At 63.6% G+C, this 57,671-nt stretch carries 40 protein-coding genes and 2 pseudogenes (1 of these 42 running past the window's edge); 31 read left to right on the plus strand and 11 right to left on the minus strand.

Annotated elements, in window-relative coordinates:
* Nucleotides 1–301 precede the first annotated feature (301 nt).
* The 3 genes from ASD12_RS05625 to ASD12_RS05635 form a co-directional block, all read right to left on the minus strand.
* A complete protein-coding gene (locus ASD12_RS05625; RefSeq protein ID WP_056583073.1) occupies nt 302–985 on the minus strand; it encodes a M15 family metallopeptidase in 684 nt (227 codons plus the stop codon).
* A gap of 57 nt (nt 986–1,042) precedes the next feature.
* Nucleotides 1,043–3,133, minus strand: a complete 2,091-nt coding sequence (pbpC, locus tag ASD12_RS05630; RefSeq protein ID WP_156398541.1) for a penicillin-binding protein 1C — start codon at nt 3,131–3,133, stop codon at nt 1,043–1,045.
* Nucleotides 3,134–3,314: 181 nt separating this feature from the next.
* The gene (locus tag ASD12_RS05635; RefSeq protein ID WP_056582756.1) at nt 3,315–8,813 is read right to left on the minus strand and encodes an alpha-2-macroglobulin family protein; all 5,499 of its coding nucleotides are present in this window, start codon (nt 8,811–8,813) and stop codon (nt 3,315–3,317) included.
* Between the two features lie 271 nt (nt 8,814–9,084).
* Here ASD12_RS05635 and ASD12_RS05640 point away from each other — a divergent pair, with 271 nt between their 5' ends.
* The 6 genes and pseudogenes from ASD12_RS05640 to ASD12_RS05665 form a co-directional block, all read left to right on the plus strand.
* Nucleotides 9,085–11,013 carry an autotransporter assembly complex family protein gene (locus ASD12_RS05640; protein ID WP_056582758.1) on the plus strand — a complete coding sequence of 643 codons (1,929 nt, stop codon included), beginning with the start codon at nt 9,085–9,087 and terminating at the stop codon, nt 11,011–11,013.
* Nucleotides 11,014–11,015: 2 nt separating this feature from the next.
* Nucleotides 11,016–17,069 carry a translocation/assembly module TamB domain-containing protein gene (locus ASD12_RS05645; protein ID WP_056582760.1) on the plus strand — a complete coding sequence of 2,018 codons (6,054 nt, stop codon included), beginning with the start codon at nt 11,016–11,018 and terminating at the stop codon, nt 17,067–17,069.
* Nucleotides 17,070–17,335: 266 nt separating this feature from the next.
* A complete protein-coding gene (locus ASD12_RS05650; RefSeq protein WP_056582762.1) occupies nt 17,336–18,988 on the plus strand; it encodes an ABC transporter substrate-binding protein in 1,653 nt (550 codons plus the stop codon).
* Nucleotides 18,989–19,215: 227 nt separating this feature from the next.
* A complete protein-coding gene (locus ASD12_RS05655; protein ID WP_082525270.1) occupies nt 19,216–20,250 on the plus strand; it encodes an ABC transporter permease in 1,035 nt (344 codons plus the stop codon).
* Nucleotides 20,251–20,262: 12 nt separating this feature from the next.
* The gene (locus ASD12_RS05660; protein WP_056582764.1) at nt 20,263–21,420 is read left to right on the plus strand and encodes an ABC transporter permease; all 1,158 of its coding nucleotides are present in this window, start codon (nt 20,263–20,265) and stop codon (nt 21,418–21,420) included.
* 67 nt (nt 21,421–21,487) lie between these two features.
* Nucleotides 21,488–23,677 (plus strand): annotated as a pseudogene (locus ASD12_RS05665) (ABC transporter ATP-binding protein); the annotation flags it as partial.
* A gap of 583 nt (nt 23,678–24,260) precedes the next feature.
* On the opposite strand, the gene ASD12_RS05670 reads toward ASD12_RS05665, so the two are convergent.
* Entirely contained in the window at nt 24,261–24,851 is a 591-nt protein-coding gene (locus tag ASD12_RS05670; RefSeq protein WP_056582768.1) for a transglycosylase SLT domain-containing protein, read from the minus strand.
* Nucleotides 24,852–25,068: 217 nt separating this feature from the next.
* On the opposite strand from ASD12_RS05670, the gene ASD12_RS05675 reads away from it, so the two are divergent.
* Together ASD12_RS05675 and ASD12_RS05680 are read left to right on the plus strand one after the other, a co-directional pair.
* Entirely contained in the window at nt 25,069–26,607 is a 1,539-nt protein-coding gene (locus ASD12_RS05675; RefSeq protein WP_056582770.1) for a trimethylamine methyltransferase family protein, read from the plus strand.
* A gap of 86 nt (nt 26,608–26,693) precedes the next feature.
* Nucleotides 26,694–29,135, plus strand: coding sequence for an FAD-dependent oxidoreductase (locus tag ASD12_RS05680; RefSeq protein ID WP_056582772.1), 2,442 nt, complete (start codon nt 26,694–26,696; stop codon nt 29,133–29,135).
* Between the two features lie 85 nt (nt 29,136–29,220).
* On the opposite strand, the gene ASD12_RS05685 is transcribed toward ASD12_RS05680, so the two are convergent.
* A complete protein-coding gene (locus ASD12_RS05685) occupies nt 29,221–29,613 on the minus strand; it encodes a DoxX family protein (protein WP_056582774.1) in 393 nt (130 codons plus the stop codon).
* 203 nt (nt 29,614–29,816) lie between these two features.
* On the opposite strand from ASD12_RS05685, the gene ASD12_RS05690 reads away from it, so the two are divergent.
* A complete protein-coding gene (locus tag ASD12_RS05690; protein WP_056582776.1) occupies nt 29,817–30,305 on the plus strand; it encodes a hypothetical protein in 489 nt (162 codons plus the stop codon).
* A gap of 44 nt (nt 30,306–30,349) precedes the next feature.
* On the opposite strand, the gene ASD12_RS05695 is transcribed toward ASD12_RS05690, so the two are convergent.
* Nucleotides 30,350–31,126 carry a VOC family protein gene (locus ASD12_RS05695; protein WP_056582779.1) on the minus strand — a complete coding sequence of 259 codons (777 nt, stop codon included), beginning with the start codon at nt 31,124–31,126 and terminating at the stop codon, nt 30,350–30,352.
* 173 nt (nt 31,127–31,299) lie between these two features.
* On the opposite strand from ASD12_RS05695, the gene ASD12_RS05700 reads away from it, so the two are divergent.
* From ASD12_RS05700 to otsB, 11 genes are all read left to right on the plus strand, one after another.
* Nucleotides 31,300–32,028, plus strand: coding sequence for a gamma-glutamylcyclotransferase (locus tag ASD12_RS05700; RefSeq protein WP_056583079.1), 729 nt, complete (start codon nt 31,300–31,302; stop codon nt 32,026–32,028).
* A 129-nt stretch (nt 32,029–32,157) separates the two neighbouring features.
* Nucleotides 32,158–33,513, plus strand: a complete 1,356-nt coding sequence (locus ASD12_RS05705; RefSeq protein WP_056582781.1) for an NAD(P)-dependent oxidoreductase — start codon at nt 32,158–32,160, stop codon at nt 33,511–33,513.
* A 5-nt stretch (nt 33,514–33,518) separates the two neighbouring features.
* Nucleotides 33,519–34,361: a methyltransferase domain-containing protein gene (locus ASD12_RS05710; RefSeq protein ID WP_056582783.1), complete on the plus strand. Its 843-nt coding sequence runs from the start codon at nt 33,519–33,521 to the stop codon at nt 34,359–34,361.
* 12 nt (nt 34,362–34,373) lie between these two features.
* A complete protein-coding gene (gene preA / locus ASD12_RS05715; protein WP_056582784.1) occupies nt 34,374–35,687 on the plus strand; it encodes an NAD-dependent dihydropyrimidine dehydrogenase subunit PreA in 1,314 nt (437 codons plus the stop codon).
* A gap of 107 nt (nt 35,688–35,794) precedes the next feature.
* Complete coding sequence (locus ASD12_RS05720; RefSeq protein WP_056583080.1) at nt 35,795–36,313, plus strand: Rrf2 family transcriptional regulator; 519 nt, start codon at nt 35,795–35,797, stop codon at nt 36,311–36,313.
* Nucleotides 36,314–36,324: 11 nt separating this feature from the next.
* A complete protein-coding gene (locus tag ASD12_RS05725) occupies nt 36,325–36,783 on the plus strand; it encodes a carboxymuconolactone decarboxylase family protein (protein ID WP_056582787.1) in 459 nt (152 codons plus the stop codon).
* Between the two features lie 68 nt (nt 36,784–36,851).
* Nucleotides 36,852–37,229 (plus strand): DoxX family protein, encoded by a 378-nt coding sequence (locus ASD12_RS05730; RefSeq protein ID WP_056582789.1) that lies wholly within the window; start codon nt 36,852–36,854, stop codon nt 37,227–37,229.
* A gap of 116 nt (nt 37,230–37,345) precedes the next feature.
* Nucleotides 37,346–38,407: a glycosyltransferase family 4 protein gene (locus ASD12_RS05735; RefSeq protein WP_056582791.1), complete on the plus strand. Its 1,062-nt coding sequence runs from the start codon at nt 37,346–37,348 to the stop codon at nt 38,405–38,407.
* A gap of 50 nt (nt 38,408–38,457) precedes the next feature.
* Nucleotides 38,458–40,620 carry an amylo-alpha-1,6-glucosidase gene (locus ASD12_RS05740; RefSeq protein ID WP_056582793.1) on the plus strand — a complete coding sequence of 721 codons (2,163 nt, stop codon included), beginning with the start codon at nt 38,458–38,460 and terminating at the stop codon, nt 40,618–40,620.
* 146 nt (nt 40,621–40,766) lie between these two features.
* Entirely contained in the window at nt 40,767–42,545 is a 1,779-nt protein-coding gene (locus tag ASD12_RS05745) for a trehalose-6-phosphate synthase (RefSeq protein WP_056582795.1), read from the plus strand.
* Nucleotides 42,542–43,303, plus strand: coding sequence for a trehalose-phosphatase (gene otsB, locus ASD12_RS05750; RefSeq protein ID WP_056582797.1), 762 nt, complete (start codon nt 42,542–42,544; stop codon nt 43,301–43,303). The genes ASD12_RS05745 and otsB overlap by 4 nt, the downstream gene beginning before the upstream one ends.
* Before the next feature lie 242 nt (nt 43,304–43,545).
* On the opposite strand, the gene ASD12_RS05755 is transcribed toward otsB, so the two are convergent.
* Both ASD12_RS05755 and ASD12_RS05760 read right to left on the minus strand, forming a co-directional pair.
* Nucleotides 43,546–44,268 carry an SDR family oxidoreductase gene (locus tag ASD12_RS05755; RefSeq protein WP_056582799.1) on the minus strand — a complete coding sequence of 241 codons (723 nt, stop codon included), beginning with the start codon at nt 44,266–44,268 and terminating at the stop codon, nt 43,546–43,548.
* Nucleotides 44,265–45,110 carry an SDR family NAD(P)-dependent oxidoreductase gene (locus ASD12_RS05760; protein ID WP_056582802.1) on the minus strand — a complete coding sequence of 282 codons (846 nt, stop codon included), beginning with the start codon at nt 45,108–45,110 and terminating at the stop codon, nt 44,265–44,267. Before ASD12_RS05760 ends, ASD12_RS05755 begins: the two co-directional genes overlap by 4 nt.
* A 103-nt stretch (nt 45,111–45,213) precedes the next feature.
* Here ASD12_RS05760 and ASD12_RS05765 point away from each other — a divergent pair.
* Nucleotides 45,214–46,102: pseudogene (locus ASD12_RS05765) on the plus strand (helix-turn-helix transcriptional regulator).
* A 4-nt stretch (nt 46,103–46,106) separates the two neighbouring features.
* On the opposite strand, the gene ASD12_RS05770 reads toward ASD12_RS05765, so the two are convergent.
* Nucleotides 46,107–46,739, minus strand: a complete 633-nt coding sequence (locus ASD12_RS05770) for a TetR family transcriptional regulator C-terminal domain-containing protein (RefSeq protein WP_056582804.1) — start codon at nt 46,737–46,739, stop codon at nt 46,107–46,109.
* A gap of 227 nt (nt 46,740–46,966) precedes the next feature.
* Here ASD12_RS05770 and ASD12_RS05775 point away from each other — a divergent pair, with 227 nt between their 5' ends.
* The 5 genes from ASD12_RS05775 to ASD12_RS05795 all read left to right on the plus strand — a co-directional run bounded on the left by ASD12_RS05775 (nt 46,967) and on the right by ASD12_RS05795 (nt 51,906).
* Entirely contained in the window at nt 46,967–48,295 is a 1,329-nt protein-coding gene (locus ASD12_RS05775) for an aspartate aminotransferase family protein (RefSeq protein ID WP_056582806.1), read from the plus strand.
* Between the two features lie 70 nt (nt 48,296–48,365).
* Nucleotides 48,366–49,616, plus strand: coding sequence for a Zn-dependent hydrolase (locus ASD12_RS05780; protein WP_056582809.1), 1,251 nt, complete (start codon nt 48,366–48,368; stop codon nt 49,614–49,616).
* A gap of 64 nt (nt 49,617–49,680) precedes the next feature.
* The gene (gene hydA, locus ASD12_RS05785) at nt 49,681–51,132 is read left to right on the plus strand and encodes a dihydropyrimidinase (RefSeq protein WP_056582811.1); all 1,452 of its coding nucleotides are present in this window, start codon (nt 49,681–49,683) and stop codon (nt 51,130–51,132) included.
* 2 nt (nt 51,133–51,134) lie between these two features.
* Complete coding sequence (locus tag ASD12_RS05790; RefSeq protein ID WP_056582813.1) at nt 51,135–51,506, plus strand: hypothetical protein; 372 nt, start codon at nt 51,135–51,137, stop codon at nt 51,504–51,506.
* A 16-nt stretch (nt 51,507–51,522) separates the two neighbouring features.
* Nucleotides 51,523–51,906, plus strand: coding sequence for a hypothetical protein (locus ASD12_RS05795; protein WP_056582815.1), 384 nt, complete (start codon nt 51,523–51,525; stop codon nt 51,904–51,906).
* A gap of 17 nt (nt 51,907–51,923) precedes the next feature.
* Here the strand turns inward: ASD12_RS05795 and ASD12_RS05800 are convergent, their stop codons facing one another.
* Nucleotides 51,924–52,328 carry a cupin domain-containing protein gene (locus tag ASD12_RS05800; protein ID WP_056582817.1) on the minus strand — a complete coding sequence of 135 codons (405 nt, stop codon included), beginning with the start codon at nt 52,326–52,328 and terminating at the stop codon, nt 51,924–51,926.
* Nucleotides 52,329–52,458: 130 nt separating this feature from the next.
* Between ASD12_RS05800 and ASD12_RS05805 the strand changes: the two genes are divergently transcribed.
* Genes ASD12_RS05805 through ASD12_RS05820 form a run of 4 tightly spaced genes read left to right on the plus strand, consistent with a single transcriptional unit; the run spans nt 52,459 to nt 56,306 of the window.
* Nucleotides 52,459–53,250, plus strand: coding sequence for an ABC transporter ATP-binding protein (locus tag ASD12_RS05805; RefSeq protein ID WP_056582819.1), 792 nt, complete (start codon nt 52,459–52,461; stop codon nt 53,248–53,250).
* A gap of 13 nt (nt 53,251–53,263) precedes the next feature.
* Nucleotides 53,264–54,142 carry an ABC transporter permease gene (locus tag ASD12_RS05810; protein WP_056582821.1) on the plus strand — a complete coding sequence of 293 codons (879 nt, stop codon included), beginning with the start codon at nt 53,264–53,266 and terminating at the stop codon, nt 54,140–54,142.
* Nucleotides 54,139–55,293: an ABC transporter permease gene (locus ASD12_RS05815; RefSeq protein ID WP_056582822.1), complete on the plus strand. Its 1,155-nt coding sequence runs from the start codon at nt 54,139–54,141 to the stop codon at nt 55,291–55,293. Before ASD12_RS05810 ends, ASD12_RS05815 begins: the two co-directional genes overlap by 4 nt.
* Before the next feature lie 41 nt (nt 55,294–55,334).
* Entirely contained in the window at nt 55,335–56,306 is a 972-nt protein-coding gene (locus ASD12_RS05820) for an ABC transporter substrate-binding protein (RefSeq protein WP_056582824.1), read from the plus strand.
* Between the two features lie 51 nt (nt 56,307–56,357).
* On the opposite strand, the gene ASD12_RS05825 is transcribed toward ASD12_RS05820, so the two are convergent.
* Nucleotides 56,358–56,816 (minus strand): Lrp/AsnC family transcriptional regulator, encoded by a 459-nt coding sequence (locus ASD12_RS05825; protein WP_056582826.1) that lies wholly within the window; start codon nt 56,814–56,816, stop codon nt 56,358–56,360.
* A 122-nt stretch (nt 56,817–56,938) separates the two neighbouring features.
* Here ASD12_RS05825 and ASD12_RS05830 point away from each other — a divergent pair, with 122 nt between their 5' ends.
* Nucleotides 56,939–57,671: the 5' portion of a cystathionine gamma-synthase family protein gene (locus ASD12_RS05830; protein WP_056582828.1), read on the plus strand. Its footprint extends 551 nt past the window's final position; only the first 733 of its 1,284 coding nucleotides appear in the window; the start codon lies at nt 56,939–56,941; its stop codon lies beyond the right edge, outside the window.

Consider the following 57,671-nt stretch of genomic DNA (forward strand, 5'->3'; position numbering starts at 1 on the left):
AAACGCGAAACCGAGCGTGCCGAACTGGACAGATGTGGCGACCAGTGCGCCGAGCAGTTTCCTGAAATGAGGTTTGGTCATTTCTGCCTCCGTTGAACCCGCGCTAAATCTACCGAATTGATAGAAATTAGATGCATTCAATGTTGCGTTTTTTACCCCTCTGGAGAAAATGTTCGACGATCTTTCGCTGTACGGAGAAATGTTTTCCTCCTCAGCCTCCGAAACGAATCCATGCCGGCCACCAGCCTATTTAGAAATGAGCAGCGCCGAGGCAAGGCCGTGAGGAATTTGGTCCGGCGCCTCAATCGGTGGTGATGGGAAAGTCGAAACGCTCCTTGGCGAACGGTTCACTTGCCACCGTGAAGTGCCACCATTCGCGTGCATAGTTCTTGAAGCCGCCGGCGCGCATGGCATCGACAAGCATCTTGCGGTTTGCCGCCGCTTCACTGGCGAGGCCGCGTTGGGCGGTTTCGCTCATCGGGTCAAAGCAGTCGAAGCCGGTGCCGAAATCGAGCGTGTCGGCATCAACGGCGCCGCAGGCTGGGTTCGGGCTGGACCTGCCGTCCGTTCGAGCGATGGCGACGTCGACGGTCGAGCCACGTGAATGGGCCGATAGTTCTCCGACATAGCCCTTGGCGATCAGATCGCTGCGCTTGACCCGGGGATACCATTGCGGATCGGCTGGCCCGTCCTGTTTCGTCCAGCCGCCTATGTCGACGACGGCGCGGGCAGGGCGGTAGCAATCGAACACCACCAGGGTCAGGCCTCTGGCGGCGATCGTCTTCTGGACGGCGGACAGTGCCTTTGCGGCCTGCTGGGTGAGGATGCAGGCCGGCGCGTCATAGCCTTTCACCTTGCGGTGCAGAAAATTGTCCGATCCGGCGTAGCGGATATCCTGGCGGATCGAGGGGTCGACATCGGCGAGCCGGACAAAGCCGGCGGGCAGGGCGTCGGCATGTGCCGGCGGAACGAAGACTGGGAGCATCAGCGTGCAAAAGCCAATGCGCTGAATCGCCTGGCGCATTCTATTCAACGGACACTTTCACTCGACGAACACCTTGACGCTGGCCGCGCGTCCCGCGGCGTCGATGACGGTCAGTGTCGAATAGCCGGCGCCGTCGGGTTGCCAGGTCGCGGTGCGGCGACGGTCGATGCCGGTCAGCGGCTTGCCGTTGGCTAGCCAGCGGAACGGCGCTCGACCGCCTTGCAGCTTCAGCACCAGCGGCGAGGCGTCGGCCGAATTGGTGCCGAGATCGACGCGGGCACCGTCGGGCGGGAAGATGATGGTCGGCGCGGGTTCGGTCACTGTCGCCTGCACCAGGCCGTCCGATCCGGCGCCGAAGCGGGCGAGCGTCACCGGCAGGTCCTCGCGCCTGGGGCTGAACACGCCGGGCGGCTTGCCCGGCAATGGGACGGTGGCCAGGCCCGAGCGGACAAAACCCTCGAAGAGGATGGGAGCGGCCGAGACATAGCCAGACAGGCCGGGAACCGCGCCGGCATCGGGGCGGCCGACCCAGACACCCAGCACAAAGCGGCCGTCGAAGCCGACCGACCACGCGTCGCGGTAGCCGTAGGAGGTGCCGGTCTTGTAGGCGATGCCGCGCTGCAAGGCACCCTCGGGCGGCTTGACGCCCGACAATATGTCGATGATCTGCCAGTTGGCCTGACCTTCGAGAATGGTGGCGGTGGTGCGCTCTGAATTGGCAGGCTCCGTGCCGTCATGCAGCGTGTGCGTCTTGCCGCCATTGGCGAGCCCTGTGTACAGCTGGACGAGGTCGCGCAGTGTCACCCCGACGCCGCCAAGGCCGATGGCCAGGCCCGGCGCTTCGTTGACCGGCAGTATGGGATTTACCCCGGCTTGGCGGAAGCGCGCCATCAGCCGCGTTGGCCCGACCGCGTCGAGCACGCGGATCGCCGGCACGTTGAGCGACAGTTGCAGCGCTTGCCGGATGCTGACATCACCCTGATAGCCCATGTCGAAATTCTTCGGCCGATAGCCGGAGAAATCGACGGGGCTGTCGTCGATCAGCGTCTCCTGCGCCACCAGGCCCTGTTCGAAGGCAAGACCGTAGATGAACGGCTTGAGCGTCGAGCCGGGCGAGCGGACGATCTTGGTCATGTCGATCCAGCCGGAGCGGCTGGCGTCGAAGAAATTGGCCGAGCCGACTTCACCGAGGATGTCGCCGGTGCGGGAGTCGGCCAGCACCATGGCGACCGACAGGCGGGGCCCAAGCTTGGTAGCCGCGTCCCTCGCCACCTGTTCCAGCCCTTCCTGGACGCTCTTGCGGATCGTCAGCTGCACGGGCTGGCCGGGGACGGCCTTGGGCAGCATCGCATAGGCGGCGTGCGCGGCGAGCGCCGGCAGCGTGCGGCGCAGGCCCGCCACATCATCGAGGGCGGCACGTGCGGCCTCGCGCTCGCCGAGCACGCCGGAGGACACCATGCGGGTCAACACCCGGTCGCGGGCGGCGTGGGCGATCTTCAGATTGCGGTCGGGCCGGCGCCTTTCCGGCAGTTGCGGCAGGGCGACGAGCAGGGCGGATTCGGAAACGGTAAGCCGCTTCGGCTCCTTGCCGAAATAGGCGAGCGAGGCGGCGCGCACGCCTTCCAGGTTGCCGCCATAGGGCGCCAGCGTCAGATAGCGTTCGAGGATCTCGCGCTTGGACAGCCGCCGCTCGATCTGGATGGCGCGCAGCATCTGCTTGATCTTGGAGCCGAGGCTACGGCTTTCGCGCGGCTCGATCAGCCGGGCGAGCTGCATCGACAGGGTCGAGCCACCGGAGACGATGTGGCCGCTGGCGGCGAACTGACCGGCGGCGCGCGCCAGCGCCAGCACGTCGACACCTTCATGGTCCCAGAAACGCTTGTCCTCATAGGTGACCAGCATGTCGACGAATTGCCTGTCGACCTCGTCGAGTCGGGTCTCGAGCCGCCAGTAGCCGTCCGGCGTGGCGAAGGCGCGCAACAGCTGGCCGTCGCGGTCCTGGACTTCGGTCGAGACCGTGAGTTCGGTCGGCAGCGGAGGCGGGAAGGCGCGGTCGAGTTCCCAGATGCTGGCTGCGGAGAGGACCGCAAGGCCGGCGACGGTCGCTGTGGCGATGGCTGTGCGTAGGAAGAATTTCCTGGAGAGCATAGCGCCGCCCCTCATTCGCCTGCCGGCACGACGGCCCTTCGGGTTTTCGTCGTTCGAAAAGGCAAGCAATTGGCTTTTCGTAAGCTGCGCGGACCACGCCTCACCTCCCCGTATAGTGACGGGGAGGTGGGAGCTTTCACAAGCCCTATCGCCATTTTCATGATCGTCACCATCAGCGCCTTTACGGCGCCTTGATCTCCATCATGCCGGTGGCTGTGCGGGCCGAATATTGCGGCCGGTACATGTCCTCCACCGTTGCCGCCGGGTGCGCATAGGTGCCCGGCGTCACCGCGCGCACGACATAGGCGAGGGTCAAATTGTGGTCGTGGTCGCCGTCGGCCGGGTTGAACGCCGCGACGAAACGGTCGTCGCGGAATTCGAGATGAGCCGCATCGGTCTGCGCCAGCCACGAGAAGTTCGTCAACTGGGCGCTGGAGACCAGGCCGGGATTGTCGATCTCGAAGCCAGCCGGCAACAGGTCGGTGACCAGCAGGCGCGACGGCCATGTGTTCTGCTCGTTGACCTTGAGCACGACGACATAGCGTTCGTTCTGCGTCGCCTCGGTGACGTTGGCCTCGGTGCCATCGAGCTTGTAGTAGGTGCGGCTGATGGTGAAGCCGTCGCCGCCGGCCGGCAGGGGCTGGACCGGCGACGCCACCGTGGTGACGACGGCCTGCAGCGGGGTCTTGCCGGTGTTGGCGATGGTCAGCGGGCTGTCAACCAGGTCACTGCCGTCGACCTGGTTGGAATAGCCGCCGGAATGCGCCGCGCCATTGACAGTCAGCGTGATCGTATCATTGCCTTCCTTCAGCGCGCGGGCCGCCAGCAGCATCCAGGATTCGTCCTGGGTGCTGGTCCAGCGGGCTTCGGCGCGTTCCCTGGTCACCAGCTTGACCAGCTCCGGCACGATCGCCGGCGCCGGCTTCGATTCCGCCGCCAGCGCCAGCATCGCCGCGCCGTCGCGCAGCCGCGAGCCGTAGTCGGAGCGGTAGTAGTCGTAGTCGGTGGTCGACTTGGCGAGCTGCAGGGCGGTCTTGAAGGTCAATTCCGCACGTGGCGTATCGCCGTAGAGCGCCAGGCTCGCCGCCAACTGGGCAACGGCCATCGGGCTCGAGAAAGCTTCGAGCTGGGTATCGGCGTAGTAGCGCAGATCGCCGATTGAGGCCTTCTTGTTGCGGGCCAGCACGTAGAGTGCGTAGGCGATCTCGCTGCCACGGTCCTGTACGCTCTGGTCGTAGCCGAGCGAGTTCTGCAGGTTGCTCAACGCCTGGTTCATCGCCAGGCTCGGCACGTCGTATTTCTGCTCGCGCGCCCTGGTCAGGAAGTCGGTGACATAGGCATCGAGCCACAGATCGCCGGAGCCCGGACCCCACAGGCCGAAGCTGCCGGCCGAGGCCTGGTAGCTCAAAACCTTGTAGATGGCGTCCTGGATGCGGCCATTGATGTCGGGATCGCTGGCCATGCCGATGCCGGATGCCAATTCATTGACGTAGAGAAGCGGCATGGCGCGGCTGGTGGTCTGCTCGGCGCAACCATAGGGGTAGCGGTCGAGCGTCATCAACAGCGACGGCACGTCGAAGGCGGCGGCCTGTGAAACGCCGACGCTGACGGAAGCGCCATCGAGCAGGCTGGCCGCCAGCAGTTCCCTGTCGACACGCAGCGCGCCGCCATCGCCCTTGAGGTCGACCACCAGGCGGGTGGTGACCGGCAATTGCGCCGGACGCACCGGGACATAGAGCGTCTGCTCGACCTTGGTGCCGTCGGCATGGGCGAGCTTGATGGTAAGCGAGGCATTGCCGGCCGTCTGTGCGATCAGCGGCACGGTCAGCGTCTGCCGCTTGCCCTGGGCGAGCGTCAGCGTCTGGGGCAGAGGCTTGTCGCCCGTCGACAGGTCGCCCGTCGTTTCGATCGACAGCGCATAGTCGCCGGCAGGGCCATCGGTATCGGCGACATCAAGGCGCATGACGGCGGCGTCACCAGGCGCCAGGAAGCGCGGCAGGCCGGCGGCGATCACGACGGGGTCGCGCACGATCACGTCGGTCTGGGCGTGGCCGACCGCTTCCTTGGTCCAGGCGACGGCCATGACGCGCACGGTGCCGTTGAACTGCGGGATGTCGAAGTCGATCCGCGCCTTGCCGTCGGCATCGAGCTCGACGGGACCGGAGAAGAAGGCGACCAGCTTTTCGGTCGGCGGGCTGCCTTGCGCCTGCATGTTGGCGCCGTCGCCGCCGGTCCTGAGCTTGCCGGTGTTGCCAAGCGAGCCGTCGATCAGGCGACCGTAGATGTCGCGGATTTCCATGCCCATCATGCGCTGCCCGAAGAACCAGTTCTCCGGATCCGGTGCCTTGTAGTTGGTCAGGTTGAGGATGCCGACATCGACGGCGGCAACCATGACATAGGCATTGCTGCCCGGCTGCACGCCGGCGACGGAAACCGGGATCGACAGCTGCTGGCGCGGCATGGTCTTGTCCGGCGGCGTCAAGGTGACGGCGAGCTTCTTCGAGCCCGGATCGACCTTCAGCCATTTCACGCCGATGGCGCGTGCCGGCATACGTGTTTCCTGCGCATCGCCCGGTCGGAACAGGGTTGCGGTGACATAAGCGCCGGCGCCCCAGTCGTCGCCGACCGGAATGTCGACGGTGCTGCCGCCGGCCGGCACTGACGCCGTGACGGTCTTCAACAGCTTGTCGGAGCCGATGTTGATGAGAAGTTCGCCGGCAAAGTGCGGCGAGACTTTCAGCTTGGCCACTTCGCCGGCGGCATAGGTGTCCTTGTCGAGGGCGATTTCGAGGCCGTCAGGCGTTTCGGTGGTGGTCGAGGAGACATACCAACCGGCATCGAACTCGTAGCTGGTCGCCGGTCCCTCGGGATCCGATGTCTCGACCTCGAGCCGATACTGGCCCCAGTCGACCGGCACGGAGACCGTCGCGTCGCCGTCGGCGCTGAGGTCGACCTGGCCGTTGGCGATCGACTTGGTGAAGGTGACCGGTTCGTAGTTCCAGGAATTGTTGGAACGGTACCACTGGTAATTGCGTTCGACCTTGACCAGCGTCCACTGCGCGCCTTTCAGCGCCTCGCGCTTGCCGTCCGGGTCGACGGCGATCAGGCTGAACCTGGCCGTGCCGCCCTGCGGCACTTCATTGTCGGCGAAATCTGGACGGATGCCGATCATATGGCCTTGCGGGCGGATGCCGATGTTGAGCGAACGCTCGATGGCGCGGCCACCGGTTTCGCGCATCCTGACCGTCACCTTGGCGTCGACCAACTTGGTGGTCGAGGGCAGTTGCTCGACGGAGACCGGGAAGGTCACCTTGCCGTCATCGCCGACCACCGGCAGATCGGCGAGGGGGGTGACGGTGGGTTCGGCCGACTGCTCGTCAGCGAGGCCAAAGGAAAAGCCCTGGAAACGGTCCCAGTCGCGCGATGTCGACAGCGTCAACTCGCCTTCCAGCGCCAGGCCTGCTGCCGGCGCCCCATAGAGGAAGCGGCCGTCAATGGTGATGTTGGCGGTTTCCCCCTGGGCTATTTCCTGGTTGTCGGCCTTCATGTCGAATTCGATGCGATCCGGCACAAAATCCTCGACCAGGAACATCTGGCTGGCCACCGCCGGCTGCTTGGGATCGGTGTAGATCGACACCGACCAGGTGCCGCGCATGGCGTTGGGTTCGAGCGGCAGGTCGACGGCATGGCCGCCGGCCGATGCGCCGGCGCTGACGATGCGGCGATCCTCGACGCCGTCGGGGCGCGAGAAGATGAAGGTCAGCGGCAGGTTTTCGACCGCCTTGGCGGCGCCGTCGCGGGCAAGCGCCGCGACATGGACATCCTCGCCGGCGCGGTAGATACCGCGTTCGGTCCAGGCATAGACGTCCAGCGCACCGGGCGCTGCGCGGCCGGTGACGCCGCGGTCGGACAGGTCGAAGCCGGCCCGGCCCATGTCGAGGAAGACGAAGTCATTGTCGCCCTGCTTGGCCATCAGCACAGCCGGCACCATGCCGCCGTCGCCGCGCGTCAGGCCGGGGTTGAAGACGGCGTGGCCGTCGGCATCCGATGTCGCCGTGCCGAGAACCTCATTGTTCCGGGCAACCAGGGTCAGTTCGGCGCCTGCTATCGGCTTGGCGCTGCCCAGCGAACGGGCAAAGACATTGAGCCCGTCCTGGCCGGTATAGGTCGACAGGCCGATGTCGGAGACGACGAACCACTGCGTGGCCATCGAATTGTAGTCGTCGCTCTTGTCATTGACGGCCTGGGCGGTCAGCACATAGACGCCTGGCTTGCGCTGCGGCAGCGCCTCGTCGACCGGGAAGGAAGTGGTGACCTCCTTGTTGAGATCATTGGCAATGTCGAGCTGGCCTTGCCAGACCGGCTCGCCCATCTGCTCGGAAATGTTGGAGATGTCATAGCCGTCGAGCTGATGCAGGAACTGGTAGCCTGAAAGAAGCTGGGCCAGCGAGCGGTCGCCGATGCGATAGAGCTTCACTTCGGCGGCGTTCATGTTGACGGTGACGACCGGAATGCCGCGGCGCGCGCCGGCCGGCAGCACGAAGCTGTCGCCGGTGAAGCGGGCGGACGGTGCGCGGTCCTGGACATAGATCGACAGCACCACGGGAGCCGCGGTCACCTCGCCGATGGCCGCCGGCAAGCCGGCACGGAAAGTGACATCATAATGCTGGCCGTGCTCCAGACCTTCGACACAGATCTGCTTGTCCTTGGCCTCGACGCCCTTGGGCGGCGCGTTGTTGACGGTGACGAATTGCGCGTAGTCGACGCCGGTCTTGACCAGATCCTCGGAGAATTGCGCGCAGATGCGCGGCGCGCTGGTGTCCGCATCGACGGTGTGGTCGATGACGCGGAAACCCTTGCGCGCCTTGAGATCGGCATAATCGGCCTGGACCGTGGGCGAAGGGACCAGGGCAAGGCTGGCCTCATAGGCCTGCAAGGCCGGCCGGTAGAGATCGCGCTTGTCGAGGCCGTTGCCGAGCAGCGCCAGCACGTCGGCGCGCGTCTTGGTGGTGCGCAGCAGCTTGTAGGCGTTGAAAGCAGCCGAGGTGCCGTTTGCCGGCAAAGTGGATGCATCGGAGGTGTTGGCGCCCGGTTGCACGGCCAGAGTTTCACGCGCCAGGTTGAGCCAGAGCTGGCCATCGTCGGGCAGCACCGAGACCGCGGCTTCGTATTTCAACATGGCGGAGCGGTGGTCGCCGGTCAGCACAGCCTGCTCGGCGGCGTTCATCAAGGCCGCCATGCCCTCTGTCGGCTTGTCATAGGCCGGGCCGAGCAGCTTTTTGCGGTATTGCTGGGCCTGATCGGCCATCCAGTTGGGGAAGAAGGCGAGTTCCGGCGGCGCGCCGATATCAGGATCGCCATCGATGTTGACGACCTTGCCGGCGACCGCACCATTGAAGGTTTTCAGCTGGTTGTAGTCGGATTTGAGGAAGCACCATTTGGCTTTTTTATTGTAAGTGAAGGCGCGGCAGGCCGGGTCTCCCAGGCATGTCGTCTTGCACTGGTCGAGGGTCACATTCTGGTCGGACCTGAGATCAAAGCCGAAATAATCGGAATTGTCCGTCGTCGCGATTCGCCGAGCCTCGGCGGCCTGCGCGACACCGCTCCAAGCCAAGACATTGGCCCAGGCAAAAAACAGAAGAATCAGGATCGACAGACCACGAGCCGCGCGCATTGCCATAACACCCTCCAGACAGTGCTAACGTCCAGGCATGATCAAGCTTCAGTCAAGCTTGTCAACACAGGGACGCGGCAGGGTTCCGCCTGCCAACGGTTTCCTTTCCGGCCAGCGGCCGGTAGTACCTCCATAGGACAGGGGATCACGCTTTCTTGCGGCGACGCAAAAGGTGTGAATTCCAAGCCCACCCTATTTCAGACAATTGGATTGTGGCCCCTTTACGAGCGCTTCAGAACTTCATTCCAATTTTAGTTTTATAACCTAGGTTGTCTTAATGCCGGCGCATGAAGAGCAGATGTCAGGAGGACGCGCGCCAGGGCGTGCACTTCCGCGCGCCCTGCTTTTGGCCATGATGTGCTCGACCGCGCTGGTCGCCGAATCGCGGCCGGCGGCGGCTTTCGAGCTTTTCGGCATCAAGCTGTGGGGATCGTCCAACGACGAGGATGCCGACATTGTCGATCCTATGCGCTATGCCGTCACCATCAATGCCCCCGACGCCGATAAGGATCTGGTCAAGAAGCTGGAAAACGCCTCGACCCTGAAAAATGACGAGGGGCGTCCCGTTTCCGGCTCGCTCGGACTGATGGCCAAGGCACGCAGCGATCGCGAGCAGTTGGTCGCCGCGCTCTATGCCGATGCCCGCTACGAAGGCGTCGTCACCGTCACCATAGACGGCAAGCCGCTCGACGATTTGCCGCCCGATGCCGAATTCAAGGGTCCGCAGCCAGTACCGGTGGTCATCGATATCGCCAGCGGACCGAAATTCACGTTGGGCAATATCAGGCTGCAAGGCGACGCGGCGGGGCTGATGAGCGCCGATTATGGCCTGATATCAGGCGGTGACGCCGGATCCGGCGCCGTGCTCAAGGCCGAGGCACTGATCGTGCGGACGCTGAAGGAGCAAGGCAGGCCGCTGGCCAAGGTGACGGACCGCCAGATCGTCGCCGACCATGCCACCTCGACGCTCGACGTGACGCTGACGGTTGCCGCCGGGCCGGTCGCCGGCTACGGCCCGACCACGGTGGAAGGCACCGAGAAGGTCGATCGCGACTTCACCGAATACATGACCGGCCTCAAGCGCGGCCGGCAGTACTCGCCGCAAGAGATCAGCGACGCGCGCGACCGGCTGCTGGCGCTCGAGGTCTTCAACAGCGTGACGTTCAAGGAAGCCGACTCGCTCGATGCCGATGGCAACATTCCGATCGGCGTCCAGGTCAGCGAGCGCAAGCCGCACTATTTTGGCGTCGGCGGCACCTTTTCCAACACCGAGGGGCTGGGCCTGGAAGGCTATTGGGGCCACCGTAACCTGTTTGGACGAGCCGAGAAGCTGCGCATCGAAGGCGCCATCAGCGGCATCGGCAGCAATGACCTCAGCGAGCTCAACTACAATGCCGGCATCATGTTCGAAAAACCTGGTGTGATCGGGCCGGCATCGAAATTCTTCGCCAGGGTCAAGACCGTGCTCGAACATCCTGATGCCTATGACCATTTCTCGGTCAAGGGCAGCACCGGCCTGTCCTACGAACTGACCAAGAAGCAGACGGTTTCCGGCGAGGTGGCGCTCGACTATTCCCGCATCCACGACGCTTTCGGCAAGCACAAATACCTGATCGCCAGCGTTCCGCTGCAATATGTCTATGACAACAGGGACAACCGGCTGAACCCGACCAGCGGCTTCCGGATGCTGGCCTATGCCGAGCCCAGCTATGACATTCTGAGCGGTGCCGCCTTCCTCAAGCTGAAGGGCGAGGGTTCGGCCTATCAGTCGTTGGATTCAGCCTCGAAGTTCGTGCTGGCCGAACGTGTCGCTGTCGGTTCGATCGTCGGCACCAGCCTCGAACACGTGCCGGCTGACCGGCGCTTCTATTCCGGCGGCGGCGGTTCGGTGCGCGGCTATGCCTATCAGGGCATCGGCCCCAAGGACTTCACCGGCCAGCCGATCGGCGGTCTGTCCTTCTTCGAAACCTCGGTCGAGATGCGCATCGCCATCACCGACACGATCGGCATCGTGCCGTTCGTCGATGCCGGCACGGTGTCGACCAAGTCGGTTCCAGATTTCTCCGACGTCAAGGTCGGCGCCGGTGTCGGTCTGCGCTATGTTACGCCGTTCGGGCCGTTTCGCATCGACGCGGCCGTGCCGCTCAACCGCGATCCGGGCGACCCGCATTTCGGCATCTATGCCGGCATCGGGCAGGCATTTTGACGATGAAGACGGTCTGGCGCATTCTCCGCATCGTCCTTTACACTCTGCTGATCGTGGTCGCGGGAGCGATCGGCGCGCTGGTGGTGCTGACCAAGACCGAGCGCGGACGCGACAATCTCGCCGGCATTATTTCGCGCCTGGCTTCGAGCGACGACCGCAAGATTACGGTCAGCGGCATAGATGGCATCTGGTCCGGGGCGCTCAGCGTCGACCATGTTGTGCTGGAGGATCGCGAGGGTGCCTGGCTGGTGGCACGCAAGGTGGCCGTCGACTGGTCGCCGCTGGCGCTGCTGTCGAAAAACTTCAGCGCCGACCGCATCGCAGCCGAGCGCATCGAATTGGCGCGGTTGCCGGTGGCCAGCACGCAGCCAGCGCAGAGCAGCGGCACGACGACGCTGCCGGTTTCGCTCGATATCAAGCAAATCGACCTGCCCGAGATTGCGCTGGGGCAAGACCTTGCCGGCAGCGGCATCGCCGAACTCGCCGCCAAGGGCATGCTCAAGGCCGACGCCGCGCCCCTGGCGGTCGAGACGACGCTCAACGTCACCCGCCATGACGGCAAGCAAGGCAAAGTCGACGCCAAGATCCACTTTGCGCCGGCGGACAACAGGCTCGACCTCGACCTCAAGGCCTCGGAGCCGGCAGGCGGGATCATCGCCAATCTGCTCAAGCTGCCCGATGCGCCGCCGGTCGACATAATCGTCTCGGGGACGGGGCCGCTCGCCAATTGGAACGGCATCGGCACGTTCGCGGTCGACGGCAAGATCGTCACCCAGCTGACGGGCCGCCACCAGCTGACCGACAAAGGCAATCACGTCGAAGCCAAGGGCGACGGCGACTTCGCCCGCTTCCTGCCGGAGAATTTGAAACCGCTTTTTGCCGGCAAGACCAGTTTCGATGTCGCGGGCACCGCGACATCGGCCGGTGGCGTCAGTGTCGACCGCGCCAATATCGAGAGCGATGCGGTGCACGGCACCGCGACCGGCATCGTCGATCCTGCCGGCGCCAGCGATCTCTCGGTCGAACTCGCCGCCAAGGGCCCGCCTGTGGTGATCAGCGTCGGCAGCAAGGCGCAGCCGATCACGCTGGCGATCAGCAATGCCACCGCCCGCGCCTTCGGCGACGGCAAGGCGCCAATCATCGACATCGGCGCCTCCTTCGTTTCGATCGTCGCCGGCGGCACGCGGCTGGACGATCTGGCAGCGCAGATCCATTCCGACGGTTTCGACATCCAGAACCGCGCCGGCCCGGTCAGCGTCAAGCTGGCAGCGGGTGGTCTCAAGACCGACGTGGCGACACTGGCGCCGCTGATCACCGGCAAGGTCGATGTCGATCTGGCCGGGTCGATCAGCAAGGACGCCATTGCCATCGACCAGGGCACATTGCGTTCCGACGCGCTCAACGCTTCGCTGACAGCCACGGTAGGACTTGCCGACCTGTCGATGCAGCTCAAGATGAACGCGGATGCCGTGGCGACGGCCTTTCCGCCGCAGATCGCCTCGGTGCTCGGCGCCCGGGTGAAATTCTCAGCCAGCGCGACGCGCGATCCGCAGGGGTCCTTCGCCGCGAATTCGATCGAGTTCACGTCCGGCACGCTCAGCGCCGCCGGCACGGCCAGCATGCAAGGCACCGACATCCAGGCCGACATCAAGGGCAAACTGGGTGATGTTTCGGTGCTGTCGCCGATGGTCGGCGTGCCGGTTACTGGCGGTATCGATTTCGCGCTGTCGGCCAGCGGCGCCATGACGGCGCCGGATTTCACGGTCTCCGCCGACAGCGACAGCCTGACCGCCTCGGGCCGTACGGTGAAGAGCATCAAGCTGACGGCGAGCGGCAAGGCCGACATTGCCAGCCCCGCAGCCAATGTCTCCCTGACCGGTTCCGTCAACGACCAGCCGCTCGACATCAAGGCGGCGCTGGTGACGAGCGAAGGCAAGCGTTCGATCAACGGATTCCTGGTCTCGCTGGGCGACAACAAGGTCTCGGGCGATCTCGCGCTGGACGACAAGTACATGCCGCTGGGCACGCTGACGCTCGACGCGCCCGCTATCGACCAGCTGGCCGCACTGGCCGGCCAGGCGGTGACGGGCGACATCGACGGCACCATCCGCTTTGCCAAGGAGGGCGACGCGCCTTCCGTCGCCATCGACGCGAAGAGCACGTCGATCGCGCGCGGTGACGTGACGGCCAAGGCCATCACCGTCAATGCGCTGATCGCGAACTATCTCAAGGCGCCGGCGATCGCGGGTTCAATCAAGGCCGACAGCATCACCTCCGGTACCACCGAAATCGACGACATCGGCGTCGACCTGAAGCGCGACGGCGACTGGACCAATTTCACCGGCGGCGCCACCATAGCTGGCATTCCGGCAACGGCTGCCGGCCGGGTGAAGATCGCCGACGGCACGACCAGCGTCGAGATCGACTCGGGCGAAGCGACTGTTCGCGGCATCAAGGCGGCAATCGCTGAAGCCTCGACGCTAAGCATCGCCAACGGCATTGCCAGCATCGAGCGACTGGCGCTCGATATCGGCGGCGGTTCGGTGACCTTGTCCGGTACCGCCGGCCAGACACTCGACCTCGCGGCGCAATTTTCGGCACTGCCGGCGGCGCTCGCCAATGATTTCTCGCCCGGTCTCGATGCGGTGGGCACGCTTGGCGGCACGGCGCAGGTGACCGGATCGCCAGCGGCTCCAGACGTCCGCTTCAATGCGCAGCTGGCTGGCGTCGAAACCAGCCAGACCCGCCAGGCGGGGCTCGGGGCGCTCGCTGTCGACGCGGCAGGCAGCTACACCATGGCCGGCGGTGTTGTGCTCGATCAAGTGACGCTGACCGGAGACAAGATTTCCGGCAAGGCGACCGGCACCCTCAACCCGAACGGTGCCAGCGATTTCGCTCTCGACATCAATTCGACCGGTCCAAGCCTACCGCTGACTCTGGGCAGCGTGGAAAGCCCGATCAAGCTCGAGTTGCAGGCCCTTTCGATGAAGGCGGCGGGGCAGGGCACGCAGCCCCGGCTCGACATTTCCGCGTCGCTGCCTTCGGTCGCTACCAAGCTGGCCAGGGTCGAAGGTGTCGCGGTCGCCCTGCATTCCGATGCATTTGACCTGAAGGCCCGCACAGGACCGATCTCCGGCACGGTGTCGGCGGAAAAGATCGGCCTCGACAATCCGACCATCGCGCCGCTGATCGCCGGCAAGGTCACGGCCAAGGTCGCCGGCAACCTGGCCACGGAGGCCATCACCATCGACAGCGGCTCGGTGACGAGCGACGTGCTGAACAGTGGCTTCACTGGTCGGGTATCGCTGGCCGACGGCGCCATCGACCTCAATTTGAAAGCCGATGCAGCCTCGGCGGCGCTGCCGGCTGCGGTGCGCGGGGTGTTTGCAGAACGCGCGCAACTGAGCGCTGCGCTGAAGCGCGATGCGTCGGGCAATGTCAATGTCGATGGATTGAAGCTGGCCTCCGGCGCACTGACCGCCGAAGGGCAGGCGAGCCTTGCCGACAACAAGATCACCGCCGACATCAAGGGTGCGCTGAGCGACATCTCGCTGCTGTCGAAGGATGCCAAGGGCGCCATTGCCTTTGCGTTGAACGCACAGGGGCCGGCCACGGCGCCGGATCTGTCGCTGACGGTGGACAGCGACCGGCTGCTGGTGGCATCGCGCGAGATCACCGGGCTGAAGCTGACCGCCACCGGCAAGGCCGATGCCGCCAACCCGGCGGCGAATGTGCGACTGACCGGCAATGTCGCCGGCCAGGCGCTGCAAGGCAGTGCGGTGCTGGCGACGGCGGACGGCAAGAGCGCCATCAACGGCCTGCTGCTGTCGCTGGGCAAGAACAGGATTTCCGGTGATCTGGCGCTGGACGAGAAGTTCGTGCCGGTCGGCACCATCGCGCTCGACCTGCCCGATATCGGCCCGCTGGCGGCGCTTGCACTGGAAAAGGCCGAAGGCGACGTGCGCGGCACGATCGCCTTCTCGAAGAACGGCACCGCGCCGCAGGTCGCGATCAAGGCGACGACAGCGTCGATTACGCGGGGCGACCTGCAGGCGAAAGCTGTCTCAATCGATGCGCTGGTCGCCAACTATCTGGCAGTACCCGTGATCTCCGGAAAGATCCGCGCCAACACCGTCACGTCGGGTGGCACCGTGATCAGCGGCATCGATGTCGATCTGAAGCGTGACGGTGACTGGACCGGCTTCTCCGGCGGCGCAACCGTCAAGGGCATTCCGGTAAAGGCCACTGGCCGCGTGAAAGTGGCCAATGGCACGACGACCATCGAGCTTGCGTCCGGCCAGGCGACCGTACAGGGCATCAAGGCGGCGATCGCCCAGGCGTCGACCGTCAGCATCGCCAACGGCACGACGACGCTGGACCGGCTGGTGATCAACCTTGGCGGCGGCACGGCGACGGTGACCGGCAAGGTCGGCACGGCGCTCGACATCAACGCGACGCTGGCGCGGGTGCCGATGTCGCTCGCCAACAGTTTCTCGCCGGGCCTCGACGCCGCCGGCTCGATTTCGGGCACGGTCAAGGTGACGGGTGCGCCAGCGAGCCCTGCGGTTGCCTTCAACATCGACGCGACCGGCGTGCAGACGTCACAGACACGAGGTGCTGGTGTCGGTGCGGTCAGTGTTTCCTCGTCGGGCACCTTCGCCGCCAGCAAGCTGACCTTCAATGCCAATCTCAGCGATGGAGCCGGCCTCGGGCTCAAGGGCGGCGGCACCGTGACGACGTCAGGCACGCCGGCGCTGGTGCTCGATTTCAATGGTGCCGTGCCCTTCGGCCTGCTCAGCCAGAAGCTCGCAGCGCAAGGCCTGTCGCTGTCTGGAACCGCCAATGTCAACGTGCAGGTGCGCGGTCCAGCGACATCGCCTGTCATCGGCGGCAGCGTCAACACTTCCGGTGCGCGCCTGGTCGATGCGCGCTCGGGCCTCGCGGTCAACGATCTCGCCGCCGATGTCTCGATCGCCGGCGGCGTCGCCAGGATCAACCGGCTGACGGGAACGCTGTCGACGCGCGGCAGCCTGTCGGCCAGCGGCACGGTTGGCATCAACCCGGCGCAGGGTTTCCCGGCCGACCTATCGATCAAGCTGGTCGACGGCCGCTATACGGACGGCCGTGTGGTGACCGCCAATCTCGGCGGCGACCTGACGATCAAGGGACCGCTGACATCCGCACCTGTCATTGCCGGAACCGTCAACCTCGCCAAGACAGTGATCACGGTTCCGGACAAGCTGCCGGGCTCGCTGGCGGCGCTCGATGTCAAGCACAAGAACGCGCCGGGTGCGGTCAGGGCGCAGGACAAGGCGCTGCGGCCGCCGACGACCAGCGGCAAGGGCGGCGGAACGGGCCTCGCGCTCGATGTCACGGTCAACGCGCCGAACCAGATCTTCATCCAGGGCAGGGGTGTCGATGCCGAATTCGGCGGCTCGCTCAAGCTGACCGGCCCGGCCTCATCGCCGCAAGCGGTCGGCACCTTCACCCTGCAGCGCGGACGGCTGTCGATCCTCGGCAAGCGGCTGACCTTCACCGAAGGCACGGTCGGCTTCTCCGGCTCGCTGGTGCCCTATCTCAACCTGACGGCGACGACGACGACGACCAGCGCCACCGTCACCATCGTGGTGTCGGGCGAGGCGACCAATCCGAAATTCACCTTCTCCTCGGTGCCGGCGCTGCCCGAGGACGAGGTGCTGGCGCAATTGATCTTCGGCCGCTCGATGTCGAATCTGTCGCCGCTGCAGATCGCCCAGCTTGCCGAAGCGGCCGGACAACTGGCCGGTGTCGGCGGCTCGACGTCGCTGCTTGAAAACCTGCGCAGCGCCATCGGCGTCGACGATCTGGATGTCACCACGGACGACAAGGGCGGCACGGCGGTTTCGGCCGGCAAGTACCTCAACGACCGCACCTATGTGACGATCCAGAAGGGTGACAAGCCGGGTTCTGGCAAGGCGACGATCGACCTCAATGTCGGGCGCGGCGTCAAGCTGCGCGGCGAGGCCAACGACGCGGGCGAAGCCAAGGGTGGCATCTTTTACGAGAAGGAATACTGATACTTAAGCGGGACTTTTGGCCCCATGCTGGCTCGATGCTGGCGCTGTCGGGGCCGCAGTAAATGTCTCAGTTTAATCGACTATCCAGATTCCAAAGGAATCCGACGAGCAGTAGCAATTTTGCGCCAAGACTGTCGTTATCACGCGAACCGCTCCGTTTTCAAAGTTGCACATTCGCTAACATGTTCTCAATCCACGCCGTCTTTGACATCATGGCCTGGATGCGGAATGTTACAAGGCGGAAAGCCAACAATGGGAGTTAAGTCATGACAATTTACAAGAGCAATGGCGATTGCGTTCCGGATCACATCCTGGCCATGGCCGAAGAAGCCAAGGCAGGCAAGGTCGATCGCCGCGAATTCCTGGCCATGGCCAGCGTCTTCGGTGCGTCGACGGCAATGGCTTACGGCTTGCTCGGCCTCGCCGACCCGACGCCGGCGAAGGCCGAAGAGGTAAAAGGCAAGAAGGGCGGCACGCTGAAGATCGCCCAGTGGATCAAGGATCCCAAGGACCCGCGCAAGGCCGACTGGTCGGAAATCGCCAATGCCGAGCGCCAGGCGCTCGAGCCGCTGGTCAAGTACACATCCGAATACACGTTCCGGCCCTATCTGCTGGAGAGCTGGGACGTCAACGACGACGCCACGCAGTACACGTTGCATGTGCGCAAGGGCGTCACCTGGTCGAATGGCGATGCCTTCACCGCCGATGACGTCATCTTCAACCTGAAGCGCTGGGCCGACAAGAAAGCCGAAGGCAATTCCATGCCCGGCCGTCTCGGCTCACTGGTCAAGGACGACAAGCTCGACGAAAGCGCTGTCACCAAGCCGGACGATCACACGGTGGTGCTGAAGCTCACCAAGCCCGACATCGCGTTGATCCCGAACATGTGTGACTATCCCGGCCTGATCGTCCACAAGAGCTTCGATGAGAAGGGCGGCGATTTCAAATCCTGCCCGATCGGCACCGGCCCGTTCGAGCTCGTCTCCTACGATGTCGGCCAGAAAGTGGTCTACAAGCGCCGCACCGACGACAAGTGGTGGGATGGCGAAGTGTTCCTCGATGGGCTGGAATTCATCGACTACGGCACCGATCCGGCGGCCATGGTCAGTGCTTTCGAAGCCGGCGAAGTCCACACCAATTTCGAGACCTCGGCCGACTACGTGTCGATCCTCGACGGCATGGACCTGGTAAAGTCGGAGATCGTCACCGCATCGACCATCGTCTGCCGCACCAACGTCAACAACAAGCCCTATGGCGACCAGAAGGTGCGCAACGCGCTGCAGCTTGGCGTTGACAACAATGTCGTCCTCCAGCTTGGCTACGGCAATGCCGGCTCGGTCGCCGAGAACCACCATGTCTGCTCGATCCATCCGGAATATTACGAGTTGCCCAAGATTGCCCGTGATCCGGCCAAGGCGAAGGCGCTGATGGCGGAAGCCGGCCAGGCCGACTTCGAACACGAGCTGATTACCGTCGACGAAGACTGGCACAAGAACACCGGCGATGCCATCGCCGCTCAGTTGCGCGACGCCGGTATCAAGGTGAAGCGCACCGTTCTGCCGGGTTCGACGTTCTGGAACGACTGGACGAAGTATCCGCTGTCGATGACCAACTGGAACATGCGCCCGCTCGGCGTTCAGGTCTTGGCCATCGCCTACCGCACCGGCGAGGCCTGGAATGAGGCCGGTTGGTCGAACCCGGACTGGGATGCCAAGCTCAATGCGGCGCTCGCCGTTGCCGACGCCGCCAAGCGCAAGGAAATGATGAAGGACATCGAGCAGATCCTGCAGGATTCCGGCATCCTGATCCAGCCATACTGGCGCAAGCTCTACAGCCACTCGGTCAAGGCGGTGCAGAACTACAAGATGCACCCGACCTTCGAGCGCGACTACGGCAAGGTCTGGCTCGACCAGGCTTGATCGCACCGACAAGGGGAAGGGGCGTCGCCCCTTTCCGTCGCTCTTTGCATCATCCGTCCCTGTTGGTCCGCGCTTTCTCAAAAAAGTTGCGGACTCACGGGCAAGGTGATGCGACAAAAACAGGGTTGATCGCATCCGAAGGCCTGTTTGACAGCCAGCCCTGCCGGTCACGGCAGGGTTGGCTTTCATAGCCGGCTCGAACCCCAACCCATCGGCAGGGGGCCGCCATGCTTTCCTTCGTTATCAGGCGTCTTGGCACCATGGCATTGACGATGCTGTGCCTGACCATGGTCGTCTTCTTCCTGATCAACCTCGAACCCAATCTGAAGAAGCTGGCGATCAGCCAGACCGAAATGCACACATCGGCCGAGCAGCTCGAGAGCTGGCTAGTCAACCATGGCTACCGGCAGAACTTCTTCGTCCGCTATGGGCAGTGGCTGGGCCTCGTGCCCAAGCAGCCGGTGACCGACCCGGCGACCGGCAAGCCGGCCCAGCGTTTCTCCTTCTGCAACGACCCGCTCGTCTCGACGTTCTCCGGCGTTCTCGAAGGCGATTTCGGCTGCTCGACCAAGTTCAAGGCAACGGTCGCCTCGAAACTGTTTCCCGCGCTCGGCGCCACCGGCATCCTGATGTTCTGGGTGCTGGTGGTAATGGTGCCGATCTCGTTGCTGATCGGCATCCTTGCCGGCATGCGCGAGGGGTCGCGAACCGACCGTGTTCTGTCGGTGGCCTCGATCGCCTCGACGGCGACGCCTGAATATGTGTCGGGCGTCATCTTCACCGTCATCTTCGCCTCATGGCTCGGCTGGCTGAACGGCTCGGCGGCCTCGGCCAGCCAGGGCATCACCTTCTATAATTTCACGCTGCCAGTGATGACGTTGGCGATCTACGGCATCGGCTACATCGCCCGCATGACGCGCGCTTCGATGGTCGAGGTTATGACACAGCAATATATCCGCACCGCCCGATTGAAGGGGCTCTCGTTCGGCAGCGTGGTGGTCAAACACGCGTTGCGCAACGCGCTGATCGCGCCCTTCACCGTCATCATGCTGCAATTTCCCTGGCTGCTCACCGGCGTCGTCATCGTCGAGGTGATGTTCCGCTACCAGGGGTTCGGCTATACGCTGGTCGAGGCGGCCGGCAACAACGACATCGACCTTTTGCTCGGCTGCTCGCTGGTCTCGGTGTTCATCGTCTTGATCACGCAGCTCATTTCCGATGTCGGCTACGCGTTTCTCAATCCGCGTATCAGAGTTCAGTAGGGGGCGAAGCGGATGCCGGTTCAATACATCAGTGGCTTCACCGTCGTTCTCGAAGTGCTGTCGCGCTTCTGGCCCGTCTGGATCGCCCTCCTCATCGTCATGGGGGCGAGCTTCGCCTACAAGAAAAAGCTGGCGCTTTACGGCCAGCTCTTCGACAGCGGCGTCGGCATCGTCGGCGTCGGCATCTGCCTGTTCTGGCTGTTCACGGCAATCTTCGCCGCAACCATCTCGCCCTTCGATCCGCTGGCCCAGATCCCCATCATGAAGGACGTGCTGCCGGGCGCTGTCGAACCGCAATCGGGCCTGACCTATCTGTTCGGCGGCGACAAGCTGGCGCGCGACGTGTTTTCGCGCATGGTTTATGGCAGCCAGATCGTGCTGATCATCGCACCAGCCGCAACCGGCTTCGCGCTGATGGTCGGCATCACGCTCGGCCTGCCGGCAGGCTACTATGGCGGCAAGATCGACACCGTGTTGTCGTTCCTGGCCAATTTGGTGCTCGCCTTCCCGGTTATCCTGCTGTTCTACCTGCTGGTGACGCCTGGCATCATGGACACGCCGATCCCCTATGGCATGGCCGGCGTCTTCTTCCTGTTTCCGATCATCTTCTTCAGCGTGCTGTTCTGGACGCGCTACAAGAATCGGCCCGACCGGCTTTACATCCTGCTCGGCATCACCCTGATCCTCGGCGGCTGGATCTACCTCGGCCTTGTGTTCGACAGGGACCCGCTGCACATCGTCCATATCGATCCCAACCAGCTCAACATCTTCGTGGCGGTGGTGTTCGCCTCCAGCCCCGGCGTGTTCCGCATCGTGCGCGGCCTGGTGATGGACATCAAGACGCGCGACTATGTGGCGGCGGCGCAGACGCGCGGTGAATCGCCCTGGTACATCATGCTGTGGGAGATCCTGCCCAATGCGCGCGGGCCGCTGATCGTCGATGCCTGCCTGCGTATCGGCTACACCACGATCCTGCTCGGCACGCTCGGTTATTTCGGCCTAGGCCTGGCGCCGGAAAGTCCGGACTGGGGCACCGCGATCAAGGACGCCAGCCGCCTGCTGCGCTCCTTCATTCACCCGGCGCTGCCGCCGACGATCGCGCTGATGTCGTTCGTGCTGGGCTTGAACCTGCTCGCCGATTCGCTGCGCGAACAATCGATGAAAGACTGATCTCACGGGTTTCGACCCGACGTGCCTGAGAGAATCAGGCCTGAAAGAACCAGGATTGGAGCGACCCATGAATGAGGCAGTTCGAAATCCCTCAGAACCGATCATCGAGATCGAGAACCTGTCGATCTCCTTCTTCACCCGCAAGGGCGAGATCCCGGCCGTCATGGATTTTTCCTGCACCGTCATGCCGGGCGAGGCGATGGGCATCGTCGGCGAATCCGGCTGCGGCAAGTCGACCGTGTCGCTCGGCATCATGCGCGACCTCTCCAACATCGGGAAGATCGTCGGCGGCAAGATCAAGTTCCAGGGCAAGGACATGGGCGAGCTCTCCGACGAAGAGTTGCGTTCCATTCGCGGCAACAAGATCGCGATGATCTACCAGGAGCCGATGGCCAGCCTCAACCCGGCGATGAAGGTCGGCCAGCAGTTGATGGAAGTGCCGCTGATCCATGACAAGGTGTCGAAGGAAGAGGCCTACAAACGCGCACTCGACATGGTCCGCTCGGTCAAGCTGCCCGACCCCGAGCGCATGATGCGCTCCTATCCGCACCAGCTTTCGGGTGGCCAGCAGCAGCGCATCGTCATTGCCATGGCGCTGCTGTCGAAGCCGGCGCTGCTTCTGCTCGACGAACCGACGACGGCGCTGGACGTGACGGTGGAAGCGGGCATTGTCGACCTGGTCAAGGGGCTCGGCGAGAAGTTCGGCACGTCGATGATCTTTGTCTCGCACAATCTCGGCCTGATCCTGGAAACCTGCGATCGCATCACCGTGATGTATTCGGGGGAAGCGGTCGAGACCGGCAAGATCAAGGACGTGTTCGACCGGATGCGCCATCCCTACACGCAAGGGCTGTTCCGCTCGATCCCGCTGCCGGGCGCCGACAAGAACTCAAGGCCGCTGATTTCGATCCCAGGCCAATTACCGCTGCCGCACGAGCGGCCCAAGGGCTGCAATTTCGGCCCGCGCTGCCACCATTTCGTCGAGGGTGTCTGCAACGCCGCCGAAATCCCGATGATCGAGGTCGCGGGTCACGAAGGCCATTTCTCGCGCTGCGTGCGTTTCAACGAGATCGACTGGGACGCGTTGCCGCCCGGCGCCAAGAAGGTCAATGAGCGCGTCGTGCCCGGTGCGCCGGTGCTCAAGATCGAGGATCTGAGAAAATACTACAAGGTCGGCGGCAGCGAGGTGTTCGGCTCGAGCGAAGGCCGCGTCGTCAAGGCCAACGAGACGATCTCGTTCACGGCGCGCGAATCCGAGACCGTTGCCATCGTCGGCGAATCCGGCTGCGGAAAATCGACTCTGGCCAAGGTGCTGCTCGGGCTGGAGACGGCAAGTGCCGGCAAGGTGACGCTGGGCAACAAGGAAATCCAGTCGACCGGCATCGAGAAGCGCAGTGTCGAAACCGTATCGTCGATCCAGATGGTGTTCCAGAATCCGTTCGACACGCTCAATCCCAGCCATTCGGTCGGTTCGCAGATCATCCGCACGCTGGAGAAGTTCAATGTAGGCAAGACGGTTGCCGATCGCCGCAAGCGCATGCTGGAACTGCTCGACCTGGTGAAGCTGCCGCGGGCGTTCGAGACCCGCAAGCCGCGGCAGCTTTCGGGCGGCCAGAAGCAGCGCATTGGCGTGGCGCGTGCCTTTGCCGGCGACGCCAAGGTGGTGGTAGCCGACGAGCCGGTCTCGGCGCTCGACGTGTCCGTGCAGGCGGCGGTGACCGAACTGCTGATGGACATCCAGCGCAAGAACAAGACGACGATGCTGTTCATCAGCCACGATCTGTCCGTCGTGCGCTACATCGCCGACCGCGTCGTCGTGATGTATCTGGGCTACATCGTCGAGCAGGGCACGACCGACCAGATCTTCGCACCGCCCTATCACCCCTATACCGAGGCGCTGCTGTCGGCGATCCCGATCGCCGACACCAGCGTGGTCAAGCGGCACATCGTGCTGGAAGGCGACATTCCGTCGGCAATGAACCCGCCGTCGGGCTGTCCGTTCCAGACCCGCTGCGGCTACAAGAAGCTGGTGCCGGACAATCTGTGCGAGACCAAGGTGCCGCCGGTCAAGCATCTCGGCGACGGCCATATGAGCCTGTGCTGGCTCTCCGACGATGTGCTGGCCAAGATGGAGCCGGTGATCAAGTTCGACAAGGAACACGCGGCTAATGAGGGTGTGCCGGAAGACGCGCCGCATGGCGATGGCCCTGGGTTTGTCGGCACGCCACCCAACCGGCCGCATGGCAAGACAGGCAGCGCGGAAGCCGATGCGGTGGGGCTGGCTGCCGAGGAGACCGAAGCCGTTTCGAAAGCCCGCCGCCACGAGGTCCGCGACGAGGTTTCGGAAACCGGCGCACCCGCGACGGATGCCAACGCGACCTCGGCGCCGTTCACGCCAAGAACGCTTGGTGACGGCCGTCAGGCGGAGAGTGCACGCGTCGCACCGGCTGTTGGGCGAGCCACGAGGCAGGCCAAACCAGGCCAGGGTGCGACAAAGACGAGCGGAACTGCCGAGCCGGCCCGGCTGACCGGCGCAAGTGCTGTCGACAAGAACCGCCCGTCGGGCATCGCCAGGCCGGCCAAGCCGGACGATCTGAAGCTGATCGCCGGCGTTGGCCCAAAGATCGAGGGCATCCTGAACGGCCTCGGCATCTTCACCTATGCGCAGGTCGCGGCGTGGAAGAAGGCCGAGCGCGAATGGGTTGACGACCATCTGAAATTCCATGGCCGCATCGAGCGCGACGACTGGGTCAAGCAGGCCAAGGCGCTCGCCAAGGGCGGCGAGGCGGAATACATCAAGGTGTTCGGCAAGAAGCCGCGCTGACCGGAACGGACGCTATTTAGCTGCCGCACTCGTTCAATTGCTGCGCGTAGTCCCGTGCCATCTTTTCGGTGGCCCGGGCATAGCCCTGCACGCCGGCATCTCCCCGGTTGCCGCGGCCATAGGCGGTCCAGCCGAGATAGTAGGCGAGATAGAGATTGTAGGTGTCGTTGCGGGCGACGCCGTAAGTGTCTGATGTCTTGGAATGATACCAGCCGACGAAATCGACCGCATCGGCGAATTTCGTCCGCCGCGCCGCCCAGTTGCCGGTCTCTCGCTGATATTGCGACCAGGTGCCGTCCAGCGCCTGCGAGAAGCCGGTGGCCGACGAGACGTGCTTCCACGGAATGAAGCCGAGAAGCTTGGTGCGTGGCGGCCGGGCGTTGCTCTTGAAGCCGGATTCCTTGCGCACCGTCGCCATCAGCACGGGAACGGGGATGCCGTATTTCTGCTGGGTGCGCTCGGCGGCCGACTGCCAGTTGTCGAACCAGCCGTCATTCTGGTCGAAGACGGCGCAGACATTGTTGATGTGATTGGGCGGCGTGGCGCAGGCCGAAAGCGCCAGCAGCACGCAAACCGCACCAATTTTACTAAAACTCGAACTACGCATTGGCAGAGCAATAGGCCGAAATCATAAAGGGAATCTTGCAGCGTCCGTTAACGCTTCGCCGGCGCAGTCTCTCAAGGAAATCCAGCATCAGTAATCCGACATGTCTTGTCGTTTTATCTAAACAGATATTGCAGAAATGCCGCCGTGGCTAAAATCACGCCCGCAAACGGCGTATTTTTGACAGCTTGGCTGGTTTGCCGGGGCTTTGATGCCGAGCATGAACGAACCAAGACGCAAACGCGGCGCCGAGCGCACCAGCAACAGAGGTCCGTCGGCCATCCCGCAACTGCCGCTCAGGCGGGTGACCAATCCCTATCCCCCGATGGCCATGCTGTCGCCCGACCAGATCGAGCAGATCCACCAGGCGTCGATGCACATCCTGGAGAATTTCGGCATCGAGGTGATGAGCCCGCGCGCGCTGGCGCTGTTCGAGAAGGCCGGCGCCAGGATCGATCATGCCTCGGCGAATGTCTGCATCGATCGCGGCCTGGTCGACGAGGCGCTGAAGACCACGCAGTCCAGCTACGTGCTGACGCCGCGCAATCCGGCCAATGCCATCCATCTCGGCGGCAACACGATCAATTTCACACTCGTTGCCGGGCCGCCCAATGTGCACGACATGGAGCGCGGCCGCCGCGCCGGCAATTTGCGCGACTATTCGGATCTCACCCGGCTGGCGCAGCATTTCAACTGCATCCACATGCTCGGCAACCAGGTCTGCGCGCCGGTGGAACTGCCGGCAAACTCGCGCCATCTCGACACCTATTTCACCAATCTGACGCTGACCGACAAGAGTTTCCATGTCTCGGCGATCGGCCGGGGCAGGGCACTGGACGGCATCGAGATGATGGCCATCGCGCGTGGGTTGACGCTTGACCAGATGCGCGACGATCCCGGCATCGCCACCATCATCTCGGTCAACTCGCCGCGCCGCTTCGACGAGATGATGGCCGAAGGACTGATGACCATGGCCGAGTTCGGCCAGTCGGTGGCGGTGACGCCGTTCACGCTGATGGGGGCGATGAGCCCGGTGACGCTGGCAGGCGCGCTGGCGCAGCAGAACGCCGAGGCGCTGTTCGGGGTCGTGCTGACGCAGCTTGTCCGTCCGGGCGCGCCGGTCATGTATGGCGCCTTCACCTCCAATGTCGACATGAAGTCGGGCGCGCCAGCCTTCGGCACGCCTGAGAACACCAAGGCCAATATTGCGTCAGGGCAGTTGGCGCGGCGCTATCGGCTTCCGTACCGCACTACGCCGGGCTCGGCCTCCAACGCCGCCGATGCACAAGGCGCCTATGAGACGCTGATGGCGCTGTGGGGCGCGGTGCTCGGCCACGGCAATCTCGCCTACCACGCCGCCGGCTGGCAGGAGGGAGGGCTGACGGCGTCGTTCGAAAAACTCATCATCGATGTCGAGATGATCCAGCACATGATGGAGTTTCTGCGCCCGATCGAGGTCAACGAGGCGGAACTTGCCGTCGAGGCGCTTGGCGCGGTGCCGACCGGCGGGCATTTCTTCGGCGAGCCGCATACGCTCGAGCGCTACGCCACCGCCTTCTATCAGCCGATGCTGTCCAACTGGCAGAATTACGAAGCCTGGCAGGAGGCCGGCGGGCTCGACGCCACGGCGCGGGCGACGCGGCTGTGGAAGAAGGCGCTGGAAGACTATGTCGAGCCGGTGATGGATATCGCCGTGCGCGAGGCGCTGGAGGCTTACATGGCCAGGCGCAAGGAAGCGATCGGGCAGGGCGAGCCGTGATGGTCACAGGTTTGCACGCGTGCGGCCTGGCTCCTCCCGATCCGATTCATCTCACCCATCCAACTCACTGATATCAGGAAAAATCCATGAAATCGCATGCAAAGGTCGTGGTCATTGGCGGTGGCGTCGTCGGGTGCTCCGTGCTGTTCCATCTCGCCCGCCACGGCTGGACCGATGTTGTGCTGCTGGAGCGCGACGAACTGACATCCGGCTCGACCTGGCACGCGGCCGGCGGCATGCATACGATCAATGGCGACCCCAACGTAGCCAAGCTGCAGAAATACACGATCAGTCTCTACAAGGAGATCGAGGAGCTTTCCGGCCAGGCGACCGGCGTGCATCTGACCGGCGGCGTGCTTCTGGCGGCGACCGAGGCACGGCTGGACTGGCTGCGCGGTGTCGTTGCCAAGGGCCGCTATCTCGGCATCGAGCTCGAGGAAATCTCGCCCAACGAAGCGGCCGAGCTGATGCCGCTGCTCGATCCCAAGCAGTTCGTCGGTGCCGTCAGAAACAAGGAGGACGGCCATCTCGATCCCTCGGGCGTCACCCACGCCTATGCCAAGGCGGCGCGCAAGCTGGGCGCCGAGGTCGAGCGATTCACCAAGGTCGAGGACATCGTGCGGCGCTCCGACGGGCTGTGGCGGGTTATCACCAACAGGGGCGAAGTGGTGGCCGAGCATGTCGTCAATGCCGGCGGCCTGTGGGCGCGCGAGGTCGGCCGCATGGTCGGCCTCGAACTGCCGGTGCTGGCCATGGAGCACATGTACCTGATCACCGAGGATATGCCGGAGGTCGCCGCCTGGAACGCCAAGACCGGCACCGAGATCATCCACGCGGTCGATTTCGATGGCGAGCTCTACCTGCGCCAGGAGCGCGGCGGCATGCTGATGGGCACCTATGAAAAGGCCAACAAGCCATGGTCCGAATACCAGACGCCGTGGAATTTCGGCCATGAATTGCTGGCGCCCGACATCGACCGCATCGCGCCGTCGCTGGAGGTCGGGTTCCGGCACTTCCCGGCCTTCCAGAACACCGGCATCAAGCAGATCATCAACGGGCCCTTCACCTTCGCGCCGGACGGCAACCCGCTGGTCGGACCGGTGCGCGGGCTGCCTGGCTTCTGGGTCGCCTGCGGTGTCATGGCCGGTTTTTCGCAGGGCGGCGGCGTTGGCCTCGCCTTGTCGAACTGGATGATCGAGGGCGATCCCGGCGCCGATATCTGGGCGATGGATGTCGCACGCTATGGCGATTGGGCGACGATGGCTTACACCAACGCCAAGGTGCGCGAGAACTATTCCAGGCGATTCTCGATCCGCTTCCCCAATGAGGAGCTGCCAGCAGGACGGCCGCTGAAGACGACGCCGGTCTATGACCTGCTGTCGGCCAAGGGTGCGCAATGGGGCGTTGCCTATGGGCTGGAGGTGCCGCTCTGGTACGCGCCCGAGGGCGTCAAGGACGAATTCTCCTGGCGCCGCTCGAGCGACTTCACCCAAGTTGCCAACGAGGTCGCAACGGTTCGCGACGGTGTCGGCCTGTCCGAGATTTCGAGCTTCGCCAAATACAAGGTGACGGGCGTGGGGGCGGCCGCCTGGCTCGACCGGATGCTTGCCTGCAAGCTGCCCAAGCCCGGTCGCATGACGCTGGCGCCGATGCTGAAGGAAGACGGCAGACTGATCGGCGACTTCACGCTGTCCAATCTCGGCCCTCTTGATCGAGATGGGGAAGGCTGGTTCCTCGCCGGCTCCGGGATCGCCGAGCAATACCATATGCGCTGGTTCGAGAAGCACCTGCCTGATGATGGTTCGGTGCACATTGAGGCGCTGGGCGCGAAGCTCACCGGTCTGTCGATCGCCGGGCCGAAGGCGCGCGATGTGCTGGAAAAGGCCACACGCTCGGATGTCTCCAATACGGCATTTCCGTTCATGGCCATTGGCAGGATGGATATCGGCATGGCGCCGTGCCTGGTCGGCCGCGTCAGCTACACCGGCGATCTCGGCTATGAGATCTGGGTGACGCCGGAGTATCAGCGCGCCGCATTCCAGGCCCTGACGGCAGCCGGCGAGGAATTCGGCATCGGCCTGTTCGGCTCGCGCGCGCTCAACGCGCTGCGGCTGGAAAAGAACTATGGCTCATGGGCACGCGAATACCGGCCTATCTACGGACCGCTGGAAGCCGGGCTCGACCGCTTCGTCGCCTACGGCAAGGATGCCGATTTCATCGGCAAGGCCGCGGCACTCGCCGAGCGCAAGCAGGGCGGCAAATTGCGCCTGCGCGCCTTCATCGTCGATGCCGACGATGCCGATGTCATCGGCGACGAGCCGATCTGGTTCGATGGTGCGGTGCGCGGCTGGGTGACCTCGGGCGGCTACGCGCATCATTCGAAGAAATCCGTCGCCGTCGGCTACGTGCCGAAGGAGATCGCCGACGAGAGCGATGGCTTCGAGATCGAGTTGCTGGGCAAACGCCATGCGGCGCGCATGCAGGCGGCGCCGCTGTTCGACGCCAATTTCGAAAGGATGCGCGCCTGAAGCGCTTCGGCTTTGCCGATGCGCTTCAGATACCTGTTTTGTGCATGTCGTTGTCCCAAAAGCGCTGCGCATCCTCTTTCTGGAGTCAGGCGTTGCGGCGGTTGTCCACCGCAAATGCGCCGGCGCCGGCAAATACCAGATAGAGGAAGATGAAGCAGAACGAGATCGCCGCATCGCCGCCGTTGTTGACCGGGAAGAAGTCGCGCGGGAAGTGCGCCATGAAATAGGCGATCGCCATTTCGCCGGCCAGAAGGAACGCGACCGGTCGGGTGAACAGCCCCAACGCCAGCAGAATGCCGCCAGCGAATTCGAGGATGCCGGAGGTGAGTGCCAGCCCGCTCAAAGCACCGGCGTGGTCGCTGACCGGGAAATTGAACAGTTTCTGGCTGCCGTGTTCGATGAACTGCAGCGCGGTCATGATGCGCAGCACGCCCAGAGCCTGCGGCTTATACTTGGCGAGGCTTTCGAAAAGCTTCATGCAAACTCCATTTTAGCTTCGGATCGGCCATAGATTATCGCCCGGAAATGGACCATTCACTTCCCACGGCCTGCCATCAACAATCGGTGATTGGAAATCTTTCCCCAATCCGACTTTCCATATTTCTCACGTCAGGGTTGCACTCATATCTCTATGGTTGTATTAATGTGCGGATATTTCAAATCAGGTGGGTTCCCTTTGCCATGAAGAAAGTCGTCATCAGCCTGTTCGCAATCCTTGCAGGCACCAGCTTCGCCATGGCCGAGGACGCCGGCTGCGAGGCCTTCAAATGGCCGGTAACGCGGGAGCAGGCGCTGTTTGCCGCCGCCCCGGCAACACCGTCCGGAGCGGCGCTGGCGGTGGGCGCTGCCGCGGATCTGGCACTGGTGCCGGTGGAGAAGGCCGGCTTCGCGCTGGCGCCCGAACGTGCCCCCGCGTCAGGCACATTTGGTGCTGTCGCCAGCGTGGAGGTACCGGATGACGGAGCAATCCAGATCAGCCTGTCGGGCGAGGCCTGGGTTGATGTCATCCAGGATGGCCACGCCATCAAGTCGACGGGTTATAGCGGGGTGAAAACCTGCCCAGGCATCCGCAAGAGCGTGCGCTTCAAGCTTGCGTCCGGTCCGGCCACCGTCCAGTTGAGCGGTGCGAAAAAGGCGAACCTGAAGGTGGCGGTGCTGGCGCCGGAGTGAACAGGCGCCGGCACGGTTAAACATCGGCAGGTCGCACGAACACCTTATCGCACCGGCGCCATCAAGGCGAAATGAGCGCCTTGCGGGTCCTGGCACTGGACGATCCAACTGCCGCCGGGGACCTCCATCGGCCCCATCAGAATCTTGCCGCCATTGTCGGTCACCCGTTTGGCCGCGGCATCGATGGCTGGAACGTTGAAATAGAACTGCCACACCGGGACCGGAATCTGCTCTGGCTTGTTCATGATGCCGCCGCCGGATTCGGGGCCGGCCGTGAAGGTCTGGTAGGTGCCCATCGGGCCCATGTCGAAATCGCCGGCATCGGCCCAACCGAACTGGTCGGAATAGAAATCGAACGCGGCCTTCCAGTCGCTCGTGTAAAGCTCGTGCCAGCCGATATGGCCCGGCGTGCTGGCCGGCACGACAGGCTGGTCCGGGCCGTTCGGCTGCAGGAACATGAACGTCGCGCCCTGCGGATCGGCGACGACGGCAAAGCGGCCGACGCCTGGAATGTCGTCGGGCTGGCGGCGAACGGCGCCGCCGGCTTTCTCCAGCGATGCCGTCGAGGTATCGACATCCTTGGTGTGGATATAGCCGAGCCAGGCGGGCGGCATGCCCATCTTGGCGGCATCCTCCGGCATCGTCATCAGGCCGCCGACGCCACGCACGCCGACATTCATGACGACATAGCGCGGCATGCCGGGCGCCACGTCGAATGGCTGCGCCGTCCAGCCGACCACCTTGGGGTAGAACGCCTCGGCGGCGTCGAGATCTGATGTCATCAATTCGTACCAGAAGAAGGGCATCGGGGCTTTTGGCATTTTCGGTCTCCTCACCTTTCATGCATCGATCGTCGTCCGATCCATCATAGGACGATCCTCACGACGGAAATCCGACACCGCCCGGACAGTAATGGTCGAACCGCGGCAAGCGTTCCGAGGCTTGCACGCCGAGCGGTTTTCGATTTCTCTGCGGCAATGAGGGGATGTCGTTCATGCGCTTGATGTCGCTCACGCCCGAGCTTGTCGCACTGTGCCACCGGGAGGAGGCCGATCCCGGTCCGGACCCGAGTTGGACGGAGTTGAACGACGAGGATTTCCGGACCCTTGCCTTGCGGCTGTCCGAGGAAGCCGACGAGGGGCCGCTATGGGTGTTCGCCTATGGGTCGCTGATCTGGAAGCCGGAATTCGAGTCGGTCGAGCAACAGCTCGCCACCGCCTTTGGCTGGCACCGCTCTTTCTGCCTCGACATGGTGCGCTGGCGCGGCAGCGCCGAGCAGCCGGGTTTGATGATGGCGCTCGAACGGGGGGGACGCTGCAACGGGGTGATCTACCGCTTGCCGGAGGGCGAAAAGCCGGCCCAGATCGAAAGGCTGCTGCGGCGCGAGATCAGCGACCACGAAAGCATCGACACGGTCAGGTGGCTGCCGGTGCATTCGGCGCAAGGTGCGCTGCGCGCGCTTGGCTTCTGGGTCGGCGTGAAGGGCAGGGGAACGTCGCTGAACCAGCCGCTGGACAGAGTGGCGAGCGTGCTGGCCAGGGCCTGCGGGCATATCGGATCCGGCGCCGAATATCTCTACAACACGGTCAGCCACCTCGAATCGTTCGGCATCCACGACCGCAACCTGTGGCGGTTGCAGCAGCTGGTCGCCGATGAGGTCAGGGCTATCCATGGCCACGGACTTGAGCCCGGCCATTCCCTCCCGCTGCAAAGGCAGCCGTAGTCGCCATAACATGAGTAAAAAAATCATGTTATTGTCGAGCCTTTTCAGAGGCTTGCGCCGAAAATTGACCAATTGATAAAAAAATAAAACGTGCTAGCTTTCTCCAAAACAAAACAAGGGGAACTGACGATGCCAGAAGGCCAATTCAGGGAAGGCATTGCAGGCGGCAGGCTCTCGGCCGACCAGTATGCGGAAAATTTCTCCGACTTGCATCCGCCGCTCGATCACCATGAAGCGCTGGTCGAATCCGACCGCTGCTACTTCTGCTATGACGCGCCGTGCATGAACGCATGCCCGACCTCGATCGACATTCCGCTGTTCATCCGCCAGATCTCGACCGGCAACCCGATCGGTTCGGCCAAGACCATCTTCGACCAGAACATCCTGGGCGGCATGTGCGCTCGGGTCTGCCCAACCGAGACGCTGTGCGAGGAAGTTTGCGTGCGCGAGGTGGCGGAAGGCAAGCCGGTGCAGATCGGCCGCCTGCAGCGCTATGCCACCGACATCGCCATGGGCGAGAACAAGCAGTTCTATCCGCGTGCCGAGCCGACCGGAAAGACAGTCGCAGTGGTCGGCGCCGGGCCGGCGGGCCTTGCCGCCGCGCACCGGCTCGCCCGCCACGGCCATGACGTGACCATCCTGGAGGCGCGCCCGAAGGCCGGCGGCCTCAACGAATACGGCATCGCGGCCTACAAGAGCGTCGACAATTTCGCCCAGGCCGAAGTCGACTACGTCACCGCGATCGGCGGCATCGACATCCAGAACGGCAAGGCGCTCGGCCGCGATTACCAGCTGTCCGATCTGATCCGCAATTACGACGCGGTGTTTCTCGGTATGGGGCTTGGCGGGGTCAATGCGCTGCGTGCCGATGGCGAGGACGCCGACGGCGTCATCAATGCGGTCGAGTTCATTGCCGACCTGCGTCAGGCCAGTGACCTTTCCGGCCTGCCGGTTGGCCGCCGCGTCGTCGTCATCGGCGGCGGCATGACGGCGATCGATGCCGCCGTGCAGTCGAAACTGCTCGGCGCGGAGGAGGTGACGATCTGCTACCGGCGCGGCCAGGAGCACATGAATGCTTCCGAGTTCGAGCAGGATCTGGCTGCCGCCAACGGCGTCACCATCCGCCACTGGCTGCAGCCGAAGCGGGTAATCGCCGACGGCGGCAAGGTGTCGGCCATCGAACTCGAATACACCGCCATGAACGGCGACCAGCTCGCTGGCACCGGCGAGACGCTGACGCTCGTTGCCGACCAGGTGTTCAAGGCGATCGGCCAGAGCTTTGTGCCGGCAGCGCTTAACGGAAGCGGTGTTTCGATCGGCCTCGAGGCCGGCCGCATCAAGGTTGATGCGGAAGGGCGCACGTCGCTGGCCAGGGTATGGGCCGGCGGCGACTGCATCTTCGGTGGCGACGACCTCACCGTCTCGGCGGTCGCGCAAGGCCGCGACGCGGCGGAGAGCATCAACAGGAGTCTGACGCGGGGATAGGGATCATGGCCACGATGGAACCGGGCATCGCCCGTCACTACGACATATCGGGTCTGGAGGAGCGGATCATTGCCGCGCTCGCCGACACGGGAGTGGACGTTGCCCATCTGCGCGCCGGCGATCTCGAAGCGGCCGATGAATTCCATATTGGCGGCGTGGCCGCCACCAAAGAACTCGTCGATCAGATGGACCTCAAGCCCGCAATCAAGCTTCTTGATATCGGATCTGGCATCGGCGGTCCGGCCCGCTTTGTCGCGAATAACGCAGGCGCTGAGGTCACCGGTATCGACCTGACGCAGAGCTATGTCGATATCGCGACAAGCCTGTCGAAGCGAACGGGAATGGCTGGCAAGACGCGCTTCGTTCAAGGCAGCGCGCTGGGCATGCCATTCGCGGATGACAGTTTCGATGCGGCAATCATCCTGCATGTCGGTATGAACCTTCCCGACAAGGCGAAGCTGATGAGCGAAACTGCTCGTGTGCTCAAGCCGGGCGGCGTTTTTGCCGTCTATGATGTGATGAGGCTGAAGGACGGCGCGCTGACCTATCCGCTGCCATGGGCAACTGATGAAACCATGTCCTTCGTTGCCACGCCGGATGACTATCGCTCGGCGGCGACGGCTGCGGGATTCTCGGTGACTGCTGAGCGACCACGCGGCGCCTTCGCCATCAAGTTCTTTGCAGAGGTCCGTGCACGCATGACCGCCGCGCAAGCGGAAGGCAAGAAGCCGCCGCCCGGCGTCGGCCTGATCATGGGCGAGGATGCCCGCACCAAGATCGCCAACCTCACCGCCGCGCTTGAAGGCGGCATTCTCGCACCCGTCGAATTGATCCTACGTCTCGGCTGAAAGGGACCTGTCATGGCAGACATCCGCAACAATTTCGTCGGCATCAAATCGCCAAATCCGTTCTGGCTGGCCTCGGCGCCGCCGACCGACAAGGCCTACAACGTCATCCGCGCCTTCAAGGCCGGCTGGGGCGGTGTGGTGTGGAAGACGCTGGGCGAGGAAGGCCCGCCGGTGGTCAACGTCAATGGCCCTCGCTATGGCGCGATCTGGGGCGCCGACCGCCGACTGCTCGGCCTCAACAACATCGAGCTGATCACCGACCGCGACCTGCAGGTCAATCTGCGCGAGATCAAGCAGGTCAAGAAGGACTGGCCTGATCGCGCCATCGTCGTCTCGCTGATGGTGCCTTGCGTCGAGGAGGCCTGGAAGGCGATCCTGCCGGTGGTCGAGGAGACGGAGGCCGACGGCATCGAACTCAATTTCGGCTGTCCGCACGGCATGTCGGAACGCGGCATGGGTGCCGCAGTCGGCCAGGTGCCGGAATATATCGAAATGGTGGTGCGCTGGTGCAAGCAGAACACCCGCATGCCTGTCATCACCAAGCTGACGCCCAACATCACCGATGTGCGCAAGCCTGCGCGTGCAGCACACGCCGGCGGCACCGACGCCGTGTCGCTGATCAACACCATCAACTCGATCACAGGCGTCGACCTCGACAACTTCGCGCCGCAGCCGACCATCGACGGCAAGGGCTCGCATGGCGGCTATTGCGGTCCGGCGGTGAAGCCGATCGCCATGAACATGGTGGCTGAGATCGCGCGCGATCCGGAAACCCACGGCCTGCCTATCTCCGGCATCGGCGGCATCACCACCTGGCGCGACGCGACCGAGTTCATGGCGCTCGGCGCCGGCAACGTGCAGGTCTGCACGGCGGCGATGACCTATGGCTTCAAGATCGTGCAGGAGATGATCGCCGGTCTGGAAAACTGGATGGACGAGAAAGGCCATGCCTCGCTCGACGACATCGTCGGCCGCGCCACGCCCAACGTCACCGACTGGCAGTATCTCAACCTCAACTACGTCGCCAAGGCGCGTATCGACCAGGACGCCTGCATCAAATGCGGCCGCTGCCACATCGCCTGCGAGGATACTTCGCACCAGGCGATCACCAGCATGGTCGACGGTACTAGGCACTTCGAGGTCATCGAGGCCGAATGCGTCGGCTGCAATCTGTGCGTCAATGTCTGCCCGGTCGAGAACTGCATCACCATGGAGCCGCTGGCCGCCGGCGTAATGGACCAGCGCACCGGCAAGCCGGTGTCGCCGATCTACGCCAACTGGACGACGCACCCGAACAATCCGATGGCCAAGGTGGCGGCGGAGTAGGGGAGCCTCGACGAAAAAGCGGCGCCTTCGGGCGCCGTTTTTCATTTTCTTATTGCGGATAAAAATTATCCATGATAAAACATATCCATGAATTTGAGATCAACACAATGAAGCTGGGCGAGGGCGTTGAAGCAGCCATCCACTGCGCCGCCATGCTGGCCGGCGTCGAGGGCAACAGCACCCTGGCGGGCGCTGCAATGGCGGAGGCCTTTGGCCTGTCGCCGAGCTACCTCCTGAAGCATCTCAACATGCTGAGCGCGGCGCGCATTCTGGAGTCGGTCTCGGGTCCCGCCGGCGGCTACCGGCTGGCGCGGCCGGCCGAGCGGATTTCGCTGCTCGATATCGTGCTGGCGGTCGAAGGGCGCGAGCCGGCTTTCCGCTGTGGCGAAATCCGTCGCAACGGTCCGGTCAGGCTCGACGCTTCTGCCTATGTCAAACCCTGCGGCATCAATGCCGCGATGCTGAAGGCCGAGCGGGCCTATCGCGCTGCGCTCGCCGAGGCAAAGCTGTCCGATATCGTGGCCACTTACGCAGCGGAAGGCGACCCCAGATCGCTTGCCGCGAGCTGCGCTTTCGTCGAGCGCCATCAGCGGCCGCAGAAATCCAGTTCAACCAAGCAAGCGTAAAGGACATCAAGATGAAACAGAGGCTGCAATTTTTCGCCAAGGCGCCGGAGATCATGAAGGCAGTGTCGGCGCTCAACAAGGCGGTGGACGAATGCGGGCTCGAGAGAGGCCTGCTCCATCTGATCAAATTGCGGGCGTCGCAGATCAATGGCTGCTCGTACTGCGTCGAGATGCACAGCCGCGAGGCGAGGCGCGACGGCGAGACCGAGCAGCGGCTCTATCTGGTTTCGGCCTGGAAGGAATCGCCGCTGTTTTCCGAGCGCGAACGCGCCGCGTTGGCCTGGACCGAAGCCGTCACCCTGATCGCCAACAACGGCGTGTCGGACGAGCTCTATGCAAGGACGCTCGAGCATTTCTCGGAAGAGGAGCTGGTCAAGCTGTCCGTTGCGCTTGGCATGATCAACACCTGGAACCGGCTGTGCATCCCGTTCCAGGCCATTCACCCGATGCCGGCCGCCAAGGCCGCCTGATCGGCCGACCGTGTTTGGAGCGCCGTCGAGGGAGGCGGCGCTCCAACTGTTTGTAAAGGGGAAGTTTGATGCCTACCGATTTGCCATCAACCCTGTTGTTTCTGGGCCGTCTGCTGCTCGGCGGCGCCTTCGTCTTCGCCGGCCTGCGCAACATCCAGAACGCGACCTTCCTGACCCAGTTGATGACCGCGCGCGGCGTGCCGCAGGCGCGGCTGGCGCTGCGGATCGGTATCGTGCTTCAGGTCGCCGCCGGCGTTCTGGTGATCGCGGGACTCTGGACGGCATTGGCCGCGGCGGTGCTGGTGTTGTTCCTGATCGTCGCCACACCGATGTTCCACAATTTCTGGGACCATCAGGGTCCGGACCGGGCGTCCCGCATCAATGGCTTCGTCGGCAATGTCGCGCTGAGCGGTGGTTTCCTGACGCTGATCGCGCAGTCTGTTTGACGCGTGGTTCCATGCCGACTGCGGCAGTGTGGCGCCGACGGCATCGATCATTGAATCGGAACCAATCAAGCCGTTGACGCATTTCGCACCTGTATGCCCCGCATCCAGGATGAAATATGAAAATCGCCCATGTCGCGCCGCTTTATGAATCGGTGCCGCCGAGACTCTATGGCGGCACGGAACGTATCGTCTCGTATCTGACGGAAGCGCTGGTCGATTTGGGCCATGAGGTGACGCTGTTTGCCAGTGGCGACAGCCAGACTTCCGCAAAGCTGGTGGCTGGCCGGGAATGCGCCCTTCGCCTCGATCCGCGTCCGCTGAAATCCGAGATCGCGGCGCATCTTTCGATGCTTGCCGAGGTGCGGGAACGGGCGTCGGAGTTCGACGTCATCCACTTCCACCTCAGCCACTTCCTGCATTTTTCCTTCTTCGAGGACATGGCTGAGCGGACGGTGACGACGCCGCACGGCAGGCTGGATTATGTCGACCTGACACCGGCCTATGAGCGTTTCCCGCGCTTTCCCCTGATTTCCATTTCGCACAGCCAGAAGGCGGGCCTTGCCAAGGCCAACTGGCTGGCAACGATCCACCACGGACTGCCGAGCGGCATCTACGAACCCACTTTCGGGGCGACACCGGAAGAACCCTATCTTGCGTTCCTTGGCCGGTTTTCACGCGACAAGCGGCCCGACCGTGCCATCGAGATCGCCTTGCGCTCGGGGCTCAAGCTGAAGCTTGCGGCCAAGATCGGCGACGACGATCGCGCCTATTTCCATGAGGTGGTCGAGCCGTTGATCGACGGCGATCGTATTGTCTATGTCGGCGAGATCGAGGAAGATCAGAAGGCGGAATTTCTCGGCAAGGCGGCCGGCCTGCTGTTCCCGATCGACTGGCCGGAGCCGTTCGGCCTTGTCGCCATCGAGGCGATGGCCTGCGGCACGCCGGTGATCGGCTGGAATTGCGGCGCGCTGCCGGAAATCATCGATCACGGCGTGACCGGGTTCGTCGCGGAGTCGGTGGATGGCGCGATCGCCGCGGTGCCTGACCTGTTGCAGCTCGACAGGCGAAAGGTGAGAGCCGTTTTCGAAAAGCGGTTTTCCGCCAGAAGAATGGCCGGCGACTACCTGGCCGCCTATGCGCGGCTGATTGGCGTCCCGAGCGAGGCGAAAGCGTCGTGAACAGCGACATGCGCCGGCGACAAGAGCGCAACAACAGGGATCTGTGACCAATGGCTCTACTCGATGAGCGCCAGCTCGATCCCGCCGTTGCCCTGGCCTCGCTCGATGCAACCGCGCCTCGCGAGCCACACCGTCTGTTTGCGCTCAAGCAGGGCGACTGCTTTGCTGTTGCCGATGCCTATGGCGACATACGCGGCGCTGGCGACGGTTTCTTCCGTGACGATACACGGGTGCTCTCCGAATTCCGGCTGACTGTCGGCGGCAGGCAGACATCGTTGCTTGGCGCCTCGCTCAGCCAGGACAATGTGCTGTTCACCACCAACCTGACCAATCTGCCGATGCAAAGTGCCAGCGGAAGCGACATTCCGCAGGGCGCCATCCATGTCGAACGCGTCAGGCTGCTGTGGCAAGACAGGCTGTTCGAACGCATCACCCTTTCCAACTACAGCAGGGAAACCTCGACCATCGGCGTTTCCCTGCACTTTGCCGCCGATTTCCGCGACATGTTCGAAGTGCGCGGCTCGACACGGCTGCGGCGTGGGATGGCGCATGTGGCCGAGATGGATGCGACGTCCGTGCTGCTGCGCTATGATGGATTGGATGGACTGGCGCGCGCTTCGGCGATATCGTTCTCGCAGGCACCGGACCAGCTGACAGCCGACCACGCCGATTTCCTGCTCGCCGTAACCAAGCGCAGCAGCAAGGTGCTGTATGTCGAGGTCGGTCCCGAGTTGACGGATGCGCCCGATCGCGACCGTTTCCGCGCCGCTGCCGCCCGGGCGCGCTTTGGCATGCGGGCCAAGCGCCGCCATGGCGCGACGGTGCATAGTTCGGGTCGCGTCTTCAACGACTGGGTCGAGCGTGCCCGCGCCGATGTCGCGCTGCTGACCACCGAGCTTGCGACCGGACCCTACCCCTACGCAGGTATCCCCTGGTTCTCGACGGCGTTCGGCCGTGACGGCGTCATCTCGGCGCTGCAGATGCTCTGGCTCAACCCAGGCCTGGCGCGGGGCGTGCTGGCCTTTCTGGCCCAGCACCAGGCGACGGAGACGTCGCCGTTCAGTGATTCGCAGCCGGGCAAGATCATGCACGAGACGCGCAAGGGCGAGATGGCGGCGCTGCGCGAGCTTCCATTCGGCCGCTACTATGGCGGCGTTGACACGACGCCGCTCTACATCCATCTCGCCTGTGCCTATGCCGATCGGACCGGTGACATGGCGTTCATCGACAGCCTGTGGCCGTCGCTGTGCGCCGCCGCCGAATGGACGGAGGAGGCGGGACGCGAGACCGGCTTCGTGACCTACCAGCGGGCTGCCGAGTCCGGCCTGGCTAACCAGGGATGGAAGGACAGTTTCGATTCCGTCTTTCATGCCGATGGACGCATTCCCAAGGGCCCGATCGCGCTGGTCGAAGTGCAAGGCTATGTCTTTGCCGCCTTCCGCGGGCTGGCCAAGCTTGCCCGCCGCCGTGGCGAGGACGACAAAGCCGATCACTGGGAGGACCGCGCCGAGGCCATGCGGGTCGCTGTGGAACGCGATTTCTGGCTCGACGATCTCGGCTTCTATGCCCTGGCGATCGATGGTGAAGGCGAACCCTGCAAGGTGCGGACCTCGAATGCGGGCCATCTCCTCCTTGTCGGATTGCCTGAGCCGGCGCGCGCGCAGATGGTCGCCGACCAGCTTCTTTCCGCCTCCTTCCATTCCGGCTGGGGGCTGAGGACGCTTGCCGACGATGCCGTGTTCTTCAACCCGATGTCGTACCACAATGGCTCGATCTGGCCGCATGACACCGCCATGTGCGGTGCCGGCCTGGCACGCTATGGCGAGCGTGAAAGCGTGGTCCGTCTGATGAGCGGCACGTTCGAATCCGCAGTCCATTTCAACATGCGGCTGCCCGAACTGTTTTGCGGCTTTACCCGCGCGCCGGGCGAAGCACCGATCGCCTATCCCGTTGCCTGCCTGCCGCAAGCGTGGTCGGCGGGCTCCGCATTCATGCTGATGCAAGCCTGCCTTGGCCTTGAGATCGACGGCTGGGATGGCGAAATCCGCGTTACCCGGCCCAGGCTGCCGATTGGCATCGACACGCTCACGCTGCGCCACCTGGGCGTCGGCGACCGAGTGGTCGATCTTACCTTCCAGCGCGTCGGTGACCGGGTCGTCGCTTTCCTTGCCGACCGCCATGAAGGGCTGGTGCCGCTAATCGTCCGGACATGATCCGAACAGAATCGGGCGGAACCGATCCCGGCTTTGTGCGTTGCAAAAATACAGGTCCGGACGCCGACCATGTCGCCGCGGACAGTCTCAAATCGGAAACACGAACAAAACGGCCGCCGAACGGCCGGAGGTGAGTTGGCATTCCCATGACAAATTTCGGTGCGGACCTGCTCTGGGTTCTGATCCTCGCGAGCCTCGGTTTTTCCGCTTTTGCCGTTTTCTTCTCCCTATCGCGGCAGCACCGCAATCACCCTCCTGCTGTCGCGCATCCGGCGGGCGAAGACGTGGCCGCGGAAGCGGCGCGCAAGGTGATACGGGAGTTCGAGAAGAACGGCCAATCGGCCGATGCGGCGCTGGTGACGTGGTCGCCCGAGACATTGCGCAAGATCCTCGCCGACGACCTGCCCGATGCGCAGGTCATCGTGGTGTCCAACCGCGAACCCTATATCCACAACATCAGGGATGATGGTGTCGAGTTGCTGGTGCCGGCCAGCGGGCTGGTGTCGGCGCTCGAGCCGATTACCCGTGCCTGTGGCGGCACCTGGATCGCCTATGGCGGTGGAACCGCAGACCGTCTGACGGTCGACCAGGACGACCGGGTACAGGTGCCGCCCGGCAATCCGTCCTACACGCTGCGCCGGGTCTGGCTGACGGAGGAGGAGCATCAGGGCTATTATCTCGGCTTCGCCAATGAGGGCCTCTGGCCGCTTTGCCACATCGCCTTCACCCGGCCGATTTTCCGCGCATCGGACTGGGAGGCCTATGAGGCCGTCAACCGGAAATTCGCCGACACGGTGGTCGCCGAAGCGCGCAACGAGCGGCCGATTGTGCTGGTCCAGGACTACCACTTCGCGCTGCTGCCGCGCATGATCCGCGAGCGCCTGCCGGAGGCGATCGTCATCACCTTCTGGCACATTCCATGGCCGAACTCGGAGGTGTACAGCATCTGTCCGTGGCGTGAACGCATCCTGGAGGGGCTGCTCGGCAGCTCGATCATCGGCTTCCACACCCAGTTCCACGCCAACAATTTCACCGAAAGCGTCGATCGCTTCCTGGAAAGCCGCATTGAGCGGGCGGATGCGGCGATCTCCTATGGCGGGCAGACGACGCTGGTGCACGCCTATCCCATCTCGATCGAATGGCCGGCGGACCTGCTGGCAAAATTGCCTGATGTCGATGACTGCCGCGCCCGCCTGCGCGAGCGGTTCGGACTGAAAGCGGATGTGAAGCTGGCCGTGGGGGTCGAGCGTCTCGACTACACCAAGGGCATTCTGGATCGGTTTCAGGCGCTGGACGAATTGTTCAAGCGATACCCTGAATGGATCGGAAGGCTAGTCTTCCTGCAGATCGCGGCCCCCAGCCGCGGCACGCTCCCGGCCTACAAGCTGCTCCACGACGAATGCCACCGCTATGCCGAGGAGCTCAACCAGCGCTATGGCAGCGAGGGCTACAGACCGGTGGTCATGGTGGCCGAACATCACTCGCAGGAACAGGTATACGAGATCTATCGTGCCGCCGACATATGCATGGTCACCAGCCTGCATGACGGCATGAACCTGGTCGCAAAGGAGTTCGTCGCGGCGCGCGACGACGAACAGGGCGTCTTGATGCTCAGCACATTCGCCGGTGCCTCGCGCGAATTGCTGGAGGCGCTGATCGTCAACCCCTACGACGCGGCCATGATGAGCGAAGCGCTGCTGCAGGCGCTGACCATGACGCCTGACGAACAGCGCGAGCGCATGCGGCCGATGCGGCAAATGGTTCGCGACAACAATGTCTATCGCTGGGCCGGCAGCATGCTTCTGGACGCGGCGCGCCTGCGCAAGCGCGGTGACCTCGATCGGGTAACCGGTGCTGGCGACCGGCCGCCCGGCATCGACAATGTCGTATCCATATTCGAACGCAAGCGGGTGGCAATGCTATGAGCGAGACCCTGCAAGAAATTGCCAGCGAGACCCTGCAAAGGCCGCCGGCCTTGCTGACCGGCGAATGGGCGTTGTTCCTCGACATTGACGGCACCCTGCTGGAACATGCCGAACACCCGGATGCCGTCTCGGTCAGCGGCGAGCTTCGCTCCTTGCTGCAAGGCCTGGATGACAAGCTGGACGGGGCGTTGGCCTTCATCACAGGCCGCTCCGTTGCGGCAGCGGACCAGCTGTTTCAGCCTTTGAAGCTGCGCGCAGCCGGTCTTTACGGCCTGGAACACAGGCTCCTGCCGGACGACGAGGTCGAAGTCGCGGGAGAGCCGGCGGATATCGCGGCGCTTGCAGACGAGATCCAGGCCGAGCTCGGTCGCGGGGCCTATATCGAGCGCAAGGGACGGGTGCTGGCCATCCACACGCGCGCTGCCCCGCATCTGCTTCCCCGCGCGACGCAGCTTGTCGAGCAGGCGCTGGCCACCTTGCCAAAGGGCTATCGGGTGGTTCCCGGCAATGCCGGTGTGGAATTGCTGCCGCTCGAGGCAGCCAAGGGCGCCGCGATCCGGCGTTTCATGGACATCGCGCCCTTCACGGGCCGCTGCCCTGTCTTCCTGGGCGACGACACATCGGACGAAAACGGCTTCGAAGCCGTCAATGACGCCGGCGGCCTGTCGATACGGGTCAAGCCGCCAGCGCATACCACCGCGCATTACGGGCTTGCCGGTGTTGCCGAAACGCTCGCCTGGCTGAAAAGTCAGCTTTAAGTCCGGCCGAAGCGCGCACCCCGATCGCGCATCTGGAAAGGGCAAGGAAAGGAACGGTTCGATGGGACGCTTTGCACAATTGGTTCGAGAGATCACGCCGAATTGGCTTCACCCCCGACCCTCCCGCCATGGGACCGCCGCCATTTCACCGTCCGATGCCGACTCCAGCTGGCAGGAGGCGATCGACAACAAGATGTTTGGGGCTGATACATCCGATTATTCCTATGTTCCGGAGCGGCCCGTTACGCCGCAAACCGCAGGCCGCCGTCGCAGGTCAGCACCTGACCGGTCATGAAACCGTTGGAGACGAGAAAGGCGATTGCCGAGGCGACGTCTTCGGCACGGCCGATGCGGCCGACCGGGGTCCTACCGGCGTAATCTGCAAACAGCGCCTGCCTCTGCTCGTCGGCCAGAAAATCCCACCAGGGCGTGTCGATGACGCCGGGCGCTACGACATTGACGCGTAGCGGCTTCAGTTCCAGGGCCAGGATCGGCACCACGGTCAACAGCATGCCGTTGATGGCGGCGATGCCGGCGACGCCGGGCGTTGCGAGCTGCGCCGAGACCGCCGAAATGAAGGTGACCGATCCGGCCTTGTTCAGAGTGGGCAAGGCCGCCTGCAGGCAGGACAGCTGTGGGCGGACTTTCTCGTCGACGCCACTGCCGATGTCGCTCAGGTCGAGCGTCTGGAAGGGGCCAAGGCCCTTGCCGCCGCTGGCCGCCAGCACCAGATGGTCGAAAGGACCGAGGCCCTCGAAGAACCGGCTGACCTCGTCGGGCTTCGCGGCATCGAAAGCCGCCTTGTCGGCAGCGCCGCCAAGACTGTTCCATGCGCTGGTCAGCTTCTCCTCGTTGCGCCCGGTGATGGTCACCTTCATGCCGGGACCAAGCAGCTTGCGCGCGGTCGCCAGGCCGATGCCGGACGAGCCGCCGATGATGACGGCATGTTGGATTGTCTTGGTCATGAATACTGCTCCTTCGATGTGGGGGAGGCCGGGCCGATGAGGTCGAGACTCAAGGCTCGTAGCTGTTGCCTTGCCCTGGCGTCATAGGCCTGGGCATCGGCGCGGGCTTCCCGCAGGCCGTCGAAATAGAGACCGCTTCTTCCGTCGAGCGCGGGTGATGTCGCGAGGTTGAGGATGGCGTCGGCGCCGGTTTCGACCGAGCTCCACGGCGTCACGCCGGCCTGCCGGACCATGGTGGTGTTCATGTAGCTTGCCGGATGCAGCGCGTTGACGGTGACGCCGGTGCCTTTCAGCTGCTCCGCGAGGTCGACGGTGAACAGGATCTGCGCCAGCTTGCTCTGGCAGTAGGCACGCACCCCGTCATACGAACGGGTCAGCATGACATCGCTGAAATCGATCGCCTGCTGCCCCGCCGAGGCGACATTGACGATGCGCGCCGGAGCGCTCGCCGTCAGCAATGGCAGGAGCTCCGATGTCAGCAGGAAACCGGCGAGGTAGTTGACCGTGAAGCGCAGTTCGTAGCCGTCGGCGCTGACCTGCCTTTTGGCGCCTTGGCCCGCCGTGCCGATGCCGGCATTGTTGATGAGGATGTCGAGCCGGTTCGTCCGGGCGCGCACCGCCTCGGCAAGCCGGCGCACTTCTGCCAGCGAAGAGAGGTCGGCGACCAGAAGCTCCGCCTTGCCGCCGGCGGCTTCGATCTCGGTGACAACAGCCTTGCCGCCCGTCGCATCGCGGCCGTGCACCAGCACACGGGCGCCCGCGGCGCCGAGTCGTTGCGCGACGACGCGGCCAACGCCGTCGGTGGAGCCGGTGATCAGGATTGTCTTGTCCTTGAGTTCCATGTTCAGAGCCTCCGTTCTGTTGCTCTGAACGGAAGATGGGACAGTTGGCGCGAGCCAAACAGTTCAAACTTTATCCTGGTATCAATACTGCTATAATAAACCGATGGAGTCCCAATCCCACTCGGCCCCCACGCACTCCGCTGAAGACAGCCGCCGGCGCGAGCTCGGCGCCTTCCTGCGCTCGCGCCGCGAAAGGCTGACGCCCTCGGCCACCGGCATCGCCACCGGTCTCAGGCGGCGCACGCCCGGCTTGCGGCGCGAGGAGGTAGCGATGATCGCCGGTGTCGGCACGACCTGGTACACGTGGTTGGAGCAGGGGCGGGAGGTCAGGCCCTCGGTCGAGGTGCTGACCGCGCTCGCCGAAGCGCTGCGCCTCGACGCGGCCGAAAAAGCAGCATCTGTTCATCCTCGCCGACCGCCAGCAGCCGGAGCGCCGTGCCGTGGCTGCGGAAAAGGTCGATGGTCCTTTGCTGCACATGCTCCAGAGCCTGGTGCTGCAGCCGGCCTATGTCGTCGGGCGGCGCTGGGATGTGCTGGCCTGGAACCCGGCGGCCCTCGCGGTGTTCGGCGATTATGGCCTTCTGGAGGGGGATGCCCGCAACATCGTCCACATGGTGTTCACCAATCCGCACCACCGGCGCCTGCTGGTCGACTGGGAAGATTTGGCGCGCACCGTGCTGGCCTCGTTCCGGGCCGCGAGCGCCCGCTATGTCGGCGATCCGGATTTCGAGCGGCTGATCGAGTTGATGACGCGCTCGAGCCCGGAGTTTCGCGACTGGTGGCCGCAGCGCGACGTCGCGCACCGATTGTCGGGGGTGAAGCATGTCCGGCACCCAAGCGCGGGCGCCATGACCTTCGAGCATATGAGCCTTTCGATCGGCGACGGCTCCGACATGAAGCTGATCGTCTACACCCCGCTTGCCGAGCAGAACTCGGTCGCCAAGCTGCAGACATTGCTGGACGCGCTGCCGGCCGAGCGCCGCAGCGCCTGAAGCGTCAGGTCTTCGGTTTCAGCCCGTCGAGGAACAGTTGTTCCAGGAAACGCGCCGCATCCTCGAAGCGGCCGTCGCCGCCGCGGTTCGGCCCGAGCACGGCGCGGACCTGGACGTCGAAATCGGCATAATGCTGCGTCGTCGCCCAGATCGAGAAGATCAGGTGCCACGGGTCGGTGCGGGCGATCTTGCCGGCGCGCATCCAGCCCCTGATGACGGCGGCCTTCTCGTCGACCAGCGTCTTCAGTTCGCCGGCCAGCAGCGGCATGATGCGCGGCGCGCCTTGCAGGATCTCGTTGGCGAACAGCCGGCTCTCGCGTGGAAAATCGCGCGCCATCTCCAGCTTGCGCCTGATGTAGCTGCGCAGTTCGGTGAGGGGATCGCCGATGTCGTCGAGTTCACGCAGCGGCGCCAGCCAGGTGTCGAGCAGGCGCTGCATCAGCGTCTCGTGGATGTCTTCCTTGCGGCGGAAATAATAGAGCAGGTTCGGCTTCGACATGCCGGCGGCTTCGGCGATCTGGTCGATGGTCGAGCCGCGGAAGCCGTTGGTGGAGAAGACCTCGAGCGCGGCCTCCAGGATGAGTTCGCGCTTTTCCTGCTGGATGCGGGTGCGGCGAGGGTGGTCCGTGCTGGTCACCGTTGCAAGCCCTCGCGTTGAGGGTCATCTGGACCAATTCTCTGGACCAGTTTTTCCCTAGCCTGTGGAACGCACTTCAGGTGCCGCATTTCCGCTAGTAATCCCTTGACCGCCGACAGGGCGGTGCTAACGTTTGTCCAATCGGTCAAAAATTTGCGTAGCATGAAAACGCAGCAAAGACCAAGCGTTGGGCGCACCGAAACAGTTTACAAGGGGAAGTCTTGGTCATGTCCAACCGGCTGAAAGTCACGCCGAACGATCTCAGTGCATTCTGGATGCCGTTCACGGCAAACCGGCAGTTCAAGCAGGCGCCGCGCATGATGGTGTCCGCCAAGGACATGCATTACACGACCAGCGACGGTCGCAAGGTGCTCGACGGCACCGCCGGGCTCTGGTGCGTCAATGCCGGTCACTGCCGTCCGAAGATCACCGAGGCGATCCAGCACCAGGCCGCCGAACTCGACTATGCGCCCGCCTTCCAGATGGGCCATCCGATCGTGTTCGAATTGGCCAACCGCCTGGTCGACCTCGCGCCCAAGGGCATGGATCATGTCTTCTTCACCAATTCAGGCTCGGAATCGGTCGAAACCGCACTCAAGATGGCGATCGCCTATCACCGCGTGAAAGGCGAGGGCTCGCGCACCCGCCTGATCGGCCGCGAGCGCGGCTATCACGGTGTCAATTTCGGCGGCATCTCGGTCGGCGGCATCGTCACCAACCGCAAGATGTTCGGCACGCTGCTTGGCGGCGTCGACCATATGCCGCATACGCATCTGCCGGAAAAGAATGCCTTCACCAAGGGCGTGCCGGAGCATGGCGCGGAACTCGCCAACGAACTGGAGCGCATCGTCGCCCTGCATGACGCCTCGACCATCGCCGCCGTCATCGTCGAGCCGGTCGCCGGCTCCACCGGGGTCATCCTGCCGCCGAAGGGCTACCTGCAGAAGCTGCGCGAGATCTGCACCAAGCACGGCATCCTGTTGATCTTCGACGAGGTCATCACCGGTTTCGGCCGCCTCGGCACGCCGTTCGCAGCCGATTATTTCGGCGTCACGCCCGACATCATGACAACCGCCAAGGGCGTCTCCAACGGCGTCATCCCGATGGGCGCGGTGTTCGTGAAGAAGGAAATCCACGACGCCTTCATGACCGGCCCCGAACACATGATCGAGTTCTTCCATGGCTACACCTATTCGGGCAATCCGATCGCCTGCGCGGCGGCACTCGGAACGCTCGACACCTACAAGGAAGAGGGCCTGCTGACCCGTGGCGAGGAACTCGCGCCCTATTGGGAAGACGCGCTGCATTCGCTCAAGGGCGAGCCGAACGTCATCGATATCAGGAACATCGGCCTGATCGGCGCGATCGAGTTGGCGCCGATTGCCGGCCAGCCGACCAAGCGGGCCTTCTCGGCCTTCGTCAAGGCGTTCGAGCGCGGCGCGCTGATCCGCACCACCGGCGACATCATCGCGCTGTCGCCGCCGCTGATCATCACCAAGGGGCAGATCAACGAATTGATCGACCATGTGCGCGATGTGCTGAGATCGATAGACTAGATCTGCTTTGCCTGGACGGGCGGCGGCGGGACCCGCCGCCCGACCAGTATATGAAATGAGAGGACTTTGAATGGCCGCACCCGGCGAGAATCTGCGAATCAATTCAGACCGTTTGTGGGATTCCATCATGGAAATGGCGAAGATCGGCCCCGGCATCGCCGGCGGCAATAATCGCCAGACCGTGACCGACGAGGACGGCGAGGGCCGGCATCTGTTCAAGCGCTGGTGCGATGCGGCCGGGCTGGAAATGGGCGTCGATGAAATGGGCACCATGTTTGCACGCCGCGAAGGCACCGACCCCAGCCTGCCGCCAGTCTATGTCGGCAGCCATCTCGATACGCAGCCGACAGGCGGCAAGTATGACGGCGTGCTGGGCGTGCTGGGTGGACTTGAAGTCGTGCGCTCGCTCAATGATCTCGGCATTAAAACCAAACATCCGATCGTCGTCACCAACTGGACGAACGAAGAAGGCGCGCGCTTCGCGCCGGCGATGATGGCATCCGGCGTGTTCGCCGGCGTGCTCGAACAGGCCGATGTCTACGGGCATGTCGACAAGCAGGGCAAGAAATTCGGCGAGGAACTCGAACGCATTGGCTGGAAGGGGACCGAGAAGGTCGGCGATCGCAAGATCCACGCCTTCTTCGAACTGCATATCGAACAGGGACCGATCCTCGAGGACGAGGGCATCGACATAGGCGTCGTCACCCACGGCCAGGGTCTGAAATGGCTGCAGGTGACGCTGACCGGCAAGGAAGCGCATACCGGCTCGACGCCGATGCCCAAGCGCCGCAATGCCGGGCTCGGCATGGCGCGGGTGATCGAACTGGTGCACGAGATCGCCATGGACTACCAGCCCGACGCCGTCGGTGCGGTCGGCCACATGGAGGTCTATCCCAACTCGCGCAACATCATCGCCGGCCGCACTGTCTTCACCATCGACATCCGCTCGCCGGAAAAAGAAGTGCTGGACGCCATGGATGGCCGCATCCGCGAAGGCATCGACACGATCTGCGAGGCGCTCGACATCCAGTACCAAATCGAGCAGGTCGGTGCTTTCGACCCTGTCACCTTCGATGCCGGCTGCGTCAAGGCAATCCGCGACGCTGCCGAACGCCTCGGCTATTCCCATCGCAACATCGTCTCCGGCGCCGGCCACGACGCTTGCTGGATCAATCGCGTCGCGCCCACCGCCATGGTGATGTGCCCCTGCGTCGATGGCTTGAGCCACAACGAGGCCGAGGAAATCACCAAGGAATGGGCCTCGGCCGGCGCCGACGTGCTGTTCCACGCCGTGGTGGAGACGGCTGTCATCGTGGAGTGAACCAAATATCCGGATTTCAAACGCTGCTCGCAAAGAAGCGCGAAGAGAACAAGGGAACAGAATAATGACCAAAGTCATCCGAAACGGCACCATCGTCACGGCCGACCGCACGTGGAAGGCCGATGTGCTGGTGCAGAACGGCAAGATCGTCGCCATCGGCTCGGATCTTCACGGCGATCACGAGTTCGACGCCACCGGATGCTACGTCATGCCGGGCGGCATCGACCCGCATACGCATCTCGAAATGCCGTTCATGGGCACCTATTCGGCCGACGATTTCGAATCCGGCACACGTGCGGCCCTTGCCGGCGGCACGACGATGGTGGTCGATTTCTGCCTGCCGGCGCCGCAGCAATCGCTACTCGAAGCCTTGCAGATGTGGGACAACAAGACCTCGAAGGCGTCCTGCGACTATTCCTTCCACATGGCAATCACATGGTGGGGCAAGCAGGTATTCGACGAGATGGCCACTGTCGTCGACAAGGGCATCACCTCGTTCAAGCACTTCATGGCCTACAAGGGCGCGCTGATGGTCGACGACGACGAGATGTACGCGTCGTTCCAGCGCTGCGCCGATCTCGGCGCGCTGCCGCTGGTGCACGCCGAGAATGGCGACGTTGTCGCGGCACTTTCGCAGAAGCTGCTGGCCGCCGGCAACAACGGCCCGGAAGGTCACGCCTATTCGCGCCCGCCGGAAGTGGAAGGCGAGGCGACAAATCGCGCCATCATGATCGCCGACATGGCGGGCGTGCCGCTCTATGTCGTGCACGTCTCCTGCGAGCAAAGCCACGAGGCGATCCGCCGGGCGCGCCAGAAGGGCATGCGAGTGTTTGGCGAGCCGCTGATCCAGCATCTGACACTGGACGAGAGCGAGTATTTCGACAAGGACTGGGATCATGCGGCGCGCCGCGTTATGAGCCCGCCCTTCCGCAACAAATTGCACCAGGATTCGCTGTGGGCCGGCCTGCAGGCGGGCTCGCTGCAGGTGGTGGCGACCGACCATTGCGCCTTCACCACCAAGCAGAAGCGCAACGGCGTCGGCGATTTCACCAAGATCCCGAACGGCACCGGCGGGCTCGAAGACCGCATGCCGGTGCTGTGGACCACCGGCGTCAACACCGGCCGGCTGACGATGAACGAGTTCGTCGCGGTGACCTCGACCAACATCGCCAAGATCCTCAACATGTATCCGAAAAAAGGCGCCATCGTCGAAGGCGCGGATGCCGACATCGTCGTCTGGGATCCGAAGCGAAAGAAGAAGATCACTTCAAAGAAGCAGCAGTCGGTGATCGACTACAATGTCTTCGAAGGGTTCCAAGTGACCGGCCTGCCGCGCTTCGTCTTCTCGCGCGGCGAACTGTCGATCCAGGAGGCCGAGGTCAAGGCCAAGCCCGGCCATGGCGAGTTCGTCGCCCGCGAGCCGAATGCGGCGGTCAATCGGGCGCTGTCGACGTGGAAAGAGATTTCCGCGCCGCGCAAGGTGGAACGCACCGGTATCCCGGCGACCGGGGTTTGAGCTTGGCGCGTTCGGCCGCGCTCATTTCGTTGGTCTTGGCAGCGAGTGTCGCCGGTCCGGCAGCAGCAGGCGGCGTGCTGGCCGGCTCCTGGGGCAATGATGTCGGCTGTGCCGGCGTCAATGCCGGCTATCAGGACAGCGATGCTTATATCGTGCTGACCGCCGGGGGCATCGAGGCCTATGGCAGCGGCTGCCGGTTTGCACAGCAATTGACGCCGGTGCTGGGTGCACAATCGCTGATTTCGACCTGTTCCGCCGAGGGCGAGGCGGGAACGACAACCGAAACCGTCGTGGTCACCAACAAGGGAGAGGATGGTTTCTTCGTCACCATTCCCGGCCTTGAGGAAATGGGGCCGCTGCAATCATGTTCGTAATGTCGGGCGTTGGGGAATGAGCTTGCGCGGTTTTGGTTTGTCTGTTGCGATGGTTCTTGTGCTTGGGGCCGGTCAGGCTTCGGCGGCAGATATCGATCTGTCGAAACCCTATGGCGACAAATATGGCTGCATCAACCGCAACGGCCAGGAAGTCGCCGCCGATCAGATGCTGCTTTTGACCGACAAGGAATTGATCACCGCCGCCAGCGCCTGCACGTTCACGAAGACGCAAGCGCAGGCTGACGGATCGCTGGTGGCGACAGCGACATGTGAGGCAGAAGGCGAAGAGGAACAGGAGCCGACCAAGTTCACCATCAAGCGCAGCGCCAAGAGCGCCAAAAAGCTGGTAATCGCCGATGCGGACGGCAACGTCATGGGGGAAGTCTCGCGGTGCGAATGACAGCGATCCCGTCAGCGTCAGGCGACCAGCGCGTCCAGTTCCGGCAGCAGGACGACGCTTTCCTGTTCGTTGGGATCGGTGCGGGCAATGACGGCCGAGGACGGGGCGTTGCTCAGATTGGCCGGCAGATGCGGGACTCCGGCCGGAATGTAGAAGAGGTCCCCGGCCTTGACGACGATATGGTGCTCGAGCCGGTCGCCATACCAGGTGTGGACCTCGCCGGAGAGCACGTAGATCGCCGTTTCATGGTTTTCATGCAGATGCGCCTTGGCGCGGGCGCCGGGCGGCATGGTGAGCACGTGCATGCAGATGCCGGAGGCGCCGACGGTCTCCGTGGCAATGCCGGCGAAATAGGTCAATCCCTGCTTGCCTTCATAAGTGCTTTCAGGGCGGATAAGATGACAAGTCGGTTTGGGCGACATCGGGAAACTCCGGGGCGTCGATTGAGTGGGACAAGACCAATGGGACAGGGCGAGTGGAAAACAACATCGCGATAAAAGCAATCGGATTCCAGCCGGCGCCGCAGGGGCGGGAACAGGCAGGCAGCAGCCGATGACAGGGACTTCGCCAGCCGTCGTCGCGGCAAGCAAACTCGGACTGACCTTCCAGACCAATGACGGGCCGGTGCAGGCGCTGTCCAATGTCGATCTTACCATCGGCAAGGGGGAGTTCGTCTCCTTCATCGGGCCTTCGGGCTGCGGCAAGACCACCCTGCTGCGCGTCATCGCCGATCTGGAGAAGCCGACCTCGGGAACGATTTCCGTCAACGGCATGACAGCAGAACAGGCGCGGGAGAAACGCGCCTACGGCTATGTCTTCCAGGCGGCGGCGCTTTTTCCGTGGCGGACCATCGAGCGCAATGTCGGGCTGCCGCTGGAGATCATGGGCCTGTCCAAGGCGGAACAAGTAGACCGGATCAAGCGTACGCTCGATCTCGTCAACCTTAGGGGCTTCGAGAAGAAATATCCCTGGCAGCTATCGGGCGGCATGCAGCAGCGCGCCTCGATAGCCCGCGCGCTGGCTTTCGATGCCGACCTCCTGCTGATGGACGAGCCATTCGGTGCGCTGGACGAGATCGTGCGCGACCACCTCAATGAGCAATTGCTGGAACTGTGGGGGCGGACCAACAAGACGATCTGCTTCGTCACCCACTCCATTCCCGAAGCAGTCTATCTGTCGACCCGCATCGTCGTCATGTCGCCACGTCCGGGCCGCGTCAGCGACATCATCGAATCGACGCTGCCGAAGCAGCGACCGCTCGACATCCGCGAGACGCCGGAGTTCCTGGCGATCGCAGCGCGCGTGCGCGACGGGCTGCGGGCAGGGCACAGCTATGATGATTGAGGGGGTGCGCTAGATGGACTCCTTCCGCGACAAGCTCATTCCGGTGACCTCAATCCTCGCTGGGGTGGTTGTGCTCTGGTATGTCTTCGCCGTCATCCTCAACACGCCGTTCCAGCGCGATCTCGACCGCCGCGCCGGTGAAACACATACCTTGAGCGAATTCATCGGCAAGACGCTGGCGCAGCCGAAGCCGACGCTGCCGGCTCCGCATCAGGTGGCGGTGAACTTCTTCGAGAACACCTTCCTGCGGCCCGTCACCTCGAACCGCAGCCTCGTCTACAATGCCTGGGTGACGCTGTCGTCGACGCTGCTCGGCTTTGCTTTCGGCACAGCGCTCGGCATCATCATTGCTGTCGGCATCGTGCATGTGGCGACGCTCGACCGCAGCCTGATGCCGTGGATCATCGCTTCGCAGACCATTCCGATCCTGGCGGTGGCGCCGATGATCATCGTCGTGCTGGCCGCGGTCGGTATCACCGGCCTGGTCCCGAAGGCGATGATCTCGACCTATCTGTCATTCTTTCCGGTGACGGTGGGCATGGTGAAGGGCCTGCGTTCGCCCGAGATCATGCATCTCGACCTGATGCACACCTACAATGCTAGTGGTGCGCAGACCTTCTGGAAGCTGCGCGTGCCGGCCTCGGTGCCATTCCTGTTCACGTCAATGAAAGTGGCGGTGGCGGCAAGCCTGGTCGGTGCAATCGTCGGCGAACTGCCCACAGGCGCTGTCGCCGGCATCGGCGCCAAGCTTTTGGCCGGCGCCTATTACAGCCAGTCCATCGACATCTGGTCGGCGCTGGTCGCCGGTTCGGTGGTAGCCGCACTTCTGGTCATGGTGGTCGGCATTGCCGGGCGTATCGTCGACCGCGCCATGGGCGGGAGGCCGGCATGAACTGGCTGAAACCCTCCTGGCAAGCAGCGCTGGCGCTCGTGCTGTGCCTGATCGCGGTGGCGCTCGGCCCGATCGGCGCGCCGAAAGTGGATCCACTGGCGCAGCCTGCAGGGACTTTGATATATCCCTATGTAGCGACGAACTGGCTGATCTTCGGCGTGCTGCTTCTCGCCGCTTTGATCTCGATGGCCAGAATACCGTCCATCGTCGAAGCCGTTGTGCTTTTCATCGGCGCGCATCTGGTGGCCTGGCTGCTGATTGGCGGCATCGCCGGCTTCGAAGGTCTGGCGCGGGCGCCGTTTTTCCTGCTGCTCGCCGCCGCCTGGCTGCTCGGCTGGCGTTGCGTGGCAGTGCTGTCGTCATCGCGTCCTTTCGCCAAATGGGCTCGCACCGCGCTGCGCCTGATCATCCCCGCCATCTTCGGTGCCTGGATCCTGATCATCTGGGAAGCGGTGACGCGGGGTGCCGGCATCCCTTTCATCCTGTTGCCGCCGCCAAGCGCCATCGGCGCGCGCATCGCCGGTTCGCTGCCGGTGCTCGGCGCCGATGTCCGCCAGACCATCTTCAAGGCGGTGATCTTCGGCTATGTCGTGGGCAGCGGCGCCGGTTTCATCACTGCCGTGCTCGCCGACCGGGTGCCGTTCCTGCGGCGCGGGCTCTTGCCGATCGGCAACATGGTCTCGGCGCTGCCGATCATCGGCGTCGCGCCGATCATGGTCATGTGGTTCGGTTTCGACTGGCAGTCCAAGGCGGCGGTGGTCATCATCATGACCTTCTTCCCGATGCTGGTGAACACGGTCGCCGGCCTGGCCGCCTCCGGCCATATGGAGCGCGATCTGATGCGCACCTACGCGTCTGGCTACTGGCAGACGCTGCTGAAGCTCAGGCTGCCGGCAGCCGCGCCCTTCATCTTCAACGCACTGAAGATCAACTCGACGCTGGCGCTGATCGGCGCCATCGTCGCCGAGTTCTTCGGCACGCCCGTCGTCGGCATGGGCTTCCGCATCTCGACCGAGGTCGGGCGGATGAACATCGACATGGTCTGGGCCGAAATCGCAGTTGCAGCACTTGCGGGTTCGGTCTTTTATGGCGTGGTCGCTCTTGTCGAAAGAGCCGTCACGTTTTGGCATCCCTCTGTCCGTGGTGGATAGGGGCGGTGGGTTTAAGGGCACTAACTTCAGAGGGTAAAAACATGAAAAGACTTGTTATTCCTGTTCTGGCCGGCGCGATGTCGCTTGCCGCTTTCCAGGCAATGGCCGCCGACAAGGTGACGTTGCAGCTGAAATGGGTCACGCAGGCCCAGTTTGCCGGCTACTATGTCGCCAAGGCCAAGGGTTTCTATGACGCCGAGGGTCTCGACGTCGACATCAAGCCGGGCGGTCCCGACATAGCGCCCGAGCAGGTGATCGCAGGCGGCGGCGCCGACGTCATCGTCGACTGGATGGGCGGTGCGCTGGCCGCCCGCGAAAAGGGCGTGCCGCTGGTCAACATCGCCCAGCCGTTCAAGAAGGCCGGCATGGAACTGGTCTGCCCGAAGGACGGACCGATCAAGACCGAAGCCGACTTCAAGGGCCACACGCTCGGCGTCTGGTTCTTCGGCAACGAGTATCCGTTCTACGCCTGGATGAACAAGCTCGGTCTCAAGACCGAGGGCGGCCCGGATGGCGTCACCGTGCTCAAGCAGAGCTTCGACGTGCAGCCGCTGATCCAGAAGCAGGCGGATTGCATTTCGGTTATGACCTACAACGAGTACTGGCAGCTGATCGACGCCGGCTACAAGCCGGAACAGCTGACCGTGTTCAACTACTCGGCGATGGGCAACGACCTGCTCGAGGACGGGCTCTATGCCTCGGAAGACAAGCTCAAGGATCCGGCCTTCGAAGACAAGATGGTGCGTTTCGTGCGTGCCTCGATGAAGGGCTGGAAATACGCCATCGACCACAATGACGAGGCCGCAGGCATCGTCATGGACGGCGGCGGCCAGGACGAGAACCACCAGAAGCGCATGATGAGCGAAGTCGCCAAGCTGATCGACAATGCCGATGGCAAGCTCGATCCGGCGACCTACGAGCGCACCGCCAAGGCGCTGCTCGACCAGAAGATCATCACCAAGGAGCCGACCGGCGCCTACACCACCACGATCACGGACAAGGCGGTCAAGTAAGCCTAGCCGGCAACATCTCGATCTCGAAACGGCGCCTCTGGCAAAAAAATGCTAGAGGCGCCGTTCCTTTATGGTGTTCATGACGAAGCTGGTCTCGATAGAGGCGACGCATTTCAGCCGCGCGATCTTTTCCTTGATGAAGCGCTCGTACTGCTCGAGGTTTCCCGTCACCACCTTCAGCACATAGTCGCGCGAACCGGTGACGAGGTGGCATTCCAGCACCTCTTCCCAGCCGCGGATCGCGTCCTCGAACATGACGATCTCGTCTTCGTTCTGGCGGCTGAGCCGGATGGTGGCGATGGCGACCATGCTCCAGCCGAAGGCGGCCGGATCGATCAGCGTGGTGTAGCCTCTGATAACACCGGTCTCCTCTAGCCGCCGCACCCGCCGCAGGCAGGGCGACGGCGACAGGCCGATCCGCTCGGCAAGCTCGTTGTTGGTGATGCGGGCGTCAGCCTGCAGTTCGCGCAGGATCTTGCGGTCGAAATCGTCGGCTATCTTCTGCTGCACTTTTGGTCTCTCCAGGCAGTTTGTTGCGGGAATGCATCCATGCGAGCCCAAGAATAGCAAGGACTGGCTGATCGAGATCGCATAAATTGCCGCGCAACACTCTTTCAAAAGCAGGAAAAACCATGACCGCGCCACGCCCGTCGAAAACCCATATCGGCAACCACAAACTCCACCCGGAGACGCTGATGCTGAGCTATGGCTTCGATCCGCAGCTTTCGGAGGGCGCGGTCAAGCCACCGGTGTTCCTGACCTCGACCTTCGTGTTCAAATCGGCGGAAGAGGGCCGCGACTTCTTCGACTACACATCCGGCCGCAAGGAGCCGCCGAGCGGCACGGCGTCCGGCCTGGTCTATTCGCGCTTCAACCATCCCAACAGCGAGATCGTCGAGGACCGGCTGGCGATCTATGAGGGGACGGATGCCTGCATCCTGTTTTCATCAGGCATGTCGGCAATCGCCACGACCCTGCTCGCCTATGCCCGCCCAGGCGACGTCCTCCTGCATTCGCAGCCCCTCTATGGCGGCACGGAGACGCTTTTGACGCGCACGCTTGCTGGTTTCGGCATCGGCGCTGTTGGCTTCGTGGACGGCGTCGACGAGACGGCGGTGCGTACGGCCGCCGACGCGGCCGTCGCGAAGGGCCGCGTTTCGGTCATCCTGATCGAGACGCCGTCAAATCCGACCAACAGCCTGGTCGACATCGGATTGATGCGCAAGATCGCCGATGAGATCGGTGCGAGCCAAGGGTCGACGCCGATCGTCGTCTGCGACAACACGCTGCTCGGCCCGGTGTTCCAGCGGCCGATCGAACACGGCGCCGACGTGTCCGTCTATTCGCTGACCAAATATGTCGGTG

This window comes from Mesorhizobium sp. Root102 (assembly GCF_001425625.1).
Taxonomy (GTDB): Bacteria; Pseudomonadota; Alphaproteobacteria; order Rhizobiales; family Rhizobiaceae; genus Mesorhizobium.

Coding starts and splice junctions, on each gene's coding strand:
- ASD12_RS05625 (WP_056583073.1), bottom strand. CDS start 985: ATGCTCCCAGTCTTCGTTCCGCCGGCACATGCCGACGCCCTGCCCGCC.
- pbpC (WP_156398541.1), bottom strand. CDS start 3,133: ATGCTCTCCAGGAAATTCTTCCTACGCACAGCCATCGCCACAGCGACC.
- ASD12_RS05635 (WP_056582756.1), bottom strand. CDS start 8,813: ATGGCAATGCGCGCGGCTCGTGGTCTGTCGATCCTGATTCTTCTGTTT.
- ASD12_RS05640 (WP_056582758.1), top strand. CDS start 9,085: ATGCCGGCGCATGAAGAGCAGATGTCAGGAGGACGCGCGCCAGGGCGT.
- ASD12_RS05645 (WP_056582760.1), top strand. CDS start 11,016: ATGAAGACGGTCTGGCGCATTCTCCGCATCGTCCTTTACACTCTGCTG.
- ASD12_RS05650 (WP_056582762.1), top strand. CDS start 17,336: ATGACAATTTACAAGAGCAATGGCGATTGCGTTCCGGATCACATCCTG.
- ASD12_RS05655 (WP_082525270.1), top strand. CDS start 19,216: ATGCTTTCCTTCGTTATCAGGCGTCTTGGCACCATGGCATTGACGATG.
- ASD12_RS05660 (WP_056582764.1), top strand. CDS start 20,263: ATGCCGGTTCAATACATCAGTGGCTTCACCGTCGTTCTCGAAGTGCTG.
- ASD12_RS05670 (WP_056582768.1), bottom strand. CDS start 24,851: ATGCGTAGTTCGAGTTTTAGTAAAATTGGTGCGGTTTGCGTGCTGCTG.
- ASD12_RS05675 (WP_056582770.1), top strand. CDS start 25,069: ATGAACGAACCAAGACGCAAACGCGGCGCCGAGCGCACCAGCAACAGA.
- ASD12_RS05680 (WP_056582772.1), top strand. CDS start 26,694: ATGAAATCGCATGCAAAGGTCGTGGTCATTGGCGGTGGCGTCGTCGGG.
- ASD12_RS05685 (WP_056582774.1), bottom strand. CDS start 29,613: ATGAAGCTTTTCGAAAGCCTCGCCAAGTATAAGCCGCAGGCTCTGGGC.
- ASD12_RS05690 (WP_056582776.1), top strand. CDS start 29,817: ATGAAGAAAGTCGTCATCAGCCTGTTCGCAATCCTTGCAGGCACCAGC.
- ASD12_RS05695 (WP_056582779.1), bottom strand. CDS start 31,126: ATGCCAAAAGCCCCGATGCCCTTCTTCTGGTACGAATTGATGACATCA.
- ASD12_RS05700 (WP_056583079.1), top strand. CDS start 31,300: ATGCGCTTGATGTCGCTCACGCCCGAGCTTGTCGCACTGTGCCACCGG.
- ASD12_RS05705 (WP_056582781.1), top strand. CDS start 32,158: ATGCCAGAAGGCCAATTCAGGGAAGGCATTGCAGGCGGCAGGCTCTCG.
- ASD12_RS05710 (WP_056582783.1), top strand. CDS start 33,519: ATGGCCACGATGGAACCGGGCATCGCCCGTCACTACGACATATCGGGT.
- preA (WP_056582784.1), top strand. CDS start 34,374: ATGGCAGACATCCGCAACAATTTCGTCGGCATCAAATCGCCAAATCCG.
- ASD12_RS05720 (WP_056583080.1), top strand. CDS start 35,795: ATGAAGCTGGGCGAGGGCGTTGAAGCAGCCATCCACTGCGCCGCCATG.
- ASD12_RS05725 (WP_056582787.1), top strand. CDS start 36,325: ATGAAACAGAGGCTGCAATTTTTCGCCAAGGCGCCGGAGATCATGAAG.
- ASD12_RS05730 (WP_056582789.1), top strand. CDS start 36,852: ATGCCTACCGATTTGCCATCAACCCTGTTGTTTCTGGGCCGTCTGCTG.
- ASD12_RS05735 (WP_056582791.1), top strand. CDS start 37,346: ATGAAAATCGCCCATGTCGCGCCGCTTTATGAATCGGTGCCGCCGAGA.
- ASD12_RS05740 (WP_056582793.1), top strand. CDS start 38,458: ATGGCTCTACTCGATGAGCGCCAGCTCGATCCCGCCGTTGCCCTGGCC.
- ASD12_RS05745 (WP_056582795.1), top strand. CDS start 40,767: ATGACAAATTTCGGTGCGGACCTGCTCTGGGTTCTGATCCTCGCGAGC.
- otsB (WP_056582797.1), top strand. CDS start 42,542: ATGAGCGAGACCCTGCAAGAAATTGCCAGCGAGACCCTGCAAAGGCCG.
- ASD12_RS05755 (WP_056582799.1), bottom strand. CDS start 44,268: ATGACCAAGACAATCCAACATGCCGTCATCATCGGCGGCTCGTCCGGC.
- ASD12_RS05760 (WP_056582802.1), bottom strand. CDS start 45,110: ATGGAACTCAAGGACAAGACAATCCTGATCACCGGCTCCACCGACGGC.
- ASD12_RS05775 (WP_056582806.1), top strand. CDS start 46,967: ATGTCCAACCGGCTGAAAGTCACGCCGAACGATCTCAGTGCATTCTGG.
- ASD12_RS05780 (WP_056582809.1), top strand. CDS start 48,366: ATGGCCGCACCCGGCGAGAATCTGCGAATCAATTCAGACCGTTTGTGG.
- hydA (WP_056582811.1), top strand. CDS start 49,681: ATGACCAAAGTCATCCGAAACGGCACCATCGTCACGGCCGACCGCACG.
- ASD12_RS05795 (WP_056582815.1), top strand. CDS start 51,523: ATGAGCTTGCGCGGTTTTGGTTTGTCTGTTGCGATGGTTCTTGTGCTT.
- ASD12_RS05800 (WP_056582817.1), bottom strand. CDS start 52,328: ATGTCGCCCAAACCGACTTGTCATCTTATCCGCCCTGAAAGCACTTAT.
- ASD12_RS05805 (WP_056582819.1), top strand. CDS start 52,459: ATGACAGGGACTTCGCCAGCCGTCGTCGCGGCAAGCAAACTCGGACTG.
- ASD12_RS05810 (WP_056582821.1), top strand. CDS start 53,264: ATGGACTCCTTCCGCGACAAGCTCATTCCGGTGACCTCAATCCTCGCT.
- ASD12_RS05815 (WP_056582822.1), top strand. CDS start 54,139: ATGAACTGGCTGAAACCCTCCTGGCAAGCAGCGCTGGCGCTCGTGCTG.
- ASD12_RS05820 (WP_056582824.1), top strand. CDS start 55,335: ATGAAAAGACTTGTTATTCCTGTTCTGGCCGGCGCGATGTCGCTTGCC.